54 protein-coding genes and 5 tRNA genes (1 of these 59 running past the window's edge) are annotated in these 57,671 nt (G+C 52.9%); 15 read left to right on the top strand and 44 right to left on the bottom strand.

Features of this window, described 5'->3' with window-relative positions:
- Both recQ and pldA read right to left on the bottom strand, forming a co-directional pair.
- Positions 1–403, bottom strand: the 5' portion of a protein-coding gene (gene recQ, locus OGY33_RS21070) for an ATP-dependent DNA helicase RecQ (RefSeq protein WP_008787089.1). The gene continues 1,427 nt to the left of window position 1, outside the view; the window shows 403 of its 1,830 coding nt (coding positions 1–403); it begins with the start codon at positions 401–403; the stop codon falls past the left edge of the window.
- An 88-nt stretch (positions 404–491) separates the two neighbouring features.
- On the bottom strand, positions 492–1,361 hold the full coding sequence (pldA, locus tag OGY33_RS21065) for a phospholipase A (protein WP_003828947.1): 870 nt from the start codon (positions 1,359–1,361) through the stop codon (positions 492–494).
- A gap of 165 nt (positions 1,362–1,526) precedes the next feature.
- On the opposite strand from pldA, the gene yigI reads away from it, so the two are divergent.
- Together yigI and rarD are read left to right on the top strand one after the other, a co-directional pair.
- Positions 1,527–1,994, top strand: coding sequence for an acyl-CoA thioesterase YigI (gene yigI / locus OGY33_RS21060; protein WP_003017917.1), 468 nt, complete (start codon positions 1,527–1,529; stop codon positions 1,992–1,994).
- Positions 1,995–2,045: 51 nt separating this feature from the next.
- Positions 2,046–2,939 (top strand): EamA family transporter RarD, encoded by an 894-nt coding sequence (gene rarD / locus OGY33_RS21055; RefSeq protein WP_048215218.1) that lies wholly within the window; start codon positions 2,046–2,048, stop codon positions 2,937–2,939.
- Between the two features lie 73 nt (positions 2,940–3,012).
- Here rarD and corA read toward each other — a convergent pair whose 3' ends face one another.
- The 8 genes from corA to lptM all read right to left on the bottom strand — a co-directional run bounded on the left by corA (position 3,013) and on the right by lptM (position 10,069).
- Positions 3,013–3,963 carry a magnesium/cobalt transporter CorA gene (corA, locus tag OGY33_RS21050; protein ID WP_003017920.1) on the bottom strand — a complete coding sequence of 317 codons (951 nt, stop codon included), beginning with the start codon at positions 3,961–3,963 and terminating at the stop codon, positions 3,013–3,015.
- 154 nt (positions 3,964–4,117) lie between these two features.
- A complete protein-coding gene (gene ysgD, locus OGY33_RS21045) occupies positions 4,118–4,174 on the bottom strand; it encodes a YsgD/CorL family protein (protein WP_212723238.1) in 57 nt (18 codons plus the stop codon).
- Positions 4,175–4,421: 247 nt separating this feature from the next.
- A complete protein-coding gene (gene uvrD / locus OGY33_RS21040) occupies positions 4,422–6,584 on the bottom strand; it encodes a DNA helicase II (RefSeq protein WP_003828957.1) in 2,163 nt (720 codons plus the stop codon).
- A gap of 88 nt (positions 6,585–6,672) precedes the next feature.
- A complete protein-coding gene (gene yigB, locus OGY33_RS21035; RefSeq protein WP_079935195.1) occupies positions 6,673–7,389 on the bottom strand; it encodes a 5-amino-6-(5-phospho-D-ribitylamino)uracil phosphatase YigB in 717 nt (238 codons plus the stop codon).
- Entirely contained in the window at positions 7,389–8,291 is a 903-nt protein-coding gene (xerC, locus tag OGY33_RS21030) for a tyrosine recombinase XerC (protein ID WP_103015294.1), read from the bottom strand. The genes yigB and xerC overlap by 1 nt, the downstream gene beginning before the upstream one ends.
- Positions 8,288–8,995 carry a DUF484 domain-containing protein gene (locus OGY33_RS21025; RefSeq protein WP_008787084.1) on the bottom strand — a complete coding sequence of 236 codons (708 nt, stop codon included), beginning with the start codon at positions 8,993–8,995 and terminating at the stop codon, positions 8,288–8,290. Before OGY33_RS21025 ends, xerC begins: the two co-directional genes overlap by 4 nt.
- Positions 8,992–9,816, bottom strand: a complete 825-nt coding sequence (dapF, locus tag OGY33_RS21020; protein ID WP_003017933.1) for a diaminopimelate epimerase — start codon at positions 9,814–9,816, stop codon at positions 8,992–8,994. Before dapF ends, OGY33_RS21025 begins: the two co-directional genes overlap by 4 nt.
- 49 nt (positions 9,817–9,865) lie before the next feature.
- Complete coding sequence (gene lptM / locus OGY33_RS21015) at positions 9,866–10,069, bottom strand: LPS translocon maturation chaperone LptM (RefSeq protein ID WP_003017937.1); 204 nt, start codon at positions 10,067–10,069, stop codon at positions 9,866–9,868.
- A gap of 138 nt (positions 10,070–10,207) precedes the next feature.
- On the opposite strand from lptM, the gene cyaY reads away from it, so the two are divergent.
- Positions 10,208–10,528 carry an iron donor protein CyaY gene (cyaY, locus tag OGY33_RS21010; RefSeq protein WP_003828967.1) on the top strand — a complete coding sequence of 107 codons (321 nt, stop codon included), beginning with the start codon at positions 10,208–10,210 and terminating at the stop codon, positions 10,526–10,528.
- Between the two features lie 75 nt (positions 10,529–10,603).
- On the opposite strand, the gene cyaA is transcribed toward cyaY, so the two are convergent.
- Positions 10,604–13,150, bottom strand: a complete 2,547-nt coding sequence (gene cyaA, locus OGY33_RS21005; protein WP_032934207.1) for a class I adenylate cyclase — start codon at positions 13,148–13,150, stop codon at positions 10,604–10,606.
- A gap of 394 nt (positions 13,151–13,544) precedes the next feature.
- Here cyaA and hemC point away from each other — a divergent pair, with 394 nt between their 5' ends.
- From hemC to hemY, 4 genes are read left to right on the top strand one after another with little or no spacing between them, the layout of a single operon-like run.
- Complete coding sequence (hemC, locus tag OGY33_RS21000; RefSeq protein WP_003828972.1) at positions 13,545–14,486, top strand: hydroxymethylbilane synthase; 942 nt, start codon at positions 13,545–13,547, stop codon at positions 14,484–14,486.
- Positions 14,483–15,223: a uroporphyrinogen-III synthase gene (hemD, locus tag OGY33_RS20995; RefSeq protein WP_191238978.1), complete on the top strand. Its 741-nt coding sequence runs from the start codon at positions 14,483–14,485 to the stop codon at positions 15,221–15,223. Before hemC ends, hemD begins: the two co-directional genes overlap by 4 nt.
- Positions 15,224–15,244: 21 nt before the next feature.
- Positions 15,245–16,420, top strand: coding sequence for a uroporphyrinogen-III C-methyltransferase (gene hemX / locus OGY33_RS20990; protein WP_003828975.1), 1,176 nt, complete (start codon positions 15,245–15,247; stop codon positions 16,418–16,420).
- Between the two features lie 2 nt (positions 16,421–16,422).
- Positions 16,423–17,622: a protoheme IX biogenesis protein HemY gene (hemY, locus tag OGY33_RS20985; RefSeq protein WP_048215221.1), complete on the top strand. Its 1,200-nt coding sequence runs from the start codon at positions 16,423–16,425 to the stop codon at positions 17,620–17,622.
- 454 nt (positions 17,623–18,076) lie between these two features.
- Here hemY and OGY33_RS20980 read toward each other — a convergent pair.
- The 20 genes from OGY33_RS20980 to trxA all read right to left on the bottom strand — a co-directional run bounded on the left by OGY33_RS20980 (position 18,077) and on the right by trxA (position 35,238).
- Positions 18,077–18,153: transfer RNA gene (locus tag OGY33_RS20980), tRNA-Pro, on the bottom strand.
- Between the two features lie 41 nt (positions 18,154–18,194).
- A tRNA-Leu gene (locus OGY33_RS20975) sits at positions 18,195–18,280 on the bottom strand.
- A gap of 20 nt (positions 18,281–18,300) precedes the next feature.
- Positions 18,301–18,376 (bottom strand) — tRNA-His (locus tag OGY33_RS20970).
- A 56-nt stretch (positions 18,377–18,432) separates the two neighbouring features.
- A tRNA-Arg gene (locus OGY33_RS20965) sits at positions 18,433–18,509 on the bottom strand.
- A gap of 102 nt (positions 18,510–18,611) precedes the next feature.
- Positions 18,612–19,997: a bifunctional threonine/serine APC transporter ThrP gene (thrP, locus tag OGY33_RS20960; protein WP_003828980.1), complete on the bottom strand. Its 1,386-nt coding sequence runs from the start codon at positions 19,995–19,997 to the stop codon at positions 18,612–18,614.
- A gap of 276 nt (positions 19,998–20,273) precedes the next feature.
- A complete protein-coding gene (gene wecG, locus OGY33_RS20955; protein WP_003017964.1) occupies positions 20,274–21,014 on the bottom strand; it encodes a lipopolysaccharide N-acetylmannosaminouronosyltransferase in 741 nt (246 codons plus the stop codon).
- Entirely contained in the window at positions 21,014–22,369 is a 1,356-nt protein-coding gene (gene wzyE / locus OGY33_RS20950; RefSeq protein ID WP_020996101.1) for an ECA oligosaccharide polymerase, read from the bottom strand. The genes wecG and wzyE overlap by 1 nt, the downstream gene beginning before the upstream one ends.
- Positions 22,366–23,445, bottom strand: coding sequence for a TDP-N-acetylfucosamine:lipid II N-acetylfucosaminyltransferase (locus OGY33_RS20945; protein WP_048215223.1), 1,080 nt, complete (start codon positions 23,443–23,445; stop codon positions 22,366–22,368). Before OGY33_RS20945 ends, wzyE begins: the two co-directional genes overlap by 4 nt.
- Complete coding sequence (wzxE, locus tag OGY33_RS20940) at positions 23,442–24,692, bottom strand: lipid III flippase WzxE (RefSeq protein ID WP_191238979.1); 1,251 nt, start codon at positions 24,690–24,692, stop codon at positions 23,442–23,444. The genes OGY33_RS20945 and wzxE overlap by 4 nt, the downstream gene beginning before the upstream one ends.
- Before the next feature lies 1 nt (position 24,693).
- Positions 24,694–25,824, bottom strand: coding sequence for a dTDP-4-amino-4,6-dideoxygalactose transaminase (gene rffA / locus OGY33_RS20935; protein WP_048215224.1), 1,131 nt, complete (start codon positions 25,822–25,824; stop codon positions 24,694–24,696).
- Between the two features lie 4 nt (positions 25,825–25,828).
- On the bottom strand, positions 25,829–26,506 hold the full coding sequence (gene rffC, locus OGY33_RS20930; protein ID WP_048215225.1) for a dTDP-4-amino-4,6-dideoxy-D-galactose acyltransferase: 678 nt from the start codon (positions 26,504–26,506) through the stop codon (positions 25,829–25,831).
- Positions 26,484–27,365, bottom strand: coding sequence for a glucose-1-phosphate thymidylyltransferase RfbA (rfbA, locus tag OGY33_RS20925; protein ID WP_032945685.1), 882 nt, complete (start codon positions 27,363–27,365; stop codon positions 26,484–26,486). Before rfbA ends, rffC begins: the two co-directional genes overlap by 23 nt.
- Positions 27,366–27,398: 33 nt before the next feature.
- A complete protein-coding gene (gene rffG / locus OGY33_RS20920) occupies positions 27,399–28,466 on the bottom strand; it encodes a dTDP-glucose 4,6-dehydratase (RefSeq protein ID WP_191238980.1) in 1,068 nt (355 codons plus the stop codon).
- Positions 28,466–29,728 (bottom strand): UDP-N-acetyl-D-mannosamine dehydrogenase, encoded by a 1,263-nt coding sequence (gene wecC / locus OGY33_RS20915; protein ID WP_079935203.1) that lies wholly within the window; start codon positions 29,726–29,728, stop codon positions 28,466–28,468. The genes rffG and wecC overlap by 1 nt, the downstream gene beginning before the upstream one ends.
- Positions 29,725–30,855 carry a non-hydrolyzing UDP-N-acetylglucosamine 2-epimerase gene (gene wecB, locus OGY33_RS20910; protein WP_032934208.1) on the bottom strand — a complete coding sequence of 377 codons (1,131 nt, stop codon included), beginning with the start codon at positions 30,853–30,855 and terminating at the stop codon, positions 29,725–29,727. The genes wecC and wecB overlap by 4 nt, the downstream gene beginning before the upstream one ends.
- 55 nt (positions 30,856–30,910) lie before the next feature.
- The gene (gene wzzE, locus OGY33_RS20905; protein WP_003829003.1) at positions 30,911–31,957 is read right to left on the bottom strand and encodes an ECA polysaccharide chain length modulation protein; all 1,047 of its coding nucleotides are present in this window, start codon (positions 31,955–31,957) and stop codon (positions 30,911–30,913) included.
- 12 nt (positions 31,958–31,969) lie between these two features.
- A complete protein-coding gene (gene wecA / locus OGY33_RS20900; protein ID WP_032945680.1) occupies positions 31,970–33,073 on the bottom strand; it encodes a UDP-N-acetylglucosamine--undecaprenyl-phosphate N-acetylglucosaminephosphotransferase in 1,104 nt (367 codons plus the stop codon).
- Positions 33,074–33,311: 238 nt separating this feature from the next.
- A complete protein-coding gene (rho, locus tag OGY33_RS20895) occupies positions 33,312–34,571 on the bottom strand; it encodes a transcription termination factor Rho (RefSeq protein ID WP_002437993.1) in 1,260 nt (419 codons plus the stop codon).
- Positions 34,572–34,658: 87 nt separating this feature from the next.
- Positions 34,659–34,778: a rho operon leader peptide gene (locus OGY33_RS20890; RefSeq protein WP_049259789.1), complete on the bottom strand. Its 120-nt coding sequence runs from the start codon at positions 34,776–34,778 to the stop codon at positions 34,659–34,661.
- 130 nt (positions 34,779–34,908) lie between these two features.
- Positions 34,909–35,238 carry a thioredoxin TrxA gene (gene trxA / locus OGY33_RS20885; protein ID WP_001280776.1) on the bottom strand — a complete coding sequence of 110 codons (330 nt, stop codon included), beginning with the start codon at positions 35,236–35,238 and terminating at the stop codon, positions 34,909–34,911.
- 143 nt (positions 35,239–35,381) lie between these two features.
- Here trxA and rhlB point away from each other — a divergent pair, with 143 nt between their 5' ends.
- Positions 35,382–36,650, top strand: a complete 1,269-nt coding sequence (gene rhlB, locus OGY33_RS20880) for an ATP-dependent RNA helicase RhlB (protein ID WP_003829013.1) — start codon at positions 35,382–35,384, stop codon at positions 36,648–36,650.
- A 136-nt stretch (positions 36,651–36,786) separates the two neighbouring features.
- Positions 36,787–38,268 (top strand): guanosine-5'-triphosphate,3'-diphosphate diphosphatase, encoded by a 1,482-nt coding sequence (gppA, locus tag OGY33_RS20875; RefSeq protein WP_191238981.1) that lies wholly within the window; start codon positions 36,787–36,789, stop codon positions 38,266–38,268.
- A gap of 51 nt (positions 38,269–38,319) precedes the next feature.
- Here the strand turns inward: gppA and rep are convergent, their stop codons facing one another.
- The 4 genes from rep to OGY33_RS20855 all read right to left on the bottom strand — a co-directional run bounded on the left by rep (position 38,320) and on the right by OGY33_RS20855 (position 42,653).
- Positions 38,320–40,341, bottom strand: coding sequence for a DNA helicase Rep (rep, locus tag OGY33_RS20870; RefSeq protein WP_003829018.1), 2,022 nt, complete (start codon positions 40,339–40,341; stop codon positions 38,320–38,322).
- Between the two features lie 104 nt (positions 40,342–40,445).
- Positions 40,446–41,174, bottom strand: coding sequence for a nicotinamide riboside transporter PnuC (gene pnuC, locus OGY33_RS20865; RefSeq protein WP_128612342.1), 729 nt, complete (start codon positions 41,172–41,174; stop codon positions 40,446–40,448).
- Complete coding sequence (locus OGY33_RS20860; protein WP_048227515.1) at positions 41,174–41,923, bottom strand: nucleoside phosphorylase; 750 nt, start codon at positions 41,921–41,923, stop codon at positions 41,174–41,176. The genes pnuC and OGY33_RS20860 overlap by 1 nt, the downstream gene beginning before the upstream one ends.
- Before the next feature lie 25 nt (positions 41,924–41,948).
- Entirely contained in the window at positions 41,949–42,653 is a 705-nt protein-coding gene (locus OGY33_RS20855) for a Crp/Fnr family transcriptional regulator (protein WP_191238982.1), read from the bottom strand.
- Positions 42,654–42,846: 193 nt separating this feature from the next.
- On the opposite strand from OGY33_RS20855, the gene ppiC (OGY33_RS20850) reads away from it, so the two are divergent.
- On the top strand, positions 42,847–43,128 hold the full coding sequence (gene ppiC, locus OGY33_RS20850; RefSeq protein ID WP_038634595.1) for a peptidylprolyl isomerase PpiC: 282 nt from the start codon (positions 42,847–42,849) through the stop codon (positions 43,126–43,128).
- A gap of 49 nt (positions 43,129–43,177) precedes the next feature.
- On the top strand, positions 43,178–43,459 hold the full coding sequence (ppiC, locus tag OGY33_RS20845; protein ID WP_003017999.1) for a peptidylprolyl isomerase PpiC: 282 nt from the start codon (positions 43,178–43,180) through the stop codon (positions 43,457–43,459).
- 100 nt (positions 43,460–43,559) lie between these two features.
- Here ppiC (OGY33_RS20845) and ilvC read toward each other — a convergent pair whose 3' ends face one another.
- Positions 43,560–45,035 carry a ketol-acid reductoisomerase gene (gene ilvC, locus OGY33_RS20840; RefSeq protein WP_003829020.1) on the bottom strand — a complete coding sequence of 492 codons (1,476 nt, stop codon included), beginning with the start codon at positions 45,033–45,035 and terminating at the stop codon, positions 43,560–43,562.
- Positions 45,036–45,199: 164 nt separating this feature from the next.
- On the opposite strand from ilvC, the gene ilvY reads away from it, so the two are divergent.
- Positions 45,200–46,102, top strand: coding sequence for an HTH-type transcriptional activator IlvY (gene ilvY / locus OGY33_RS20835; RefSeq protein ID WP_191238983.1), 903 nt, complete (start codon positions 45,200–45,202; stop codon positions 46,100–46,102).
- A 172-nt stretch (positions 46,103–46,274) separates the two neighbouring features.
- Entirely contained in the window at positions 46,275–47,468 is a 1,194-nt protein-coding gene (gene fabV / locus OGY33_RS20830; RefSeq protein ID WP_008787067.1) for an enoyl-ACP reductase FabV, read from the top strand.
- 63 nt (positions 47,469–47,531) lie between these two features.
- On the opposite strand, the gene ilvA is transcribed toward fabV, so the two are convergent.
- The 6 genes from ilvA to ilvL form a co-directional block, all read right to left on the bottom strand.
- Positions 47,532–49,076, bottom strand: coding sequence for a threonine ammonia-lyase, biosynthetic (gene ilvA / locus OGY33_RS20825; protein WP_003018007.1), 1,545 nt, complete (start codon positions 49,074–49,076; stop codon positions 47,532–47,534).
- Positions 49,077–49,081: 5 nt separating this feature from the next.
- Complete coding sequence (gene ilvD / locus OGY33_RS20820) at positions 49,082–50,932, bottom strand: dihydroxy-acid dehydratase (RefSeq protein ID WP_008787065.1); 1,851 nt, start codon at positions 50,930–50,932, stop codon at positions 49,082–49,084.
- Between the two features lie 158 nt (positions 50,933–51,090).
- A complete protein-coding gene (locus OGY33_RS20815) occupies positions 51,091–52,020 on the bottom strand; it encodes a branched-chain amino acid transaminase (RefSeq protein WP_003829030.1) in 930 nt (309 codons plus the stop codon).
- A 17-nt stretch (positions 52,021–52,037) separates the two neighbouring features.
- Positions 52,038–52,301 (bottom strand): acetolactate synthase 2 small subunit, encoded by a 264-nt coding sequence (gene ilvM / locus OGY33_RS20810; protein WP_003018017.1) that lies wholly within the window; start codon positions 52,299–52,301, stop codon positions 52,038–52,040.
- Positions 52,298–53,944: an acetolactate synthase 2 catalytic subunit gene (gene ilvG, locus OGY33_RS20805; RefSeq protein ID WP_191238984.1), complete on the bottom strand. Its 1,647-nt coding sequence runs from the start codon at positions 53,942–53,944 to the stop codon at positions 52,298–52,300. Before ilvG ends, ilvM begins: the two co-directional genes overlap by 4 nt.
- Before the next feature lie 139 nt (positions 53,945–54,083).
- Positions 54,084–54,182: an ilv operon leader peptide gene (gene ilvL, locus OGY33_RS20800; RefSeq protein ID WP_001311244.1), complete on the bottom strand. Its 99-nt coding sequence runs from the start codon at positions 54,180–54,182 to the stop codon at positions 54,084–54,086.
- A 352-nt stretch (positions 54,183–54,534) separates the two neighbouring features.
- On the opposite strand from ilvL, the gene OGY33_RS20795 reads away from it, so the two are divergent.
- Positions 54,535–56,055 carry a YifB family Mg chelatase-like AAA ATPase gene (locus OGY33_RS20795; RefSeq protein WP_191238985.1) on the top strand — a complete coding sequence of 507 codons (1,521 nt, stop codon included), beginning with the start codon at positions 54,535–54,537 and terminating at the stop codon, positions 56,053–56,055.
- Between the two features lie 24 nt (positions 56,056–56,079).
- Here the strand turns inward: OGY33_RS20795 and maoP are convergent, their stop codons facing one another.
- A complete protein-coding gene (gene maoP / locus OGY33_RS20790; RefSeq protein ID WP_191238986.1) occupies positions 56,080–56,418 on the bottom strand; it encodes a macrodomain Ori organization protein MaoP in 339 nt (112 codons plus the stop codon).
- Between the two features lie 106 nt (positions 56,419–56,524).
- Here maoP and hdfR point away from each other — a divergent pair, with 106 nt between their 5' ends.
- Complete coding sequence (hdfR, locus tag OGY33_RS20785) at positions 56,525–57,370, top strand: HTH-type transcriptional regulator HdfR (protein WP_191238987.1); 846 nt, start codon at positions 56,525–56,527, stop codon at positions 57,368–57,370.
- Between the two features lie 100 nt (positions 57,371–57,470).
- On the opposite strand, the gene OGY33_RS20780 is transcribed toward hdfR, so the two are convergent.
- Positions 57,471–57,546: transfer RNA gene (locus tag OGY33_RS20780), tRNA-Trp, on the bottom strand.
- Between the last annotated feature and the right edge of the window lie 125 nt (positions 57,547–57,671).

The raw sequence follows: 57,671 nt of genomic DNA, 5'->3' as shown, positions 1-57,671 counted from the left end.
GATGCTCAAGGAAGTTATCCAGCATCAGGCGTTCGGGCGCAATATACAGTAAGCGAATCTGCCCGCTGCGGCAGCCCGCCATCACCTCAAGCTGCTGTTCACGACTTTGAGTAGAATTCAGGCACGCCGCCGCCACGCCGTTGGCTAGCAGTTGATCGACCTGATCTTTCATCAGGGAAATCAGCGGGGAAACAACAACGGTGAGTCCGTTTAGCAATAATGCGGGAATTTGATAGCACAGGGATTTACCGCCGCCGGTCGGCATAACGACCAGGCAGTCGCGACCAGAGAGCACGGTATCAATGATTTCTTCCTGACCGGGGCGAAACTGTTGGTAGCCAAAGGTTTCCTGCAAAACCTGTTTAGCGCCCATTTCCAGATTCAACACTTCCGCCTGCGCCACATTAACCCCATTCGCCCGAAATAAAAACAGGCGCTATTTTCAGCGCCTGAGAGAGAAACTGCAATGATTAAAATACTCTCAATACTTATCAGAAGATATCGTTGAGCATCACGCCCACACCAACACGCGTCTGATTGAAGTTGTAGTCAATCAGCGATTCGCCGTAACCACTGTAGACCTGAGTGTATAGACGCACATGCTTCGTGATAGGATAACTGGCCCCCAGCTCTGCGCCGCCGTAGCCGGTATTCCAGTTGTACTGGCCTTTCACGCTGATAACCGCGTCCCCCAGGTGATACCCCATTTTCAGCTGATAGTAACCCATGTATTTAGTGATATCAGGGTTATCGTCGGTGCTACCAATCACGTACCACGGCTTAACTTCCACCAGCCAGTTACCATTTTCAGCCATCAGACGGGTATAAAGACGGTTCCAGCTACGTGACGTGGGATCGGAACGGCCGTTGGAGTCATGGTTATAACCCATTTCGACATCACGAAGCGTCCAACCGGCAAAGCGATAGTCGGTGGCGAAACCGAGGAACAATTGCGGTTCGTAGTTGGTTTCGCGAAACGGTGAAGACTCTTCACTGTTCGAAAGCTGCCACCAGGACTTCTGGGTATAGGAACCGCCAAGTACCGAGTTTGGGCCTAATATCCCGCGCCAGAGCGGAAACGCCAGGCTTAGCTGAAACTTAACTTCATCTTTGCGCGCATTTTCGGACCAGCTATAACTGCTGATCGCCTCTTTGTTCATGTCGCTGGTATTGGTGTAAATAAGATAGTTGGTGTCATAAGGATAAAGCGTGAAAGGGTTGTCATGTTCCTGCAGCATATTGGCGATAATACTGCCACGAACCGCCGGTGCATCATGAATCTCTTTCACTGTCGCTTCCTGCGCATACGCGGTCAACGGCAGCATAATTGCTGGTAGTAACCATCCCAGAATCGCCCGCATCGGTAATGTTCTCCTGAACCAAAATATTGATGAATTGTATAATTATCTGGCAAGTATTCTACATACTTAGCTAGTTCCTCGTTAGTTATCCCGTCCCAAAGTAGAAAACAACAAATAATAAGCATAATATCAACATTTCATTAACCATCAAGATGTAGGGATCGTATGTCTGCCGTACTTACTGCTGAGGAAGCGCTGAAGTTAGTGGGTGAAATGTTTGTCTATCATATGCCGTTTAACCGGGCGCTGGGACTGGAGCTCGAACGCTATGAGAAAGAATTTGCTCAATTAGCCTTTAATAACCAACCGATGATGGTCGGCAACTGGGCGCAAAGCATTCTGCATGGCGGCGTGATCGCCTCAGCGCTGGACGTCGCCGCCGGGCTGGTATGCGTTGGGAGTACGCTGACCCGCCATGAAACGATCAGCGAGGACGAACTGCGTCAGCGGATGTCACGCATGGGTACAATCGATTTGCGTGTTGATTATCTGCGCCCCGGAAGAGGGAATCGCTTTACCGCCACCAGTAGCCTGCTGCGGGCGGGTAATAAAGTCGCTGTTGCGCGCGTGGAATTGCATAACGAAGAACAGCTTTATATTGCCAGCGCAACCGCCACTTATATGGTGGGGTAAGTGCCTAAAAAAAGGTAAACTGCTGTTACATTTCTGCAATGAGTTTTCCCAATGGATGCTAAACAAACGCGGCAGGGCGTACTACTCGCTCTTGCTGCTTATTTTATTTGGGGTATCGCTCCCGCCTACTTCAAGCTGATTTACTATGTTCCGGCGGATGAGATCCTGACGCACCGCGTCATCTGGTCATTTTTCTTTATGGTGGTACTGATGAGCATCAGCCGCCAGTGGTCAGGCGTCAAAACGCTGCTACAAACGCCAAAGAAGATCTTCCTGCTGGCGCTCTCTGCAGTGCTCATCGGCGGAAACTGGCTGCTGTTCATTTGGGCGGTCAATAATCACCATATGCTGGAAGCCAGCCTCGGCTATTTTATTAACCCACTGGTGAATATTGTGCTGGGAATGCTATTCCTCGGTGAGCGCTTTCGTCGCATGCAGTGGCTGGCGGTACTGTTAGCCGCCTGCGGCGTGCTGGTACAGCTGTGGACCTTCGGATCGCTGCCAATAATCGCGCTGGGACTGGCGTTCAGCTTTGCGTTCTATGGGCTGGTGCGCAAGAAGATTGCCGTCGAAGCACAAACCGGCATGCTGATCGAAACCCTGTGGCTTTTACCTGTCGCCGCCATCTATCTGTTTGGCATTGCGGACAGCTCAACCAGCCATATGGGGCAAAACCCCATCTCGCTCAACCTGCTGCTGATTGCCGCGGGTGTCGTGACCACTATTCCGCTGCTGTGCTTTACCGGCGCGGCAACCCGCCTGCGTCTGTCAACGCTGGGATTCTTCCAGTATATCGGGCCTACGCTGATGTTCCTGCTGGCCGTCACCTTCTATGGTGAAGTTCCGGGAACGGATAAAATGGTCACGTTTGCGTTTATCTGGGTGGCACTGGCGATTTTCGTGATGGATGCGATTTATACGCAACGACGGGTTCGTCGGAGCTAGGGGAGTGCCGGATGGCGCTTCGCTTATCCGGCCTACAAAAGCACATCGCCGTAGGCCGGATAAAGTACAGTGATTACAGCCAGTTCTTGCGCTTAAAGTACAGATACGGCGCCAGTCCCGCGAGCATCATAAAGACAATCGCGCCCGGGTAACCGAAGCTCCAGTGCAATTCCGGCATAAACTCAAAGTTCATCCCGTAGCTGGAAGCCACCAGCGTCGGCGGCAGGAATACCACAGAAACCACCGAGAAGATCTTGATGATGCGGTTCTGCTCGATGTTGATAAAGCCCATCGCCGCCTGCATCAGGAAGTTAACCTTCTGGAACAGCGATTCATTATGAGGCAGCAGGGATTCGATATCGCGCAGGATCTCACGCGCCTGCTCCAGCTGACTGCCCGGCAAACGCGCTTTACGTACCAGGAAGTTCAGCGCGCGCTGGGTATCCATCAGACACAGACGTACTTTCCAGCCGATATCTTCCAGTTCCGCCAACGTCGACAGCGCTTCGTCATACTCATCGCCCTGACGCCCTTCCATGATCACACGGCTGAGTTTTTCCAGGTCGCTGTAGATGTTTTCGATTTCATCTGCCAGCTGTTCAATTTTGGTTTCGAACAGGTCGAGCAACAGCTCGTAGGCGTTGCCATCCACCATAGCCTGGTTACGCGCACGCATGCGGTACAGGCGGAAGGCCGGCAGTTCGCGCTCGCGCAGAGTAAACAGGCGGCCTTCGCGAATGGTAAATGCGACGGTTGAGTTACCCGCGTGATCGTCGGCGTCTTCGTAAAAGAAGAAGGAGTGGATGTGCAGACCGTCTTCGTCTTCAAAAAAACGTGCGGATGCTTCGATGTCTTCCAGTTCAGGGCGCGTAGCCAGATTCTGGCCCAAGTCCTTTTGCACACGGTTTCGTTCTTCGTCATCCGGCTCGACTAAATCGACCCAAACCGAACTGGCCAGGTGCTCGATCTCGTCTGCCTCAAGGCGAGTTAAACGATTGTTTTCCAGTTGAAATGCGCTCAGCATGACCGGGACTCCCAATGCAAAAAATTATCGGACAGTTCGGAGGGCACACAGAAACAAATTGGGTTTCAGACCATTAAACAGCCTGACTCAGCGCGACGGGAAAAAACAGAAGGTCGCTGACAACCGCGAAGGCTATCAGCAAAAAGGGATAGCCTTAGGAGTTGATCCTGGATGACAGGATAATGAGCCAGTATCTACTGGGTGTGTCCAAGGCGAATGTCCTCTTAGCGTAATCGTGCGCGCATGTTACGCCAGCAAAATTTTGACGTCAACACGCAACGGATGGCGAAAAAGTAATAATTTCCCCTTATACAGAAAGGTTAGCAGAGGGGAATTATTTATCTATGATTTCAGAATATTAACCGACAGATAGCCGGATGGCGGCTTCGCCTTATCCGGCCTACAAATCAAAATATTACGTTCCGCGTAGGCCTGATAAGCGCAGCGACATCAGGCGATCATACCGTTTCCAGTCTGGCGTAGGCGGCAACCAGCCATTTGATCCCCTGCCCCTGGAACGCGACCTGCAAACGACTGTGTTCGCCGCTTCCTTCCAGGTTGACGATAGTGCCCTCGCCAAATTTAGCGTGGCGCACTCGCTGGCCGAGCTTATAGCCGGTATCATTTTCCGCCATTGGCGTACCCATCCGCTGATGGCTCACCGGTCGGCTGACAGTGGCGCGCAGGCGAACCTCTTCAACGCACGCTTCCGGCAGTTCGCCGATAAAGCGCGACGGACGATGGTAAACCTCTTTGCCGTACAGACGACGCGTTTCGGCGTAGGTCAGCGTCAGCTTTTGCATCGCGCGGGTCACACCTACGTAAGCCAGACGGCGCTCTTCTTCGAGGCGACCACCTTCGTCCAGCGACATCTGGCTGGGGAACATACCTTCTTCCATCCCCACGATAAACACCTGCGGGAACTCCAGACCTTTCGCCGAGTGCAGCGTCATCAGCTGTACCGCATCCTGCCAGGTATCCGCCTGCCCTTCGCCCGCTTCCAGCGCGGCGTGAGACAGGAACGCCTGCAGCGGCATTAAGTCTTCGTCTTCTTCGTTGTAGCTGAACTGGCGCGTTGCCGTCACCAGTTCGTCTAAGTTTTCGATACGCGTCTGGCCTTTCTCGCCTTTTTCCTGCTCGTACATCATGCGCAGGCCGGAGTCTTTAATCACCCGGTCAGTCTGCACGTGCAGCGGCATATCGGCGGTCTCCTGCGCCAGTGCGTCAATCAGCTCCATAAAGCGCTGTAAGGCGCTGGCGGCGCGACCCGCGAGGGCTTTTTCCTGCAACAGCTCACGACAGGCCTGCCACAACGTTAGCTGGCGGTCACGGGAGGTCTGACGCACCACATCTAAAGTACGATCGCCAATCCCGCGGGTGGGTGTATTCACCACACGTTCAAATGCGGCGTCGTCATTGCGGTTGGCGATCAGGCGCAGGTAAGAGAGCGCATCTTTGATTTCCTGGCGTTCGAAGAAACGCATCCCGCCATAAATCCGATACGGCATGCTGGCCTGTAACAACGCCTCTTCCAGTACGCGCGACTGGGCGTTGCTGCGATACAGAATGGCGCATTGCTCCAGCGCACCACCGTTGTCCTGCCAGGTTTTGATGCGATTGACCACGAAGCGCGCTTCATCGAGTTCGTTGAACGCGCAATACAGCGAGATCGGTTCGCCGTCGACGCCATCGGTCCACAGCTTTTTACCCAGACGCCCGTTGTTGTTTTCAATCAGGGCGTTGGCCGCGCTGAGGATATTGTTAGTCGAGCGGTAGTTCTGCTCCAGGCGAATAGTTTCTGCGCCGGGGAAATCAGTGAGGAAGCGCTGGATGTTCTCCACCTGCGCTCCGCGCCAGCCATAGATCGACTGATCGTCATCGCCGACGATCATTACCTTGCCGGTATCGCCCGCCAGCAGGCGGATCCACGCGTACTGAATGTTGTTGGTATCCTGAAATTCGTCCACCAGGATATTGGTAAAACGTTCGCGGTAGTGCTGCAGGATATGCGGTTTGTTGAGCCACAGCTCGTGGGCGCGCAGCAGCAGCTCGGCGAAATCCACCAGCCCCGCGCGGTCACACGCTTCCTGGTAAGCCTGATACACTTTCTGCCAGGTTTGCTCAACCGGGTTGCCGTAGCTTTGCAGATGATGCGGACGCAGCCCTTCGTCTTTCTGGCTGTTGATGAACCACATCGCCTGACGCGGCGGCCACTGCTTCTCATCAAGGTTCATCGCCTTGATCAGACGCTTGAGCAAACGCAGTTGGTCTTCACTGTCGAGGATCTGAAAATCCTGCGGCAGGTTCGCATCCATATGGTGCGCGCGCAGCAGACGGTGGGCCAGACCGTGGAATGTCCCCACCCACATACCGCCCTGGCTGGTTCCCATGATCTGGCCGATACGGTGGCGCATTTCCGCCGCCGCTTTGTTGGTAAAGGTCACCGCCATAATGGAGTACGGCGAGTTGTTCTCAACCGTCAGTAACCAGGCGATACGGTGCACCAGCACGCGCGTTTTACCACTCCCCGCGCCTGCCAGAACCAGCATGTTGCTGCGTGGCGCGGCCACCGCTTCACGCTGTTTATCATTAAGGCTGTCGAGCAGGTAAGAAACGTCCATTGGCACCGCCGCGTAAAAGTAGGTAAGGCGGATAAGCGTAGCGCCATCCGCCAAAAAGCTGGGTATATATACAGAGTTCTGCTGGTGATTATATCAGCGAGGTCAGAGATGCCAACTGTGAAATTTCGATATGCGGCAGCAAACGACTGTCTGCGGTTTGCATCAGGTCGGCATTTTCCGGTTTGATCCAGCAGGCCTGCATACCACAACGGATGGCGCCCGCGACGTCCGTCGTCAGGTCATCACCCACGTGCAGAATCTCACCCACAGGCATTTTCAGTTTTTCCGCCGCCAAGGTGTACATGTCGCTAAAGGGTTTTGATCGCCCGTCGGGACCGGCGCGCAGCACAAACTCAAAGTAATCACCCAGGCCAAACAGTTCCGGCTGCGCGTTACCGTTGGTGATCGCCACCAGCGGCCATTTGCGAGCCAGCGCCTTCAGCGTGTCATGCGTCGTCTGCGGGACTTCAATGCGGCTACGCCATTTGGCAAAATTCATCATCGCCGCATTCGCCCCCATTCTGGCTTCTGCCGCTGACAACCCCGCCTCCAGCATAGCGCGCTCTACGGCGCGGTGACGCCATTGGGTAACGTCGTGATAGATTTCCGGCTCAGCGTCGCGAACGGCCTGACGTAAGCGCTGTAGGTCGCTATTTTGCAGCGAATTCAACGCCGGGTGGTAATTCTGTACAAACGCGAGCGCTTCCTGCTCGGTGCGTTTGATAACGGGACGGTTATCGTAAAGGGTGTCATCAAGGTCAAAGGTGAGCGCAGAAATGCGCCCCAAAGGCCGGTAAAAACGCATTATTTCCCCCGTTTGGCGCGCGGATGCGCCGCATCGTACACTGAAGCCAGGTGTTGAAAATCAAGATGGGTATAAATTTGGGTCGTGGAGAGATTGGCATGCCCCAATAACTCCTGCACTCCGCGCAGATCGCCGCTCGACTCAAGCATATGCGTCGCAAAGGAGTGACGCAATTTGTGGGGATGTACGTGGCTGTTCAGCCCCTGCTTGATACCCCATTCAGCAAATCGTTTCTGCACGTTACGCGCCGAGATACGTTTGCCCAGTTTGGACAGAAATAGCGCATCGTCATCGCTGCCAAATAGCCCGCGTAGATCCAGCCAGTGCTCAATCCACGCCACCGCGTTGCGGCCAATCGGCAGACGACGCTCTTTACTGCCCTTACCCATCACCCACACTTCGCCGGTGTCGAGGTCGAGATGTTTAATATCCAGCCCAACCAACTCAGATAAACGCAGACCCGCGCCGTACATCACTTCCAGCATTGCTCTATCGCGCACAGCAAGGGGATCGTTGAGATCGATATCCAGCAGACGATTAACATCGTCGACATCGATATTTTTAGGGAGATGACGCGGTGCTTTCGGCGCGGAAACGCTTTTTGCCGGATTAGCTTTCAGCTCGCCCTGATTAACCAGCCAATCGAAGAAACTGCGTAACGCGGAGAGACGCAGTGCCAGACTCGCCGGCCCCAGTCCTTTACGACGGCTGCGAACAGCAAAACTACGTACCATCGCAGCATCACATTGTTGCCAGCTTTGCAGACCGGTCTCTCCGGCTAACGCAATGATGGCATCAAGCTGACGCTGATAATTAAGCAATGTGACCGGGCTAAGCTGACGCTCAACGCCCAGATAGCGCAAAAAGCGCGCCACATCCTGAGAAAGGGGTGAATCGGTCATACGCGTTCAATCCAGCGCTCCAGCAGTTCCGGCAACATCAGCGAGATTTCCTGCAGCAATTGCGTGCCTTGCCCCTGCTGGTAATGATTAACGTCACGGCTGCTAAACAGCATCACGCCCAGAGAGCCATCTTGCCCGAGCATCGACATCGCCACCGAGCCTATGGCTTTCGCCTCCGGCATCATGACCAGCAATTCCGGACCATTGAGCGGCCCAAGATAGTGCTGTGACTGACCCAGACGCTGGATACGCAGCGGTTCAAAAGCCTGACGGCTTAATGCCAGATGGGTGAATTTTGATGGCGCGCCAAGTCGCCAGCGATCCGGGAACAGACGAACCGTCGCTCCGGCCAGCCCTAACTCACGCGCCCAGCGATGAAATCGCATCAGCATGTCGTCAAGACTGCTGGCCGACACCAGCCGCCCTTGCAGATTTAACAGACGATAGAACAGGCTTTCATTGGCGTTGGCTTGTTCCATCAACAACGCCATGTTCTCTTCCAGCACGTTAATATGATTACGTGCCCGCGCCATATGCCATTCCACTAAAGAGACCGTGCCCCGCACTGGGTGCGGAACTCGCATCGCTTCAACGGCCTGGGCATTACGGATAAAAAACTCAGGATTACGTTGCAGGTAATCGACGACCGCCCGGTCGTCCAGCTCCATGAGCGTTTCCTGTAGTTCTTCCCCTGGTTGCTTCATAAGTGAATAAATCCGTCGTAGACATGTGCCGCCGGGCCAGTCATATACAGCGGATGACCCGGACCTTTCCAGGCGATATCAAGTCGACCGCCCGGTAATTCCACCCTCACTTCTTCTGCCAGCAGACCCTGCTGGATACCGACCGCAACGGCAGCGCACGCACCGCTGCCGCAGGCCTGCGTTTCACCCGCGCCGCGCTCATAGACGCGCAGTCGGATATGCTCGCGTTTTACCACCTGCATAAATCCGATATTGGCGCGTTCAGGGAAGCGTTCGTGGCTTTCCAGAACCGGTCCCAGTGTTTCTACCGTGGCCGTATCAACATCATCAACCTGAATCACGCAGTGCGGGTTCCCCATTGAAACCACGCCGCACAATACTGTCTGTTCGGCCGCGCGCATAATATAGGTCTTCTCTGCTTTGTTAGCGCGAAAAGGAACCTGCGAGGGTTCAAAATTGGGTTCGCCCATATTCACCCGCACCAGCTCGTCGTCGGTTACGGTTAATACCATACGACCATTCGCGGTACTGACGCGAATATCACGTTTATTAGTCAGCCCTTTCAGGCGAACAAAACGGGCAAAACAGCGGGCGCCATTGCCACACTGTGACACTTCACTGCCGTCGGCATTAAAAATACGGTAGTGGAAATCCAGCTCCGGATCATACGGAGGCTCAACCACCAGCAGTTGATCAAATCCAACGCCGAGATGTCTGTCGGCCAGGCGGCGGATCAGCTCTGGTGAGAAAAAGACATTCTGCGTTACCGCGTCGACGACCATAAAATCGTTGCCAAGGCCATGCATTTTAGAGAATTGCATCATTCACTCCGTTCACGCGGGTACAGAAATGTAAAATCTATTCCTGCCGTTAGTAATTCACCTGAGAAGGCCCATCACTAATCCCACGATCGTTTTTCTCAGGCGTGGTGGATTGCGATTGCGGCTGAACGCTCTTGGTCGGAGGCGGCGCGGTTTTATCAGCTGGCGGGAAATAGAGCGGGCCTTTTAACCCACAGCCCGTCAGGCTGAACAGAGTAAAAATGACAGCGAGTGGCTTTAACACGTTTTTCATTATGGATTGCCTGTAAAGTTCATGCTTTCTGTTTTCTATCATCGCAGGAGAAGGCGTAAAAGCAAGAGTTTGGCTAAAAACTGCATCGCGATTTATTCCACGTTATACTGCGGGCATCACGAAAAATAGGATAAGAAAATGAACGACAGTGAATTTCATCGCCTTGCTGACACCCTGTGGATGACCATTGAAGAACGTCTGGATGACTGGGATGGCGACAGCGATATCGATTGTGAGATCAACGGCGGCGTGCTGACCATCAGCTTCGAAAACGGCAGCAAAATTATCATTAACCGTCAGGAGCCGCTGCACCAGGTGTGGCTGGCGACCAAACAGGGCGGCTACCACTTTGACCTGAAAGGCGACGAGTGGATCTGCGACCGGAGCGGCGAAACGTTCTGGGATCTGTTGGAACAGGCGGCAACGCAGCAGGCGGGTGAAGAGGTGAGCTTCCGTTGATTTATTTGCCGGATGCGCTTTGCTTATCCGGCCTACTGTAGGCCCGGTAAACATAGCGCCACCGGGCAAGTTAACTCACGAGAAATACTGCTGTAACAGCGGCGTGTCGTTGTCCTGACTGGCTGGCGGGACAGCGCTAATCGGCTGGGTGCGGAACGGAATCACCTGCGCGCGCCCGTCGGTTTTCACAATCTGATAGAACTGCGGCAGGTTAAAGTTGATGAAGCTGGAGCCGTAGGTAAAACGATCGTGCGACGATGAGTAGAAACGGCTGACGTCGCGTACCAACTCCTCTTTGCTACCTTCGCAGTGGTGATACACCTCGGCCCGATTGCTTTCGTCCAGAATGTAGATATTAAAGCCCTGCTCATCACCCGTTTCTTCGAAAAAGAACTGAATAATCCCTTCGCTGGCAAAACCGTCGACCACCGACGGCAGTTTCACATGGTTGGTCTCAACCTGGACGGAAAGCCCGTGCAGTTTGTTATGTGAAATTGCGCCATAGAATTCAATTGCGTTTTCCAGCTTCTGTACCGAAACGTTCAGGCGCTCGAAGAACAATCCCCACGTCTGGCCGGAAACACGCAGCGCTTTGAAACGTCCGGTTTCCTGACGGGTGCTGGAGAGGCGTAATTCGATGCACTCAGACACCAGTTGCTGGACGCGGGTGCGAATTAAACCGCGCAGATGCTGGCTATAGCAGAAGACCTCGACGCTATCTGGCGGCGCGGCATCCTGGTGCATTTTGCCCAGAATCGTTTTTAACGCTTCAATCATCGCCTGCTCGCCGTTGAAGTGCAGCGTACGCACTTCATTCCACGAGTTGCGGTACAGCAGGTCGACGCTTCCTACCAGGCAATTTTGCTCTTCGCCAAAGCTGAAGACGTCCAGCTTACGGAAATCAAAATGTACCACCTGATTACGGAATGCGGCCGTTGGGTCATATTCGAGGTTAACGATAATCGCCAGATGGCGAATTTCGCATGGGCTATAGAGCGCTTTCGGCGTTGGTGCAGGCAGTCGCAGCGGGAAGTGGTGCGACACGTCGGCGACCATTTCCTGCAGCTTCGGCAAATCAACAATGCCGTTGCCCTTAATAAACAAATGCGTACGCGAGGTCAGCAGGCCATTGAACCAGGCCCACGCCACCAGCTTGTTGAGATAGCGGTTATATTCCAGCGGCTGATGACTGATGATCGAGTCCATGTTAGGCGCGCGGTTGTAGAGATACCAACCTGAACGGTTGGCGCGACCCGGCGGTACATGGATAAAGGTCAGATTCGGTTCCGAGAGATCCGGAGATATCTGCGGGTTCACCAGCGTGACTTTACCCGGCAACGCTTCAAACGCGGCATACAGCTTACGGGTCAGCACGCCGATATCCTGCGGGCTGGCGCTGACGCTGAGGTTATTGCGCCGCGCAAAGCGGATCAGGTTACGATAGCTCTGCATCATCGCATCGAGCAGTTCGTTATGTGCTTCGCGTACCTGGTCAATCTTCCAGTTAGCGCGGTTATCCAGCATGGTCAGACGGGCGTCATCCCAGCCCCACTCTTTCACTAACTGACTTAATACTTCACGACGCCAGCCCACGCAGGCGCGCTCACGGCTCAGTTTCTCACACACTTTTAAGTAGAAACATCGACGCACTAAATCCAGGCGCGTCGGATCTTCGATCGCCGTGAGGTACTCGGTAACGCGCTCCAGCATCATGCAGTAAGGATCGAGACCAAAAGAGACGATCTCGCCGTCATGCAGGCGCTGTTTAATATCTTTCGCCAACAGGCGTGGATTTGGGTATTCCCAGGAATAGGCTTCCAGCAGCAGCGTTTTCAGCACCGCTTTGTACGGGGAGTCGATACTCTTGTACAACTGCCAGAGGCTGGCGCCAAAGTACTCTTCGGCGGAAAGCGAACTGAGCCCGCCGAGATCCAGCCATTCGTTTGGCGTTAACACCCCCTGTGCGTAGAGCGTCATGACGTAATCGTCGTAATGCTCTTCTTCGTCGCCCGGCACCATATTCCACAGAATACGTTTACCCGCGAGGCGCACAGCGGTGCGATAGAATTCATCAAGCAACAGGATATGCTGCGTCGAGCCACAGTCTTCACCACCAAGACTGCCGCTTTCATTGTGACGGAAACGGTTTTCATCAATCAGGAAGAAACTGACTTCTACGCCCAGCGAAGCGGCCCAGCTTTCCAGCAGGCTACATTTTCGCTGCAGCAGCTGGCGCTCTTCGCTATCCAGCCAAGATTGATGGCAGACCCAGATATCAAGGTCAGAGGAACAGCTTTGCCCTACCGAAGAGGTGCTACCCATTGAGTAAACGCCGGTGATCGGCAGTTCGCCCTTGGGAGGATCCTGCGGCGACATACCGCGGTACAGTTCCAGTTCGTTCAGGTAGTGGCGTTGGGTTTCATCAGGCGTGTAAAAGCATATGCCTTTGGGAACGTTACCATCGAGGTAACCCGGCATCAGCGGATGGTGGTAGTGCAATAATGTCGGCAGCAGACTGTATACCTGCTGGAAGGCAGGTCCCATGGCAGCAAGCGCGCGATCCACACGCAGTTGATTTATGGCATCCAGTCTCTGTTTCAGAGTCTCAATATAGAGGTACAAGACGTATCGCCTGATGTTGCTATCCGTCATGTTGTCGATTGCCGCGGCGCAAGCGCTCACAATAATCGCCATCAATTCGGATAAACCGTATGTCAAAAATAACCGTTACCTGTTTTTCGCCCATATTTTTTTATGCTGTTCAGCCGAAAAAATGGTCTAAAACGTGATCAATTTAACACCTTGCTCATTGACCGTAAAGAAAGATGCGCTACATACAAGTGTAGCACCGTTCGTTACGTGTAAATTCCTTCATACGGTCGGGAGGTTTCTCGTCATTATTCACTGCCAGTGATGATGCAGCGCCTTTTCCTCTCACTTACGTTTGAGCGTAACGCTGACATCCCTTTGATAAGGATGTTAGGATGGTCAATGATTGATAATGACGGTAACAAGCATGTTAGACAATGTTTTGAGAATTGCCACACGCCAAAGCCCCCTTGCGCTCTGGCAGGCACATTATGTCAAAGACGCCTTAATGGCAAACCACCCCGGTCTGATCGTGGAACTGGTTCCTATGGTAACCCGTGGCGATGTGATCCTTGATACCCCGCTGGCGAAGGTTGGGGGGAAAGGGTTGTTTGTTAAAGAGCTGGAAGTCGCGCTGCTGGAAAAACGCGCCGATATCGCTGTGCATTCCATGAAGGATGTGCCGGTTGAATTCCCTGACGGTCTTGGACTGGTCACCATTTGTGAGCGAGAGGATCCGCGTGATGCTTTCGTCTCAAATAAGTACAACTCGCTGGATGAACTCCCCGCAGGCAGCATCGTCGGGACATCCAGTTTGCGCCGCCAGTGCCAGTTGGCGAAGCGTCGCCCGGATCTCGTCATCCGTTCGCTGCGCGGCAACGTAGGCACGCGCCTCAGCAAACTGGATAACGGCGATTATGACGCCATTATTCTGGCGGTCGCCGGATTAAAACGTTTAGGTCTTGAGTCGCGAGTCCGCACCGCTCTGCCGCCAGAAGTCTCCCTGCCCGCTGTCGGGCAAGGCGCAGTAGGCATAGAATGTCGACTGGATGATATGCGCACTCAGGCGCTGTTAGCGCCGCTCAACCATGAAGAGACCGCGCTACGCGTCAAAGCAGAACGCGCCATGAACACCCGCCTGGAAGGGGGATGTCAGGTACCTATTGGTAGCTATGCCGAAATCATCGACGGTGAGATTTGGCTACGTGCGCTGGTCGGCGCGCCAGACGGTTCACAGATGGTATGCGGAGAACGTCGCGGCGCTACACAAGATGCCGAACAGATGGGCATCTCTCTGGCAGAAGAACTGCTGGAGAACGGTGCGCGCGCCATTCTGGCGGAAGTTTATAACGGAGAAGCCCCCGCATGAGTATTCTGGTCACCCGCCCGTCTCCCGCAGGGGAAGAGTTAGTGAGCCGACTGCGCACACTGGGGCAGGTAGCCTGGAGTTTTCCGCTCATCGAGTTTTCACCTGGTCGGGAACTGGCAACGGTTGCTTCCCGACTGTCGGCGCTGACGGAGAACGATCTGGTCTTCGCTCTCTCGCAGCACGCCGTCACCTTTGCAGATGCCGAGCTTCACCAGCAAGAGAAAAGCTGGCCATCCCTTCCGCGTTATTTTGCCATTGGCCGTACAACGGCGCTGGCGCTGCATACTGTTAGCGGCTTCAATATTCACTACCCTCTGGATCGGGAAATTAGCGAAGTCTTGCTACAATTACCTGAATTACAAAATATTGCGGGAAAACGCGCGCTTATATTACGCGGCAACGGTGGCCGGGAGCTGATAGGTGAAACCCTGACGACACGCGGAGCCGATGTCGATTTTTGTGAATGTTATCAACGCAGTGCAAAACATTACGATGGTGCGGAAGAAGCTATGCGCTGGCAATCCCGTGGCGTAACCACGGTGGTTGTCACCAGCGGAGAGATGCTACAACAGCTCTGGTCGCTCATTCCGCAGTGGTATCGTGAGCACTGGTTACTACGCTGTCGGCTGTTGGTCGTCAGTGAGCGTCTGGCGCACCTCGCCCGGGAACTGGGCTGGCAAGATATTAAGGTCGCTGATAACGCCGACAACGATGCGCTACTACGCGCATTACAATAACTCTCATAATGGGATGCCATAATGACGGAACAAGAAAAATCCTCCGCCGTGGTTGAAGAGACCAGGGAGGCCGTGGAAACCACGTCACAGCCAGTCAATACTGAAAAAAAGAGTAAGAACAGCACGGCGCTGATTCTGAGCGCTGTGGCGATTGCTATTGCGCTGGCTGCAGGCGTTGGGCTGTACGGCTGGGGGAAACAACAGGCAACAACACAAACGGCAACCAGCGATGCGCTGGCGAACCAGCTGACGGCGCTGCAAAAAGCGCAGGAAAGCCAAAAAGCTGAGCTGGAAGGCATTATTAAACAGCAGGCAACACAGCTGGATGAAGCCACTCGCCAGCAGGCCGCGCTGGTCAAACAGCTTGATGAGGTCCAGCAAAAAGTCGCCACCATCTCCGGCAGCGATGCTGGCACATGGCTGCTGGCGCAGGCTGATTTTCTGGTGAAACTGGCCGGTCGTAAATTATGGAGCGATCAGGACGTCACCACCGCCGCGGCGCTGTTGAAAAGCGCCGACGCCAGTCTGGCAGATATGAACGACCCGAGCTTAATTACCGCGCGACGTGCGATTACTGACGACATCGCGAGCCTGTCCGCGGTGACTCAGGTCGACTATGACGGCATTATCCTGAAAGTGAATCAGCTCTCTAATCAGATTGATAACCTGCGTCTGGCCGACAACGACACCGACGATTCTCCAATGGACTCTGACAGCAGCGAGCTTTCCAGTTCGATTAGTGAATGGCGCGTCAATCTGCAAAAAAGCTGGCAGAACTTTATGGACAGCTTTATCACTATTCGCCGTCGTGATGAAACCGCCGTCCCGCTGCTGGCACCGAACCAGGACGTTTACTTACGAGAGAACATCCGTTCTCGTCTGTTAGTGGCCGCACAGGCCGTGCCGCGTCACCAGGAAGAGACATACCGCCAGGCGCTGGAAAATGTCTCCACATGGGTGCGTGCTTACTACGACACCGACGATGCAGCGACCAAAGCGTTCCTTGAAGAAGTAGACCAACTGAGCCAGCAAAGCATCAGTATGGATGTTCCGGAAACGCTGCAGAGCCAGGCTATTCTCGACAAGTTAATGCAGACCCGCGTACGTAATTTACTGGCGCAGCCTGCCACAGCACCGGTAGCAGCAGCGCCAGCGCCTTCGACAGACGCTCCGGCAACCGCGCCGCAAGGAGAATAATGATGCTAAAAGTATTGTTGCTCTTTGTGCTGTTGATCGCCGGGATCGTCGTCGGTCCGATGATAGCTGGTCATCAGGGTTACGTGCTGATCCAGACGGATAACTACAATATCGAAACCAGCGTGACGGGCCTGGTGATCATCCTGATCGTCGCCATGGTCGTCCTGTTTGCGATTGAATGGCTGTTGCGCCGAATCTTCCGCACCGGCGCACATACCCGTGGGTGGTTTGTGGGTCGTAAGCGCCGTCGCGCCCGTAAGCAGACCGAACAGGCCCTACTCAAACTGGCAGAAGGTGACTATCAGCAGGTTGAGAAGCTGATGTCGAAAAATGCCGATCATGCAGAACAGCCGGTAGTGAATTACCTGCTGGCGGCAGAAGCGGCTCAGCAGCGCGGTGACGAAGCGCGCGCCAACCAACACCTTGAGCGTGCTGCCGAACTGGCCGGAAATGATACGATCCCGGTAGAAATCGCTCGCGTTCGCCTGCAACTGGCGCGTAATGAAAATCACGCTGCACGCCACAGCGTAGACAAACTGCTGGAAGTGACGCCGCGCCATCCGGAAGTGCTGCGTCTGGCTGAGCAGGCCTACATACGCACCGGCGCATGGAGTTCCTTGCTGGATATCATCCCATCCATGGCAAAAGCGCATGTGGGTGATGACGAGCACCGCGCCATGCTGGAACAACAGGCATGGGTTGGCTTGATGGATCAAGTCCGCGCCGATCAGGGCAGCGAGGGGCTGCGTGCATGGTGGAAAAACCAGAGCCGTAAAACCCGTCATCAGGTTGCTTTGCAGGTAGCAATGGCTGAACATCTGATTGAGTGTGACGATCACGATACGGCGCAGCAGGTCATCATTGATGGTTTGAAACGTCAGTACGATGACCGCCTGGTGCTGCCGATCCCGCGTCTGAAAACCAATAATCCGGAACAGATAGAAAAAGTGCTGCGCCAGCAGATTAAAGCCGTGGGCGATCGCCCGTTGCTGTGGAGTACGCTGGGTCAGTCGTTAATGAAGCATGGGGAATGGCAGGAAGCTACGCTCGCCTTCCGTGCCGCTCTCAAACAGCGCCCGGATGCCTATGACTACGCCTGGCTTGCTGACGCGCTGGACAGACTGCACCAGCCGGAAGAAGCCGCCACCATGCGCCGTGATGGCCTGATGTTGACGCTGCAGAACAACAATCCCCCGCAGTAACTCCTGAATGCCCGGTGGCGCTTTCGCTTACCGGGCCTACATATTTTTCAATCGTATAAACAAAATCCTTCGAGAAGTCGCTCGAAGGATTTTGTTTATGCATAAAAAAACGCCCGCTCGGTAAGGAGCAGGCGTTAAACAGGTCTGTATGACAACATAAATGGGTGCTTCACTCAACGTTATGTCCATGGTGTTTGATGAGGCCTGAGCGACATCTGTCTGTGGACGATAAGCACCGTAAACGGCTCTGCATCATTCCTGAGTTTATGAGGCCAGATGGCGAACATAAGAGATGGAATGAGCATCTACCCGCATATTATTGCACAACGCATGCCACGATTGCACTGCAAAAACCAGGTATTCGGACTTTTTAAGACTTCAGGAAATTCGCAGATGCGAAGGCTAAGAAGGGAAATCAGAAAACAAAAAACCCCGCCGAAGCGGGGTTCAAAATTGGTCGGCGAGAGAGGATTCGAACCTCCGACCCACTGGTCCCAAACCAGTTGCGCTACCAAGCTGCGCTACTCGCCGTTTTACTGCTTTTTGAATTTTTAGTTCAATTCTTTAAGTCGTGGTGCGAGGGGGGGGACTCGAACCCCCACATCCTAAGGACACTAACACCTGAAGCTAGCGCGTCTACCAATTCCGCCACCTTCGCATTTCACAACTTTAAATTAATGGGGTGGCTAATGGGATTCGAACCCACGACAACTGGAATCACAATCCAGGGCTCTACCAACTGAGCTATAGCCACCACTGCAAATCTTTTACGCGGTATTAAAACCACCGCAGCTCTGGCACCCTACTAAATGGTGCGCCCGACAGGATTCGAACCTGAGACCTCTGCCTCCGGAGGGCAGCGCTCTATCCAGCTGAGCTACGGGCGCTTAGCGCCGTTGCGGGGCTGGATATTACGGAGGTCTCGGTCTTCTGTCTAGTGCTTTTTTAAAATAAATTATCGTTTGGTCATGGTTTGTGCGTTTTGTCGCTTATTCCCGCAATTTATGGGCTGTGCCATGACGATTCAGACCAAAAACCTTATAAATGAGCGTCACGGCCAGTAAGAAACCCATGCCAACAAAAAGCGACATTCGGGTATCTTCATTAAAGTACATGCCAATTAATACGCAAATCAGGAACGCCATCGTCAAATAATTCGCCCACGGGAACAGAATGGAGCGGAATGGATGACTGGCAATCGCCGCTTTATGCGCCTGACGGAAACGCAGCTGGCTTATCAGGATCACAAACCACGGCACCATCCCCGGCAACACGCTGGCGCTATAGACATAAACAAACACGCGCTGCGGGTTAGGAATGATGTAGTTCAGGCATGAGCCAATCAGCAGGATCGCGATAGAAATAGCCACTCCGGCAACCGGCACGCCATGGCGTGATACTTTTCCAACAACGGCAGGAAGCTGGCGATTCTTTGCCAGCGCGTAGAGCATACGCCCACAGCTGTACATGCCGCTGTTACAGCCTGACAGCGCCGCCGTCAGCACCACAAAGTTAATAATCCCTGCCGCAGCAGTAATACCAATCTTGGCAAAGGTGAGAACAAACGGGCTGCCGTTGCTGCCAATCTCATTCCACGGGAAAATAGTGACGATGACAAAAATCGCACCAACGTAGAAAATCAGAATGCGCCACAGCACTTTACCCACCGCGCTACGCAGCGTGACCTGTGGATTCTTCGCTTCTCCTGCAGTGATGCCGATCAGCTCCACGCCCTGGTAAGACGCCACAACAATACACAATGCCGTCAGGAAGCCCTTCCAGCCCCCAGCAAAGAAGCCGCCGTGCTCGGTCAGGTTGCCAAAACCAATCGCCTGGCCGCCATTGCCAAAGCCGAAGAAAATCACCCCAACCCCAATGACGATCATCACAATGATGGTGGTCACTTTGATCATGGCAAACCAGAACTCAATTTCACCATACAGGCGAACCGCAGCGAGGTTTGCCAACGCAACCAGTCCGACCGCGATCAGTGCGGGTATCCATTGCGCCATTTCCGGGAACCAGAACTGCACATACACCCCGATGGCGGTAATCTCTGAGATCCCCACAGCCATCCACATAAACCAGTATGACCAGGCGGTGAGATAGCCAAAGAAGGGGCTCATATAACGGTGAGCGTAAACAGCGAATGAACCGGCAACCGGCTCGAGGAATAACATCTCCCCCATAGAACGCATGATGAAAAAGACGAACAGCCCGGCGACGATATACGCCAGCAGAACCGAAGGTCCCGCCCATTTAAGGGTACTGGCGGCCCCCATAAATAGCCCAACGCCAATAGTGCCCCCAAGGGCAATTAATTCGATGTGACGAGCCTCCAGCCCACGCTGTAGCTCAGGTTTGTTCTCGGCCATAAATCCTCTTGTTGTGTTTGCATGCTGTCCGGTATTACCGGTTCTCGTTATGGGTACATCTTGTTATGCCATAACAGGCCATACGGCACCGACCGCTTAACGGTTGGCGCCAAACACACCATGGCACTGCAATGATTGTTGCGAATGGTTTCCTAAAATCGCTTAAATGGCAATTAAAGCATTCAAAAAATGAATAGATTGTGCGAGAAAGCAGCGATAATGTTGTGAATAAGTAGCGTAATTAGCAGATAACGCTACTTATCAGAGGAGAGAGCGTCAGAGGTTGCCGGTATAGTGCCAGCGGAGATAGCGTAATAAGCGAAGTTGTCGAGTAATACGGCTCGGCTGCGACAATAAGCGATACAGCCACTCCAGCCCCAGATTTTGCCAGATTTTAGGCGCACGCTTAACGTGACCGGTAAAGACGTCGTAGGTGCCCCCTACGCCCATATACAGCGCGTCAGGGTGAGTCTTGCGGCAATCACGCATAAAGATCTCTTGTTTTGGCGAGCCCATCGCCACAGTCACAATTTGCGCACCGCTGGCGTGAATACGCTCAAACAACGCCTGACGCTGCTCTGGGGTAAAATAACCGTCCTGACTACCCACAATGTTCACGCGCCACTGCGCACGTAGTTTTGCTTCTGTTTGTGCCAGAACTTCAGGCTTGCCGCCAACCAGGAAAACTGGCGTTCCGTTTTGCCCAGCTCGCGCCATCAGCGCTTCCCAAAGGTCAGCTCCGGCCACGCGTGAAACCTGCGCCTGTGGGAATTTTTTGCGCACCGAACGCACCACGCTAATCCCATCCGCATACTTGAACTCCGCGGCGTTGATCAGCTCCCTCACTTCAGGGTTATCTTCTGCTGTCAGCATCTTCTCAGCGTTAATAGCCACCAGCGTTCCTGACCTGAGGTGTCCTTCGGCAAACAGGTAATTCAGCGCATGTTGCATATCGCGCCAGCCAATCAGTTGTAATCCGCGCAGCGAATACAGCGGCGCAGTTGTGTTATCTGTCATTACGATCCTTCAATCTGTGTCCGGGGCAGCGATTTGATTCGTTTATGAATGAGTCCCGCGCTATCAAACAGCCAGAACAACAATTTTGCCACCAGTAGGCAAACGCCGAAAATCACGAGGAAAAAGACCACTCGTGAGACAAACGAATCCAGCCCTTCACGTGCCAACACGATCATATTGAAAATGGCGCCAAAACAGAAACTGTGCAAAATCGCCGCCTTATAGCGATTGGTTTCTCGGTTACCTAGCTCATACAGCCAGTCGAACCACTTGATGATGAGCCCAACAACAATCGCGCCTAATGGTATAAACAGCGCCCCGCCCATCACCACCAGTGAACCAATTAACGTCGGCGAAATCGCCAGTCCTGAGTGGTTGTTCAACACTTCCCAGGTAAAGTAGTTCGCTGAGTTGAGTACAATACTCGGCCGCCCAGGCCACAGCCAGGAGGGAATAAAGACGTAGAAGTCACGGACAATCGGCGCCAGCCCCTGGAACTCAATATTGTGGTAATTCTGCAGCAACAGCGCAAGGTTCTCCCACGGTGAGAAGGTGTCTCGCGTAAGGTACAGGAACGTATAGAACGCCTCATCGCCGCTAACGCTCATTCCGTAGCGCTTCAACGCCAGCCAGAACATCCCGACAATTCCCAACACGCCTGCAGCGGCCAACATCCACAGCGAAATCCAGCCGCGAATAATGCCGATAAACAAGAAGATGGCAAACGCGATAATGATATTGGCCCGCGTCCCACCCACAATCATATAGGTCAGCAAACCAAACGCGACGGTACTCACGAGGAAGAACACCCACGCTTTGCTGTCCTGACGCAAGAAATAAACCACCAGCATTGCCGGAATGAAGAAGTAGAAGAAACGCTTCAGAGCGACGCCAGAGACTTCACTGGAAAAAATCTGGCTATAGGATTGCAGTCTGAACAGCAGGAATCCGTTGTGCATAAAGAAGATGCCCACGCTCACCAGCGCAATCGCCATCAGGATAACCCAGGTCAAATGGGCTTCAACACGATTGATGGTAAACAGCGGCCTGCGCGGCTTATCATCTACTCGTTTGCGCAAGCGCGTTTTATACGTCACGTAGTAGACGGCATAGAAACAGGCGGCTGACAGCAAGGCCTGCAGCAGGATCTCCGGCGGAGCCACTGCCACATCAAAGCGGAACACCAGGATGCTGGTTAACGGGAATCCGAAGAAGAACGTCAGCAAGAACAACAATGAGAAGAAAACATTGAAGTTAAAACGCACGCGGCGGAACTCAAACCAGGTCAGCGTGGCGATAAACAAGGTGGAGAGCAGCCAGACCACCAGAAGACCGCTGAATTGCATCAGGCTCATACGGTTTCTCCTGAAGCAATGCGCAGCGCATTGTGCCACGGCTGCAGATAATTCGGGCTAAAGAAGGTAATAGTATTTTTATCTACCGATGCCAACTGGCGCTGCGCTTCACGTACGACGCCTTCATTGAGATCATCAGTGGTAAATAACACCGGAAGATTTTGTTCCACCATATCCTGCCAGAAGGGATTTTCACGGTTGAGCACGCATGGGATACCCGCCTGGATCAGCAAACACAGGGTACCGATTCCCTGTTGACGGGCAAAAATAAAGTAACCCAAATCACACTGCCGCAATAATGTTAGATAGGCATCAAATTCCAGCTTTTCACTCAAAATTTGCAGATTATCTGCGCTAAATAACGCCAGGCCAGCCTGGCGAACCTCGTCGATATAGGCCGCATTATTGGCGGGATAACCCATCGGCACAATCACATTCACCGTGTCACCAAACTGCTGATGGACGGCACGAAGCGCGGCAACATGCTCATTGCTGCGATCGCCAGAGTTGCCAACCAGCACCGTCATCTTGCCGCTGCGCTGGCAATCATTGCTCATGTTATTGAGTGAAGGATCCATTCGCGTTGGGAAATAGAGCAACTCACCCCGCACACGGGGATGTTGCTCGGCGAAATAACGTAAATCGCCCCGTGTGGCAAACACGCAGCCCACACGATTCTGCGCCATGCGGCGAATCGGGTAAAACAGGCGGAATTTCAGTCCACTGGAGACTTCGTATAAATCAGCGCCCCAGATATGCCAGTAAAACTGCGCCGGTTTAATCCCGCCACTCAGCAGCGCCAGCCACAGGCTGGTGTTGAACTGACCGTGGAAGAAGAAACGCTGTTGGCGATCCGCTTTTGCTTTCGCGATCACAGCGTCAGCAAGCGCCTTTTTCCCGCTGTAGAAGCTTAGCGATAACGCCGGGCAGCTCTCACTGAGTCCCGCATCCTGACCGGCAACCATAAACGTGCGCGCATGCTCGCTCGTCGCGGCCAGCGAGTCGTTGAAAAACCGCAACACGGTTTGGTTATGGTGAGGGATATCCGATCCCAGAACGTGAATCAGTTCAGTCATGCCCGCCTACGCCAGAGTAAAAACACGCCACAACAAAGAGAAAAATAGACGATGTACGTTGCCATATAAGCCTGTGCCGCTCCCAGCGCACCGTGTGCAGGGATCAGCCAGTGAGCAAACACCGTCAATAACATGAACTGGCTAATTTCAGCCAAAATATAAAACCGCAGCGATGCTTTCGCGATCACCAGATACCCAAAGACATACGCCCCAACTTTCAGTACATCGCCGACCAGTTGCCAGGCAAACAGATCGCGCATGGCGGTGAATTTTGCGGAGAAAAGCAGCCAGATCGCAAAATCACGCAGCAACCAAACAGTAAAGCTCGCTGCGGCAACCGCCGGTAACACGAACTTCAGCGACTTAACCACCTCGCGCGTAATGTCGCGCTTTTCGGTCAGTCGAGACAACGTCGGAAGCAAGTAAACGCTGAATGAGGCGGTAATGAATTGCAGATAAGCATCAGAGATACTGCTTACTCCCTGCCAAATCCCCACATCATCCCAACTGTACTGCGCCGCCAGCAGGTTTCGCATCATCACGTATGCCACAGGCAGCGTTACGGAGGTAATCAGCGCCATCAGGGTAAACTTGCTTAGCTGTCCAGCCAGGCCGTTATCCCACGAGGGTTTCAGGTAATGCAGGGGAATTGCCCCACGCTTAATCAGCATAATAGCGGCGGGGATAACGACCAACGCGGGCACTAACGCCAGACCCAGCAAAGCGCCTTCATACCCTCCCAGGCGATAACAGCCATAATAAGCCACCACGCCTACCAGGCTACCCACAATCAACGACAGCGCGTTACCCGCCGCATCGCGAAAGCCCTTCATCAACGCCAGCAGCAGGTTCGCCCAGGCAATACCCATCTGCACCAGCGCAACCAGTCTTACCAGCCCCTGATAATGAGTATGGCCAAACAATCCCTGACTGATTGGCGCGGCCGCCAGCAGAAAAATCACCGCTATCAGCGTAGAGAATCCCAGCACCATCGCGGAAGATGTACCGACTACCTTACGGAGCCGGGTCGGATCGTCATGGTGCTGCGCAACATATTTCGTGACGCCGTTGAAAATGCCGGCCCCCGCCAGGACACCAAGCACGGTGACCATCTGGCGGAAGTTACCCGCCTGCCCCACGCCTGCCGGGCCAAACGACACCGCCAGCAGCTTAACGACCAGCAAACCTGCACCAATTTTTACCAGCGTACTGGCTGCCGTCCATAAGGACGCTTTAGCAAGCGACATATCAGGCGAAGTAGTTGAGTAAGGTCGAAATGACCGTTCGCTGGTTTACTGGCGACAGGTTGTAAAACAGCGGCAAGCGCAGCAGACGCTCGCTCTCTTTAGTGGTGAAACGATCAACACCGGCAAATACGCCGAATTTATCGCCAGCCGGACAATCATGTAGCGGGATATAGTGGAACACCGCCATAATTTCAGCTTCTTTCAAGAAGTTAATCAACGCCGTGCGATCGTCGATATCGCGCAGCTTGATATAAAACATATGGGCATTCTGCACGCAGTTTTCCGGGACAGAAGGCAGATCAATGCGTCCGGCACGCGCCAGCGGTTCGAGAGCATCATAGTAGTTCTGCCACAGCGCCAGACGCTGCTGGTTAATACGGTCAGCCGCTTCCAGTTGTGCCCACAGATAGGCAGCCTGCAGATCGGACATCAGATAGCTGGAGCCAATATCACGCCAGGTATACTTATCCACCTGACCGCGGAAAAACTGGCTGCGGTTAGTTCCTTTTTCACGGATGATCTCTGCACGTTCGACTAATTTTTTATCATTAATCAGCGTCGCACCACCTTCACCGCCTGCGGTATAGTTTTTGGTCTCATGGAAGCTAAAGCAACCGATGTGACCAATCGTCCCCAGCGCCCGACCTTTGTAAGTCGACATGACGCCCTGGGCCGCATCTTCCACGACAAACAGGTTATGTTTGGCCGCCAGCGCCATGATGGTATCCATTTCACAGGCTACGCCCGCGTAATGCACCGGAACGATAGCGCGGGTCTTGTCGGTGATCGCCGCTTCAATCAGCGTTTCGTCAATGTTCATGGTATCCGGGCGGATATCAACAAAGACAATTTTCGCGCCACGCAGCACGAAAGCATTGGCCGTGGAGACAAACGTATAGCTCGGCATAATGACTTCATCGCCAGGCTGGATATCCAGCAGCAATGCCGCCATCTCAAGCGATGCGGTGCAGGAAGGCGTCAGCAATACTTTCTCGCTGCCAAAATGCTGTTCCAGCCACTGTTGGCAGCGACGGGTAAAACCACCGTCGCCACACAGTTTGCCGCTGTTCATCGCAGACTGCATGTAATCGAGTTCAGTGCCCACCACCGGCGGTGCGTTAAATGGAATCATCGTGTCACCTGTATAACCAATACGCGGTGCTTTCCACATTCGCACCACTGTGTATATAACGTTTAAGCGCGGCGGTATTGCCCATTTGGGTCGCCACGCGCAATGTTGTTTTACCGCGAGTCTGTGCCCAGCAAAGGGCGGCCTGCATCAGTTCTGCTCCCGCCCCACGCCCGGCCAGCAGGCCAATTCGCGCATCGGTCGCATTCAGTTCACGCAGCGAGACATAGCCACGAATATCACCTGCCGGTGTACGAAAAACGAGGCATTGATGATCGAACGTCCCCAGCACCGCGTTTTCAATCCACTGCGCATAAAAACGCGTGCTGGCATCTGCGGCATACCACGGAGCGCGAAAACGACTTTGCGCGAACGCCTGTCCTGCCAGTTGGCGTAATGCAGGGATATCCGTAGTTTGTGCGACCTGCGCACCGGGGTCGCCATGCGTACACATCACCGGCAGCACAAAATCCACTTCACCTTCAACCAGTGAGAAACCCAACTGTTGCAGGGCATCTAATTCATGGGTATTGGCGGCAGGAATTTTTGCCTGTACCCGCGACCAGGGCTGCAACACATCCGCAGTCAGAACCGGCGCGCGTTGGTCAAAACGCACAATGGCGCTATTCACGCCAAAGAACGTATTTTCCCAGCTAAGCGGCTCAATACTGGCGCGGACGAGCACGGAGCAGCTCCAGCAGGTATTGACCATAACCCGTTTTGGCCAGTGAACTGGCAGCACGCTTCACGCCTTCGTCATCCAGCCAACCGTTACGCCAGGCGATTTCTTCCAGACAGGCTATTTTAAAGCCCTGGCGTTTTTCCACCGTCTGCACAAAAGTACTCGCTTCGATAAGACTGTCGTGCGTACCGGTATCCAGCCAGGCAAAGCCACGCCCGAGCAATTCTACCGTCAGATGTCCGTCATCAAGATACATCTGGTTGATAGACGTAATCTCCAGCTCCCCACGCTCAGAAGGTTTTACGCGTTTTGCGTATTCCACCACCTTGCTGTCATAGAAATAGAGACCGGTCACCGCCCAGTTTGATTTTGGTGCTTTCGGCTTCTCTTCCAGCGAGATAGCTCGAAAATTGTCGTCAAACTCCACGACACCAAAACGTTCAGGATCCATCACCTGGTAACCAAACACCGTCGCGCCTTGCGTTCTGGCGGCTACGTGACGCAGTTTTGGACTGAATCCCTGACCAAAGAAGATATTGTCTCCTAACACCAGACATGATGGTTCCCCGTTAAGGAACGTTTCACCAATGATAAACGCCTGTGCTAATCCATCCGGACTGGGCTGCTCAGCATAGTGCAATTCAATGCCGAACTCAGATCCATCGCCCAGTAAGCGCTGGAAATAGCCTTTATCTTCCGGTGTAGTGATAATCAGGATTTCGCGAATTCCCGCCAGCATCAATACTGATAACGGGTAGTAAATCATCGGCTTATCGTAAATAGGCAATAGCTGCTTCGATACGCCACGCGTAATGGGATACAGGCGAGTACCTGAGCCACCCGCCAGAATGATACCTTTCATGCGTTGTCTCCTCCGGGAGCCAAAACCAGGCTGTTAGCCCTTCAGACCTAAACGTTCGCCCTGGTAACTGCCGTCCTGCACGGGTTTCCACCATGCCTGATTAGCCAGATACCACAGCACGGTTTTGCGCATTCCGCTTTCAAACGTTTCTTGCGGCATCCAGCCTAGTTCACGCGCAATTTTCGACGCGTCAATGGCGTAACGCAAATCATGACCCGGGCGATCGTCCACAAAAGCAATCAAGTCGCGGTACTGCGCGATACCCTGCGGCTTTTGCGGTGCCAGCTCTTCCAACAGGCTGCAAACCGTTTCGACAACTTCCAGGTTTTTACGCTCGTTATGACCACCGATATTATAGGTTTCTCCCACCGCGCCCGTTGTCGCCACACAATAGAGCGCCCTGGCGTGATCTTCTACATACAACCAGTCACGGATCTGTTGCCCATTGCCGTAAACCGGCAACGGCTTCCCCGCCAATGCGTTGAGGATCATCAGCGGAATCAGTTTTTCCGGAAAGTGGTACGGACCATAGTTGTTAGAACAGTTGGTTATCAGCGTTGGCAGACCGTAGGTACGCAGCCAGGCGCGAACCAGATGATCGCTGCTGGCTTTCGACGCGGAATAAGGGCTGCTCGGTGCATACGGTGTGGTTTCAGTGAAGAAATCATCCGTAGAATACAGGTCGCCATACACCTCGTCAGTCGAGATATGGTGGAAACGAAACGCTGATTTTTTCTCGCTGGTTAAATCACCCCAGTAAGCGCGCGCCGCTTCCAACAGCGTGTAGGTTCCCACAATGTTAGTTTCGATAAAGGCGGCCGGACCATCAATTGAGCGATCGACGTGGCTTTCTGCCGCCAGATGCATCACGCAGTCCGGCTGATAGTGTTGAAACACCCTGTCGAGCGAAGCTCGATCGCAGATATCGACTTTCTCAAAGGTAAAACGAGGATTCTGTGCAACCGGCTCCAGCGACATCAGGTTTCCGGCATAGGTCAGCTTATCGACCACAATTGCCGCATCCTGAGTCTCCTGAATGATATGCCGTACAACCGCCGAGCCGATGAATCCCGCTCCACCGGTAACCAGAATTCGTTTCATTAGCGCCAGACCCCTTTGGTATCAACGATATATTGCTGGTGAACCGCATCGCCTTTAATGGCTTTAAATTCATTATGGTCGACCAGCAAGACCAGCACATCGGCGCTAGCCAGGGCATCGTCCAGCGCTGCCAGTTGGCACAGACCGTCCAGTTTTTTCGGCAGTTGATGGATGTTCGGTTCCACTACCAATGTTTCGCCTTTGTGCCAATGCGCGATGCTTTGCGCAATTCCCATCGCCGGGCTTTCACGTAAGTCATCAATATTCGGTTTAAATGCCAGACCAAAACAGGCAATTTTCACTTCGCTGGCCCGTTTATTGGTATCCGCCAGACAGTCGGCCACGGCAGCTTTTACCTGATCAACCACCCAATGAGGTTTACCGTCGTTTACCTCACGCGCGGTGCGAATCAATTTCGCCTGCTGCGGGTTCTGCGCCACGATAAACCACGGATCAACCGCGATACAGTGCCCGCCAACCCCCGGACCCGGTTGTAAAATATTCACGCGCGGATGGCGATTTGCCAGTCGAATCAGTTCCCAGACGTTGATCCCCTGATCGGCGCAAATCAGCGACAGCTCATTGGCGAAGGCGATATTGACGTCGCGGAAGCTATTTTCAGTCAGTTTGCACATTTCCGCCGTACGGGCGTTGGTCACGACACATTCGCCCTCCAGGAAAATGTTGTACAGTTCGCTAGCACGCGCGGAACAGACGGAGGTCATTCCCCCAATCACGCGGTCGTTTTTAATCAGTTCAACCATCACCTGGCCCGGCAGCACTCGCTCTGGGCAATAAGCAATGTTAACGTCCGCGTGTTCACCGACTTGCTGCGGGAAACTCAGGTCAGGACGCATTTCAGCCAGCCATGTGGCCATCTGTTCAGTGGCCCCGACAGGCGACGTCGATTCAAGGATCACCAACGCGCCTTTTTTCAGCACCGGTGCAAGAGATTTAGCCGCGGCTTCCACATAAACCATATCGGGTTCGTGCTCCCCCTTAAACGGAGTAGGCACAGCAATCAGATAGGCATCCGCATCTACAGGGGTTGTAGTCGCACGCAGAAATCCATTTTCGACCGCCGTTTTCACCACGGCGCCCAAATCTGGCTCAACGATATGAATTTCACCGCGATTAATGGTATCCACCGCGTGTTGATTTACATCTACGCCAATCACATGCTTTTGACGGGAAGCAAAGGCAGCCGCCGTCGGCAGTCCGATATAACCCAGCCCAATGACAGAAATGGTCGTAAAACTCATAGCGATATCCGATTATTTTTTAACGCGTGTAAAATGCGGCCACATGCCTGCCCGTCACCATACGGATTATGGGCACGGCTCATGGTCTGATATTCATTGTCGTCATGCAGCAAACGCGTGACTTCTTCGACAATACGCTGCGGGTCGGTCCCTACCAGACGTACTGTGCCTGCAGTAATCGCTTCCGGACGTTCCGTCGTTTCGCGCATCACCAGTACCGGTTTCCCCAGAGATGGGGCTTCTTCCTGAATCCCGCCAGAGTCGGTAAGGATCAGCCAGGCGTGATTCATCAGCCAGACAAACGGCATGTAATCCTGCGGTTCAATCAGGATGACGTTTTCAACGTGCCCCAGAATGCGATTAACCGGTTCGCTGACGTTAGGATTCAGGTGCACCGGATAGACAATCTGTACGTTCTGATTGGCCGCGGCAATTTCCGCCAGCGCATGACAAATGTGTTCAAAACCACGACCGAAGCTTTCCCGACGATGACCGGTCACCAGTATCATCTTTTTATCCGAGCTCAGGAATGGGTAATGCTCTGCCAGTTCAGCTCGTAATGCATCACTCGCCAGTACGCGATCGCGTACCCAGATCAACGCATCAATAACCGTATTACCTGTAACGAAGATACGGCTATCAGAAATGTTTTCCCGTAACAGGTTTTGGCGCGAGTTTTCTGTTGGTGCAAAATGATACATCGCCAGATGCCCGGTCAGCGTACGGTTCGCCTCTTCCGGCCAGGGAGAGTAGAGATCGCCTGTACGTAAGCCTGCCTCCACATGCCCTACCGGGATGCGCTGATAGAACGCGGCCAGGCTAGTAGCAATGGTGGTTGTGGTATCGCCGTGAACTAACACAACGTCAGGTTTAAAATCAGCCAGAATTGGCTTTAATCCTTCCAGTATTCGGCAGGTAATTTCTGTTAGTCCCTGACCTGGCTGCATAATATTGAGATCGTAGTCAGGTACAATGGAAAAGAGGTTCAACACCTGATCGAGCATCTCCCGATGCTGCGCCGTGACGCAAACTTTTGCCTCAAAATCAGGATCTTTTGCCAGCGCATGAACCAGAGGTGCCATTTTTATGGCCTCCGGTCGCGTGCCAAATACAGTCAGTACTTTCACATCGATTCTCTTCGGATTGGCAGTGAGGGCCCAGCCCCTCACTGCAACGATATTGCTAAATCGTGCGGCGACGGGTTAACGCGACACCAGCACCGATCAGAGCCCCAACGATGCCCCACATAATCATCAGGAAGGCACGACGAGGGCTGTCACGTTTTACCGGTTCCTCCGGCGTACGCAAATAACGATAGGTCTGAAAACGCGGATCCAGAGTTGGCCCAACGTTCAGTGTGTTAAGCATGGCTCGGTTTTGGAAGTAGTCCAGATCGAAATCGGGACCAACAGATTGCAGGTTTTCGAGTCGCGCCTGCAGCATAGGACGTCCAAGCAAAAACAGTTCAGAATCGGGTAGCTCTTCAGCCGGAACATCAGTGGAAGTACGCGAAATATTATGCTGTTCAGCAATTTTGAGAGCCTGCTCAATGTTGTGAACTCTGCGAGAGAAAATCGATTTCGCCACTTCTTCCTGGCGTTTAACCTGCGCCTTCATCTGCACAGTGCGCGCAGCCCAGGCTCCCTTTAACTCGTCGTTCAGATGACGCGCCGCACGCTGACTGGCAAACGCGACGTACTGACGCAACAGATTGTTGGCATCAGGTGCCGTTTCGGCAATCAGCTTCACGCTGTCATTGGTATTACGAACCGCATCGCCGGGCATAAACTGAATGTTATTAATCAGTTCATCCAGCATCGCCGCATCGGCTTTACTGTTCCCCACCATACGTTGCTTGTAATAATCAGTCTGCTGCCAGAATTCACGGCGCGTATCCCATGAGGCAAGCTGCATGATAAATTCTTTATAGGCCTCATCCATCACTGACGGCTGATCCGCAGATGCAAGACTGGCCTTGATGTCCAGGTTACGTAAGAACTGCTGCTGAGAGTAATAGCCGCCCAACATATTAACCGTTGGCCTGTCTGAAATCGCCGTCGCGCTCCACTCCTGACGAGCAAAAAACGTATAGGCGAGAGCGACTAACGCGAAGGCGAGAGCCATACCGACGATCCACACCTTCCCTGTCCACAAAGTACGAAACAACCCACGGATGTCCAGTTCATTTTCAGCGCTCATGGCATGTTCCCCCGGTAATGGTTGTGTCATCGTACCCTCAATTTATTTGGTTAAGTTTGGTTTACTGTCACGGTTTCTACGCAACTTGCGCTTCCAGCGTTTGATAAATCTCGCTACCTTCCAGGCACGTTTAATACAATAGTCATACAAGACAAATGCCAGTAAAAAGAGCACCAGCATCACCCATTCCGGAACGACCCGAGAATATTCAGCCAACACGCCGATAGAAGCCAGGATCGCAGCAGCCAGCGTAATCAGGACAAAAGCCTGTCGGGAAGTAAACCCGGCGCGCATAATTAAATGGTGAATATGTTGGCGGTCCGGGGAGAAAGGGCTCATACCTTTACGTAAACGACGATACATGATCGCCACCATATCCATTAACGGAATGGCAATAATCCACAGTGCGGTGACCGGGCTAATAGGATGCGTTTTACCTTGAGTGGTCTCCAGCAGGATCCAGATGACCGTAAAGCCAATCAGCGTACTCCCCGCATCGCCCATAAAGACCTTATAGCGACGTCCGAGAATACCCAGGTTCAGCATGATGTAAGGCAGAATGGCGGCGATCATGGCAAAACACCAGATAGCCAGGCTTGTCTGGCCGTCAAACCACAAGATAAGCCCCATTGCGGCGAATGATACGCTGGATAGCCCGCCTAACAGACCATCAATCCCATCCACCATGTTAAAGGCGTTAATTGCAGCCCAAACGGCGAAAAGGGTAAGGAAATAGCCAAAAGGACCGAGCACCATCTCCCAAGGGCCAAAAATGAACCCAAGGCTCAACAGATAGAGCTTACCTACCGCCATCATAATGATGCCGATGATAGCCTGGATGGTCGCACGGATTTTTACACTGATATCAAAGCGGTCGTCCAGTGCACCGATAAACACCAATACACCGGCACAAGCCAGGTAGAGAGTTGCGTGCGGGATATAATAATCGGCGATGAGGAACGTAAAGCAAATACCTGCGTAAACCGAAATCCCCCCAACCAACGGAATCAGTCCCTGATGACGTTTGCGGAAGTTGGGTTTATCCACCAATCCTATCTTTTTCGCAACCTTGCGGGCAAAGAAAAGAAACAGCGTTGTGAATAAAAAAATACTGATGAGATCAGTACTTGCTGTCAGTAAATTCACTATACATACTCTCAAAGAATATCAATATATGAAGTATAACCATCCAGGCGATTATTCAGAAGAGAAACCCGATTCCATATCAGGTGGTTCTGTATGATTATTAACCACAAAATACGAATTACAACCCTTCATCGCCAGGCGGTATGTCATACCGGATTATTATTATTGTGTCGTTAAGATTACATCCACAAAAGCAAAACGCCACGTAAAAACGTGGCGTTTTCAGATGATGCCCGAATCAGGAACGCTTCATCATATCGAAGAAGTCGTCGTTGGTCTTGGTCATCGCCAGTTTGTTAATGAGGAATTCCATTGCATCGATTTCACCCATCGGATGGATGATTTTGCGCAGGATCCACATTTTCTGCAGCTCTTCCTGGGTGGTGAGCAGCTCTTCTTTACGGGTACCGGAACGGTTGTAGTCGATAGCCGGGAAGACGCGTTTTTCAGCAATCTTACGAGAGAGATGCAGCTCCATGTTGCCGGTACCTTTAAACTCTTCGTAGATAACTTCATCCATTTTAGAGCCGGTATCAATCAGCGCAGTCGCGATGATGGTCAGGCTACCGCCCTCTTCCACGTTACGTGCAGCACCAAAGAAACGCTTCGGACGATGCAGGGCGTTGGCGTCCACACCACCGGTCAGTACTTTACCGGAAGCCGGAACCACGGTGTTATATGCACGCGCCAGACGGGTGATGGAGTCAAGCAGAATGATAACGTCTTTCTTGTGTTCAACCAGACGTTTCGCCTTCTCGATAACCATTTCCGCAACCTGAACGTGGCGGGAGGCTGGTTCGTCAAAGGTAGAGGCAACCACTTCACCTTTCACCAGACGCTGCATCTCGGTAACTTCTTCCGGACGTTCGTCAATCAGCAGCACCATCAGCACGCAGTCAGGATGATTGTATGCAATGCTCTGCGCGATATTCTGCAGCAGCATGGTTTTACCCGCTTTCGGCGGAGCAACAATCAGACCACGTTGGCCACGACCGATCGGCGATGCCAGATCCAGTACACGCGCCGTTAAGTCTTCAGTAGAACCGTTACCACGTTCCATACGCAGACGAGAGTTTGCGTGCAGCGGCGTTAAGTTCTCAAAGAGGATTTTGTTACGGGCGTTTTCTGGTTTGTCGTAGTTAACTTCGTTAACTTTCAACAGCGCAAAGTAGCGTTCACCTTCTTTCGGCGGGCGAATCTTACCAGAAATGGTATCACCAGTGCGGAGGTTGAAACGGCGGATTTGGCTGGGAGAAACGTAGATGTCATCAGGACCGGCGAGGTAGGAGCTGTCTGCAGAGCGGAGGAAACCAAATCCATCCTGCAATATCTCCAGCACACCGTCACCAAAGATATCTTCGCCACTCTTTGCGTGCTGCTTCAGGATGGCAAAAATAATGTCCTGCTTGCGCATACGAGCCAGGTTTTCCAGGCCCATATTTTCGCCGAGAGTGATCAGCTCAGAAACCGGCGTATTCTTTAATTCGGTAAGATTCATAATGGTGTGAGTTCTTAAACTTGGGGTAAATCTCGAACTTAATGTTGTGAATGGTATGGCAGGGTCATCCATGCCTGTTTACGGCCATCAACTCATGTCTGTTCGCTGTCTGGTCACAGGAAAGTACGCAGAACTGAAACGACAAGACGGATTGAGTGACAAGCCAGGAATCTGTCCACTCCTCGCGCGAGAAACAACGGGAAGTATTGGATATAACTAGATTCAAACTTAATAAGGTATGTTTAATACGAAGTCAACACTAACTTAGCACGACTCAAGTCGGGCGTCCAGTCATCCGAATCATTTCGAAGTAGGGTCGCCCGATCATGAGACTTCCTTACGCTAAATTAGCGTCGAGGAATTCTTTCAACTGACCTTTGGACAGCGCGCCGACTTTCGTCGCCGCAACTTCGCCGTTTTTAAACAGCAACAGGGTCGGGATGCCACGGATACCATACTTCGGCGCGGTGCCTGGGTTTTGGTCAATGTTCAGTTTAGCAACCGTCAGTTTGCCCTGATATTCGTCAGCGATTTCATCCAGAATCGGAGCGATCATTTTGCACGGACCGCACCACTCTGCCCAGAAATCAACGAGGATTGCTCCGTCCGCTTTGAGTACATCCGTGTCAAAACTGTCGTCAGTCAGGTGAATAATTTTATCGCTCATAATAACTCCACAGGAATAAGCCTGGTGCATTGGTGTAGCATTAATCAACGACGTGTTGATGTAGCATTAACCAACTAAAGGTTGACTTTATTTCACCGGATACGCTTTCGTAAAGCAATAGTAAGCTGATATTCTACCACACTATGAGCAAAACACATTTAACAGAACAGAAGTTTTCCGACTTCGCCCTGCACCCAAAGGTGATAGAAGCCCTTGAAAATAAAGGCTTTCATAACTGTACGCCCATTCAGGCCCTCGCGCTGCCGCTAACGCTGGCTGGTCGTGATGTTGCCGGGCAGGCGCAAACCGGTACCGGAAAAACGATGGCGTTCCTGACGTCAACGTTTCATTATCTTCTCTCTCATCCCGCGATTGCCGATCGCAAGGTGAACCAACCGCGTGCGTTAATTATGGCGCCAACGCGTGAATTAGCCGTGCAGATCCACGCCGATGCCGAGCCGCTGGCACAGACCACTGGTCTGAAATTAGGCCTGGCGTATGGCGGCGACGGTTACGATAAACAGCTGAAAGTGCTGGAAAGCGGCGTCGATATTCTTATCGGCACGACCGGTCGTCTCATCGACTATGCAAAACAGAACCACATTAATCTGGGCGCGATTCAGGTCGTGGTGCTGGATGAAGCCGATCGTATGTACGATCTGGGCTTTATTAAAGATATCCGTTGGCTGTTCCGTCGTATGCCGCCAACCACCCAACGTCTGAACATGCTGTTTTCTGCAACCCTCTCATACCGCGTTCGCGAACTGGCGTTCGAACAGATGAATAACGCTGAGTACGTTGAAGTCGAACCGGAACAGAAAACTGGCCACCGCATTAAAGAAGAGCTCTTCTACCCTTCCAACGAAGAGAAAATGCGTTTGCTGCAAACGCTGATTGAAGAAGAGTGGCCAGATCGCGCCATTGTTTTTGCTAACACCAAGCATCGTTGTGAAGATATCTGGGGCAGCCTTGCTGCGGACGGTCATCGCGTCGGTCTGCTGACCGGTGACGTAGCACAGAAAAAACGTCTGCGTATTCTTGATGAGTTCACCCGTGGCGATCTCGACATTCTCGTTGCGACGGATGTCGCTGCGCGTGGCCTGCATATCCCAGCAGTAACGCACGTATTTAACTATGACCTGCCGGATGACTGTGAAGATTACGTTCACCGAATCGGTCGTACCGGACGTGCTGGCGCAAGCGGTCACTCTATCAGCCTGGCTTGTGAAGAGTACGCGCTGAATTTACCCGCAATCGAGACCTATATCGGCCACTCGATTCCGGTCAGCAAATATAACCCGGATGCGCTGATGACCGATCTGCCGAAGCCGTTGCGCTTAACGCGCCCGCGTACAGGCAATGGCCCACGCCGTACCGGTGGTGCTCCGCGTAATCGTCGTCGTTCAGGTTAAGAAAAGTTATGCCATACACAAAATCATTCAGCCTGTATCAAGGCGGCAAGAAAACGAATCCCGATGAGCTTATTTTAGTAAATGATTCGGGTGAGAGAACGCAGCCAACACAGATACAGGTTGAAGGATGAAGTGTATGAATTCTACTTCGCTGTATGCAGCAATCGATCTCGGCTCGAATAGTTTTCATATGCTGGTTGTACGCGAGGTGGCAGGAAGCATCCAGACGCTCACGCGTATCAAACGCAAAGTGCGTCTGGCCGCTGGACTCAACGGTGACAACGAGCTCTCTGTTGAAGCGATGGAGCGCGGCTGGCAATGCTTGCGCTTGTTTGCAGAACGTCTGCAGGATATTCCGCATCCTCAAATCCGCGTGGTCGCCACGGCAACATTACGCATCGCCGTAAATGCCGATGTGTTTATTGCTAAAGCGCAAGAGATCCTTGGCTGCCCTGTCCAGGTAATTAGCGGTGAAGAAGAAGCGCGACTGATTTATCAAGGTGTGGCCCACACAACCGGCGGTGCCGATCAGCGTCTGGTTGTGGATATTGGTGGCGCCAGCACTGAATTAGTCACCGGTTCCGGCGCACAAACCACCTCTCTGTTCAGCCTGTCGATGGGCTGCGTCACCTGGCTCGAACGTTATTTTACCGATCGTAATCTGGCACAGGATAACTTTGACGAGGCAGAGAAGGCCGCACGTGAAGTTCTGCGCCCGGTCGCCGACAAACTGCGTTTTCATGGCTGGAAAGTTTGCGTTGGTGCCTCTGGTACCGTCCAGGCGTTGCAGGAAATCATGATGGCGCAGGGTATGGATGAGCGCATTACGCTGGCCAAACTTCAGCAGCTTAAGCAGCGCGCCATTCACTGCGGTCGTCTGGAAGAGCTGGAAATCGAAGGGTTAACGCTGGAACGTGCGCTGGTTTTCCCCAGCGGGCTGGCCATTCTGATTGCTATTTTCACCGAACTGAACATTCAATGCATGACCCTGGCCGGCGGCGCATTACGTGAAGGTCTGGTCTACGGCATGCTGCATCTGGCGGTGGATCAGGATATTCGTAGCCGCACATTACGCAATATCCAGCGTCGCTTTATGGTCGATACAGAGCAAGCACATCGCGTTGCCAATTTAGCGACTAAATTTCTCGATCAGGTAGAAAAAAAGTGGCATCTTGAACCGATTAGCCGCGAACTACTGATTAGTTCCTGTCAGCTGCATGAAATTGGCCTGAGCGTTGATTTTAAACAGGCACCACAGCATGCCGCTTATCTGGTGCGCAATCTCGATCTCCCGGGTTTTACCCCTGCGCAAAAGAAACTGCTAGCAACGCTGTTACTCAACCAGACCAACCCCGTCGATCTCTCTTCGCTCCACCAGCAAAACGCAGTGCCACCGCGCATCGCGGAGCATCTTTGCCGTTTGCTACGTTTGGCGATCATCTTCGCCAGCCGTCGCCGTGACGATCTTGTGCCGGAAATTCAAATGGATGCAAGAAACGAGCACCTGACGGTCACGCTACCAGAAGGCTGGCTGGAACATCATCCGCTGGGTAAAGAGTTAATCGATCAGGAAAGTCAGTGGCAAAGCTATGTCCACTGGCCGCTGGACGTTCATTAGATGTTGGTTGCCGGATAGCGCGCGTTTACACGTATCCGGCCTACAGAATACCTACTTTGCTTTGGCTTTCGCCATCATTGCCCGAATATTAGCGATGCTTGCCTGCCCTTTTTGCATCCGCTCCTCAGCGCTCACCACTTTACGCTCTTGTTCCCAGATAACGTCATCCTGTGGCAGCTCCAGGAGGAAACGACTCGGTTCCGGACGCACCAGCTCACCATACTGACGACGCTCTTTACACAGAGTGAAGATGAGTTCTTTCTGTGCACGCGTAATCCCTACGTAAGCCAGACGACGTTCTTCGTCGATATTGTCTTCATCGATACTGCTCTGGTGCGGCAAAAATCCTTCTTCCATTCCCACCATAAACACGTAAGGGAACTCCAGCCCTTTTGAGGCATGCAGCGTCATCAACTGCACCTGATCCAGCTCTTCTTCGCTCTCTCCACGCTCCATCATGTCGCGCAGGGTAAAGCGGGTAACTACCTGGGTCAGGGTCATCGGCTCTTCCAGCTCACTGCCTTCCAGCATCTCCGTCATCCAGCTGAACAGCGTATTGACGTTTTTCATACGCATTTCAGCCGCTTTCGGGCTCGGCGAGGTTTCATACAGCCAGGATTCGTAATCAATACCGTGGATAAGATCGCGCACAGCGGCAACCGGTTCGCGCTCCGCCAGGCGCTGAATTTCACCCAGCCAGTGCGTAAAGCGGGTCAGAGAGTCATACCCGCGCCCGGTCAGAGTCTGGCTAAGCCCCATATCAAAGCTGGCGGTAAACAGGCTTTTATTACGCGTCATCGCCCATTCACCCAACTTTTGCAGCGTGGCTGGACCGATTTCACGCTTTGGCGTGTTTACGATGCGCAAAAATGCGCTGTCGTCATCCGGGTTGCTCAGCACACGCAGGTAGGCCAGCAGATCTTTAATCTCCGGACGCGAGAAGAACGACGTTCCGCCGGAAATTTTGTACGGGATACGGTTCTGCATCAGAAACTTTTCGAACACGCGCGACTGATGATTACCGCGATAAAGAATGGCGTAGTCTTTATATTGCGTCTTGTTCACAAAGTGATGGGCAATTAATTCCCCGGTCACACGTTCGGCTTCATGCTCTTCATTATTTGCGCTCAGTACCTTCAGCTCAGCACCGTAACCCAACTCGGAAAAGAGCCGCTTTTCAAAGACGTGTGGATTGTTCGCAATGAGGATGTTCGCCGCCTTAAGGATGCGACCTGATGAACGGTAGTTTTGCTCCAGCTTCACCACCTGTAAAGCCGGAAAATCTTTGCTCAACAGTACCAGGTTCTGCGGACGGGCGCCGCGCCAGGAGTAGATCGACTGATCGTCATCGCCCACGACGGTAAAGCGCGCACGTTTCCCTACCAGCAACTTCACCAGCTCATACTGGCTGGTGTTGGTATCCTGATATTCATCCACCAGCAGGTAGCGGATTCTGTTTTGCCAGCGCTCACGCACTTCTTCATTGCGCTGTAGCAGCAGAGTAGGAAGCAGGATAAGATCGTCAAAATCGAGGACGTTACACGCCTTCATATGCGCGTCATACAGACCATAGCAGTGGGCAAAAATACGATCGCGCTCGCCCTTTGCGCTGGCTGCCGCCTGCGCCGGAGTCATCAGATCGTTTTTCCAGTTGGAGATCGTCGAGATCAGCTGCTGGAGAATAAGCTTATCGTCTTCGATTAGCCCTTCGGTCAGTTCCTTAAGCAAGGCCACCTGGTCAGTATCGTCAAACAACGAGAAGTTAGACTTCATCCCCAGCGCCGCGTATTCACGCTTAATGATATCCAGTCCCAGGGTGTGGAAGGTGGAGATCATCAACCCACGCGCCTCTTTACGACCCAGCGTTTGCGCCACGCGCTCTTTCATCTCGCGCGCAGCCTTATTGGTAAAGGTCACTGCCGCAATATGTCGTGCCTGATAGCCACATTCACGGATAAGATGGGCTATTTTGTTGGTGATAACACGCGTCTTGCCGGAACCCGCTCCCGCCAGCACCAGGCAAGGTCCGGTGACGAATTCGACGGCTTGTTGTTGTCCGGGGTTCAAACGCATAAGGGATTGCTCAATCTGTAAACACGGGGGAGGTGGATTGTAGCAGAAAGAGGGAGAAAAAGAGTAACTGGCTACCCCTGTGAGTAGCCAGAAAATCGGGTCAATCAGGAAGCCGTCGCGGCTAGTGGTGTATAGCCGTTGCGCTGCGCGCTCTTGATCCAGCTGTAGGATCCCATCACCGCGATTGCCGTCAGCAGGACATACTCAAGCGACATGGCGTAAACGCCCTGCACCGCGTAAATAACCACGCTAATCACGTCGATAAGCACCCACAGCAGCCAGTTTTCGACGAATTTGCGCGTCATCAGTACCATGGCCGCAATCGACAACACCAGCATGGTGGAATCCCAGAACGGGAAGGCATCGGGCTGAAGGTCAGGCATCGCGACCGGTATACCTATCATTTGTAGCAGTGCAATCATAATGCGGGTAAGCGCTGCAAACACCGGATCGATAAACAGCGTCATCAAAACTATCGCCACCGCACAAACGCCGCCCAGTACCAGGGTTTGCTGACGGGAAAGCCAACGTACCTTGAGCGCAGCTTCCTGCGCCTCGTTTTGTCGGCTCCACGCATACCAACCGTAAATGTTAGCGGCGAAGAAAAACACCTGTAGCAACAAGCTGGCATAGAGCTGAATCTGGAAAAAGATTGCTGCAAACAGCGTGACGTTAATCAGGCCAAACAGGTAATTGATGATTTTTTCCCGGCTGGCACACCAGATACATAACAGACCAAATACGGTACCAATGGCTTCAATCCAAGATAGTGCATAGCCGCCTTCGCCGAGAGGAATGTTGACCATTACATTGTTAATGCTAAAAAAGTCCATCACTGACCTCCTTGCTGACTATCGGAATGAATGGCGCGTAGCGCCAGGGTAATTTGCCGTTCTTCGCCCTGTTGGCACAACGTTTCCTGCTGGACATAATCATTGATACTGCTATCCAGACAACCGTTGTGGGCAACCACCACATTGAGTAATGACGCCGTACGTAACCCGCGCAGCGCACCGATGGTCATCAAAGCGGCACTTTCCATATCCGCACCCAGAACGCCGAGTGCCGACCACTGCGCATCCAGTTCCGCTTCCCGGTCGGTATAAAAACTATCGTGGCTGCGCACCAGGCCGCATGTGGCGGGAATATTCATCTGCCGCGCTTGCGCCATCAGTTCCCAGGTTAACTGCGGGTCGGCGCAGGCCGGATAGCCCGCAGGCGCATAGGTACGGCTGGTCCCGTCATCCGTTACCGCGGCATGGGCGATAATCACGTCACCAAGCGCAAGATTATCCTGCAATGCCCCGCAGCTACCGATACGAATCAGGGTCTTTACACCGATTTGACGCAGTTCTTCAATGGCAATAGCCGTAGACGGTCCACCTATTCCGGTAGAGAGCACTAAAATCTCGATCCCCTGATACCAACCTCGCGCGGCGCGAAACTCACGGTTTTGACCAAGCGATTCTGGGTTATCAAGAAAATTGGCGATGCGATCGACCCGCAACGGGTCTCCCGGCAGCAGCGCATAGCGTGCGCCTGTCATCTCCTTGCTTAACTGGATATGGGGTTGCAGCGACATTCTCCCGCCTCCTTCACTCTTGCGGTTATCCGATATCAGCCTCCCGCTTTAATTTTTCAGGGGCTGACAACACAATACTTTCACCATCGGTATCAATAATCTGTAACGCTTTCAGGTCATGTAAAATACGGTTAATACTGCGTGTCGTCGCCGCCAGTTCCTGACTGAGGTTTAGCTTATCCAGCAAAATTTCATTCGTGCCATCTTGTTGATAACGCAGCCATAACGCCTGGCACACTCGCTGATACAGCGAGTAAAGATTGTCGCTGCTGGCCTTTTTCGACAGCTGGTAATATTGCTGACTAAAGAAGCGAAGCATCCGCTGGTTAAAATGGTTATCTAACGCCAGCCAGCGGCTGAAGTATTCCTGCGATAAGCTCAGAAGCTGCACATGTCCTACCGCCACTACCGAACAGATGTAATGGCGCGACTCAAAAATCTCGAGTTCGCCCAGCATATCGCCTTTCCGGTAGCGGGCTTGACGATAACGACGTCCATCTTCAGCCTCATAGAAAACATCGACTTCACCGGCAATAATCAGCGAAAAACGCTGACATATTTCCCCCTGCCGACAGATAAAGGCACCGCGTTGGATCTCTTCAAAACGCCAGCGCTGCATGATGTCCAGAGGGCAATATTTCAATAATTCATAGAGCTGTGGATCGCGAACAATATCACCCAGCCCGGTAAGCCATCCGACTGAAAATTCAGTTTTTTTCATTGTATCCATGATATCTCGCTCCATGGCTGTAGGGACAGGACGGAGGTCCCCGGCAAAAGGGAATGCGGCAGAGAAAATGTCGCTCATCTCCCGTTTCCATACATCAGGCGAGACATCTGTCCCGCGATGGCGAAGAGTATATGTCCACGACTAAGACGGGTGATAAAGTAATGGGACATCTTTGAGACATGAGAACAAAATAATGGCTAAGAGCGCGGCAGCCCTACATATCCTGGTAAAAGAAGAGAAATTAGCTCTGGAGATCCTGAGCAAGCTGGATCGCGGTATTAGCTTCGATCATTTGGCAAAACGCTATTCTCGCTGCCCCTCTGGGCGCAACGGAGGCGATCTGGGCGAGTTCAAACAGGGGATGATGGTGGGACCATTTGATGCCGCTGTGTTTAGCTGCCCACTGCTTAAACCTTACGGGCCTGTAAAAACCAAATTTGGCTACCACATCATCAAAGTGCTGTATCGACGGTAAGCCATGCTAAAATCGCGAGCCTTACAGACCCCCTTTTGAAGGCACGATCATGGCAAAAACAGCAGCAGCAGTGCATATCCTTGTTAAAGAAGAGAAACTGGCATTGGATCTTCTGGAACAGATTAAAAACGGCGCCGACTTCGGCAAACTGGCGAAGAAACACTCCATCTGCCCATCAGGCAAACGCGGCGGTGATTTAGGCGAATTCCGTCAGGGCCAGATGGTTCCGGCGTTCGATAAAGTGGTCTTTTCCTGCCCTGTGCTGGAGCCAACCGGCCCGCTGCACACTCAGTTCGGTTACCACATCATTAAAGTGCTGTACCGTAACTAATAGAAAGCCCGGTGTTTAAACACCGGGCTTTTTTTGCCGGATAGCGCTTCGCTTATCCGGCCTACGAAGCGCTGTTGATATGCCATTCCTCTATGAGGAATTATCCTGCGACCGCAATGCGCTTCATATCGGTCATGTAGCCACGCAGTTTCTGGCCCACTTTCTCGATAGCATGGCCGCGAATCGCATCGTTCACGTCACGCAGCTGCGCGTTGTCTACCGCGCCTTCAGCAATCGCTTTGCCCAGGTCGCCGGTCTGCAGGGTGGTCATGAACTCTTTCAGCAGCGGTACGCAAGCGTAAGAGAACAGGTAGTTGCCGTATTCTGCGGTATCAGAGATAACCACGTTCATTTCGTACAGACGCTTACGGGCAATAGTGTTGGCGATCAGCGGCAGTTCGTGCAGTGATTCGTAGTAAGCAGATTCTTCGATGATGCCGGAATCCACCATGGTTTCGAACGCCAGCTCAACGCCCGCTTTCACCATCGCAATCATCAGAACGCCTTTATCAAAGTATTCCTGCTCGCCGATTTTACCGTCGAACTGGGCAGCGGTTTCGAACGCGGTTTTGCCGGTCTCTTCACGCCAGGTCAGCAGTTTCTTATCGTCGTTGGCCCAGTCAGCCATCATGCCGGAAGAGAATTCACCGGAGATGATGTCGTCCATGTGTTTCTGGAACAGCGGCGCCATGATCTCTTTCAGCTGTTCGGACAGCGCGTAAGCACGCAGTTTCGCCGGGTTAGACAGACGGTCCATCATCAGAGTGATGCCGCCCTGCTTCAGCGCTTCGGTGATGGTTTCCCAGCCGAACTGAATCAGTTTTTCAGCATATGCCGGGTCAGTACCTTCTTCTACCAGCTTATCGAAGCACAGCAGAGAACCGGCCTGCAGCATACCGCAAAGGATAGTCTGCTCACCCATCAGGTCAGATTTCACTTCCGCCACGAAGGAGGACTCCAGTACGCCAGCACGGTGACCGCCGGTGGCCGCAGCCCAGGCTTTAGCAATCGCCATGCCTTCGCCTTTCGGATCGTTTTCCGGGTGAACGGCGATCAGCGTAGGTACGCCGAAACCACGTTTGTACTCTTCACGCACTTCTGTACCCGGACATTTCGGTGCCACCATCACAACAGTGATGTCTTTACGGATCTGCTCGCCAACTTCCACGATGTTGAAGCCGTGGGAGTAACCCAGCGCTGCACCGTCTTTCATCAGCGGCTGTACAGAACGCACAACGTCGGAGTGCTGCTTGTCCGGAGTCAGGTTAACCACCAGATCAGCCTGCGGGATCAGCTCTTCGTAGGTACCCACTTTGAAGCCGTTTTCGGTCGCTTTACGCCAGGAAGCACGCTTCTCAGCAATGGCTTCTTTACGCAGTGCGTAGGAGATATCCAGACCGGAGTCACGCATGTTCAGGCCCTGGTTCAGACCCTGGGCGCCACAGCCGACGATGACCACTTTTTTACCCTGAAGGTAGCTCGCACCATCGGCGAATTCGTCGCGACCCATAAAGCGACATTTACCCAGCTGTGCCAGCTGCTGGCGCAGGTTCAGTGTATTAAAGTAGTTAGCCATGATGGTGTACTCCGTGATGTTGTGTTGTGGTGCTTATTATTCGGTTCGCAGATTTGTATTTGCGAGATTGAATCCACATTACAACAGGAAATTTATTGCGGAAATTGATATATTCACAACGTCACATTGCAATTTATGCAACGTAGAAAATCGGAGGCTCGTCTGTGGATTTACGCGATCTGAAAATGTTCCTGCATTTGGCTGAAAGTCGTCACTTTGGCCGCAGCGCGCGGGCAATGCACGTCAGCCCATCCACGCTTTCCCGACAGATTCAGCGCCTCGAAGAAGACCTCAGCCAGCCGCTGTTTGTGCGCGATAACCGTACGGTTACGCTAACCGAAGCCGGTGAAGAGCTGCGCGTGTTTGCCCAACAGACGCTGTTGCAGTACCAGCAGTTACGCCACACTCTCGATCAACAAGGGCCGTCGCTGTCAGGCGAACTGCATATTTTCTGTTCGGTAACTGCCGCCTACAGCCATCTGCCGCCAATCCTTGACCGTTTCCGCGCCGAGCATCCGTCAGTGGAAATTAAGCTCACCACCGGCGACGCCGCCGATGCGATGGATAAAGTGGTCACTGGTGAAGCCGATCTGGCGATTGCCGGTAAGCCCGAAACACTGCCTGGCGCGGTGGCGTTCTCGATGCTGGAGAATCTGACGGTTGTGTTGATCGCTCCGGCGTTGCCCTGCCCGGTGCGTAATCAGGTATCAGTCGATAAGCCGGACTGGTCGACGGTGCCGTTTATCATGGCCGATCAAGGTCCAGTACGCCGCCGTATCGAGCTGTGGTTCCGCCGTCACAAAATCAGCAACCCATCGATTTACGCCACGGTGGGTGGCCACGAAGCGATGGTCTCAATGGTGGCGCTGGGCTGCGGCGTGGCGCTGCTGCCGGAAGTGGTGCTAGAAAACAGCCCGGAGCCGGTGCGTAATCGCGTGATGATTTTAGAGCGAAGTGACGAAAAAACACCGTTCGAGCTTGGCGTCTGCGCGCCGAAAAAGCGGCTGCATGAACCGCTGATCGACGCGTTTTGGAAGATTGTTCTGGAACGTAAATCCGCAGAGTAGCGCCAGCGTCAGGTCTAAAATCAGTGGTAGATTCAGTATTGGCGCTCCTTTTCTGTATAATGTCGTGATCCATTGTAGTGGGGGGCTTGTTAACCATCGCGTTAAGCAGGCCAGAACAGACGGTGTCATTGCGCACTTGACAGCGAAAATACAAACTTAATTAGCCATCATTATGATAATCAAACCAAAAATTCGTGGATTCATCTGTACAACGACCCATCCGACTGGCTGCAAAGTCAACGTGGAAAAGCAGATCGAGTATGTTAAGCAGAACGGGAAAATCGAGAACGGCCCGTCTCGCGTGCTGGTGATCGGTGCTTCCACCGGTTACGGTCTGGCTTCCAGAATTTCCGCCGCCTTTGGCAGCGGTGCCGCCACTATCGGCGTATTTTTCGAAAAACCGGGCACGGATACCAAACCAGGTTCCGCAGGCTGGTATAACTCTGCAGCTTTCGACGAAGCAGCCAAGCGTGAAGGTCTGTACTCCAAGAGCATCAACGGCGATGCGTTCTCTGACGAATGCCGTGATGAAGTGATCAAACTGATCAAAGAAGACCTGGGTCAGATTGACCTGGTGGTTTACTCACTGGCTTCCCCAGTGCGTAAAATGCCGAAAACCGGTGAAATCGTCCGTTCAGCGCTGAAGCCAATCGGTGAGGTTTACACCTCTAAAGCGATCGATACCAACAAAGATCAGATCATCACCGCCAGCATTGAGCCGGCAACCGAAGAAGAAGTTCAGAACACCGTCACCGTCATGGGCGGCGAAGACTGGGAACTGTGGATGGGCGCGCTGAGCGAAGCGGGCGTGCTGGCTGATGGCGTGAAAACCGTAGCCTACTCCTACATCGGTACCGACCTGACCTGGCCAATCTACTGGCACGGCGCGCTGGGCAAAGCGAAAGAAGACCTCGATCGCGCGGCGGGAGAACTGCGTAACCAGCTGGCACCGCTGAACGGTTCCGCTAACGTTGCCGTACTGAAGTCCGTCATCACCCAGGCATCTTCTGCGATTCCGGTAATGCCACTGTACATCTCCATGGTCTTCAAGCTGATGAAAGCGCAGGGGATTCACGAAGGTTGTATTGAGCAGATCAACCGTCTGATGACCACCAGCCTGTACGGCGATAAAGTGGCGCTTGATGACAACCAGCGTATCCGTATGGATGACTGGGAACTGCGTGACGACATTCAGCAGGCATGTCGCGATCTGTGGCCGCTGATCACTACCGAAAACCTGGCGCAAGAAACTGACTATGCAGGATACAAGCAGGAATTCCTGAATCTGTTCGGTTTTGCCCTCGACGGTGTGGATTACGATGCTGACGTGAATACCGAAGTCGAATTCGACGTTATCACGCTGTAATCTGCTGATACAGTAGCAAAAAGGGTTCATGTTTTTACATGAACCCTTTTTTAATGGCTGTCGTTAACCCGCCAGGAAGAACCTGAACGCCGGGTTATGTGTTTCATCATGACAGTCATAACCCAGTTCATTCAGCCGCGTTTCGAAATCAGGCTCGTGTTCACCCAACTCAAACGCCGCCAGCACACGACCATAGTCAGTGCCGTGACTGCGATAGTGGAACAATGAAATATTCCAGTGCGTCCCTAGGGTATGCAGGAATTTGAGCAACGCCCCCGGCGACTCCGGAAATTCGAAGCTATAAAGACGTTCCTGTAAGGGTTTAGACGGACGTCCACCGACCATATAGCGCACGTGTAGCTTCGCCATCTCGTCATCAGACAGATCCACCACGCTATAGCCGCCCTCATTGAGCAGTTGCAGGATTTCCTTACGCTCTTCCAGTCCACGGCTCAGACGTACGCCGACAAAAATGCAGGCGTCTTTCGCATCCGCAAAGCGGTAGTTAAACTCGGTCACCGAGCGCCCGCCCAGCAGTTGGCAAAACTTCAGGAAGCTGCCCTTTTCTTCCGGGATGGTCACGGCGAGCAAGGCTTCGCGCTGTTCCCCCAGCTCGCAACGTTCGGAAACGTAGCGCAGGCCGTGGAAGTTAACGTTAGCGCCGGAAAGAACATGCGCCAGACGCTCACCGCGAATATTATGCTGGGCGATGTATTTTTTCATCCCCGCCAGCGCCAGCGCCCCGGAAGGCTCCGCCACCGCGCGTACATCTTCGAACAGGTCTTTCATTGCCGCGCAAATAGCATCGCTATCCACGGTAATAATATCGTCGAGGTATTCCTGGCACAGACGGAAGGTTTCATCGCCAATACGTTTCACCGCCACGCCTTCGGCAAAGAGACCAACACGCGGCAGATCCACCGGATGACCGGCATCCAGCGCCGCTTTCAGACAGGCCGAATCTTCCGCTTCCACGGCAATCACTTTGATTTGCGGCATCAGCTGTTTTATCAGCACTGCCACGCCCGCCGCCAGACCACCGCCGCCAACTGGCACAAAAACGCGGTCAAGGTGAGCATCCTGCTGAAGTAACTCCAGCGCCAGCGTGCCCTGTCCGGCAATCACCATCGGATGATCGAACGGCGGCACCCAGGTAAAACCCTGCTGCTGCGACAATTCAATCGCTTTGGCTTTGGCTTCATCAAAGTTCGCGCCGTGCAGCAGCACTTCTCCGCCGAAGCCGCGAACGGCATCGACTTTGATATCGGCGGTAGCCGTTGGCATGACAATCAGCGCCTTCACGCCTAATCGCGCAGAAGAGAAAGCGACGCCCTGAGCATGATTACCAGCCGATGCGGTAATGACGCCATGCGCTTTTTGCTCTTCGGTCAAGCCCGCCATCATGGCATAGGCACCGCGTAGCTTGAAGCTGTGAACGGGTTGACGGTCTTCGCGCTTCACCAGAATGACGTTGTCGAGGCGCGAAGAGAGTTTTTCCATTTTCTGTAGCGGCGTTACCTGTGCCGCTTCGTATACCGGCGCACGCAGTACCGCTCTGAGATACTCGGCGCCCTCAGGAGCGCCGGATAGAGGTTGTGAATCCGCCATGGTCATTATCCCCCGAGCTTCGACTTATCGCGCACCGCACCTTTGTCGGCACTGGTTGCCAGGCTGGCGTAGGCGCGCAGTGCAAAGGAGACCTGACGCTGACGATCTTTTGGCGTCCAGGCTTTGTCACCGCGAGCTTCCTGCGCTTCACGGCGCGCAGCGATTTCCGCATCACTCAGTTGAAGTTGAATACCACGATTCGGGATATCGATGGCAATCATGTCACCATCTTCGATAATCGCGATATTACCGCCGCTGGCCGCTTCCGGAGAAACGTGACCAATGGAAAGCCCCGAAGTACCGCCGGAGAAACGACCGTCGGTAATCAGCGCGCAAGCCTTACCGAGGCCCATCGATTTCAGGAAGGTGGTTGGGTAGAGCATTTCCTGCATGCCTGGTCCGCCTTTCGGCCCTTCGTAGCGAATGACAACCACGTCGCCAGCCACCACTTTACCGCCGAGGATGGCTTCAACCGCATCGTCCTGGCTTTCATACACTTTTGCCGGGCCGGTGAATTTCAGGATGCTGTCATCCACGCCTGCGGTTTTTACAATACAGCCGTTTTCCGCGAAGTTACCGTACAGAACTGCCAGACCGCCGTCTTTGCTGTAAGCGTGCTCCAGCGAGCGAATGCAGCCTTCAGCGCGGTCGTCATCCAGCGTATCCCAACGGCAGTCCTGTGAGAACGCCTGGGTAGTACGAATGCCGGCCGGGCCTGCACGGAACATTTTTTTCACCGCGTCGTCTTTGGTCAACATCACGTCATACCGATCGAGCGTTTGCGGCAGAGTCAGCCCCAGCACGTTTTTCACGTCGCGGTTCAGCAGTCCAGCACGATCCAGTTCGCCTAAAATACCCAGTACGCCGCCTGCGCGGTGCACGTCTTCCATATGGTATTTCTGCGTACTCGGCGCCACTTTACACAGCTGCGGGACTTTGCGGGACAGCTTGTCGATATCACTCATGGTGAAGTCGATTTCCGCTTCCTGCGCGGCCGCCAGTAGGTGCAGAACGGTATTGGTGGAGCCGCCCATGGCGATATCCAGCGTCATGGCGTTCTCAAACGCTGCCTTGCTGGCAATGTTGCGCGGCAGCGCGGAAGCATCGTCCTGCTCATAATAACGTTTGGTCAGCTCGACGATGCGCTGGCCTGCGGTGAGGAACAGTTCTTTACGGTCGGCGTGAGTCGCCAACAGCGAACCGTTACCCGGCTGCGACAAGCCCAGCGCTTCGGTCAGGCAGTTCATCGAGTTAGCGGTGAACATACCGGAACAGGAGCCGCAGGTTGGGCAAGCGGAACGTTCAACCTGCTCGCTTTGTGAGTCGGAAACTTTCGGGTCAGCGCCCTGAATCATCGCATCAACCAGGTCGAGCTTGATGATTTGGTCAGAGAGCTTAGTTTTCCCGGCTTCCATCGGGCCGCCGGAAACGAAGATAACCGGGATGTTCAGGCGCAGAGAGGCCATTAACATCCCGGGGGTGATTTTATCGCAGTTGGAGATGCAGACCATCGCATCGGCGCAGTGGGCGTTAACCATGTACTCAACGGAGTCAGCGATCAGCTCACGCGACGGCAGTGAATACAGCATGCCGCCATGGCCCATGGCGATACCATCATCCACAGCAATGGTGTTGAACTCTTTCGCCACGCCGCCTGAGGCTTCGATTTGTTCGGCAACCAGCTTACCGAGATCGCGCAGGTGGACGTGACCCGGCACAAACTGGGTAAAGGAGTTCACCACAGCGATAATCGGTTTACCGAAGTCATCATCGGTCATCCCGGTGGCGCGCCACAATGCGCGGGCACCCGCCATATTGCGGCCGTGGGTGGTGGTGGCAGAACGATACTTAGGCATGCTTGATTAACTCCCGTCTGTCTTTCCCCTGCATACTTCACGCCGCAGGTGCGTTGGCCGCCTCGCTCACCCCAGTCACTTACTACAGTAAGCTCCAGGGACTTGCTGCGTTGCCGTCTTCCTGCAACGTGAATTATTTTGGGGAAATATTAATTTTGTTATTGGTTTACTGAATCCAACCAGCCGTATTTATCTTCCGTTTCACCGGTGAAGAGGCCAAAGAAGGCCTGCTGGATGCGTTTGGTGACCGGACCGCAGCGGCCTTCACCTACCTGGATACCATCGACACTGCGTACTGGGGTGATTTCGGCCGCGGTACCGGACATGAACACTTCATCGGCCAGGTACAGTGATTCACGAGACAGCACCTGCTCACGTACTTCGATATCGAGATCTTTCGCCAGCTTAATGATCGCATCACGAGTGATACCCGGCAGCGCGGAAGAGGTAAACGGCGGGGTAAACAGAATGCCGTCTTTTACTTCAAACAGGTTTTCGCCCGCACCTTCGGAGATGTAGCCATTCACATCCAGCGCAATGCCTTCCTGATAGCCATGACGACGCGCTTCGCTACCCACCAGTAGCGAAGACAGATAGTTACCACCCGCTTTAGCAGCAGTAGGGATGGTGTTCGGCGCCACGCGGTTCCAGGATGAAACCATCGCGTCGATCCCCTGCTCCAGCGCTTCTGCACCAAGGTAAGCACCCCACGGGAACGCGGCGATGATCACGTCGGTGGTGTATCCCGCTGGCGGGTTAACGCCCATCCCCACGTCACCAACAAACACCAGCGGACGGATATAGGCGCTGGTCAGATTGTTTTTACGAATCACCTCGCGGCAAGCTTCCATCAGCTCATCAACGCTCTGAGAAACCGGAAAACGATAGATCTTGGCTGAATCACGCAGACGCTGCATATGTTCGCGATGACGGAACACCACCGGCCCTTTGTGAGAATCGTAGCAACGGATGCCTTCGAATACTGAAGTACCGTAGTGCAGCGCGTGGGACATCACGTGAACCTTCGCGTCTTCCCAACGAATCATCTCGCCATTAGACCAAATGTAATCAGCTTTTTTCGTCGTCATTTTTCTTCCTTTTGCGCTCAGGCGCGGATTTGTTGTGATGTGGTTGTGCTCTGGCAGATAGCAACATGTGCAACGTCTACCAGTTTACTTAACTGACTAAACAGTAAGTCGACCGACCGGGGGCTGGCAACGGTCAATTCGATATTTATATTTTGCGCATCGCTGGCGGCTTCCATATTCATGGAGCACACCTGAAAACCGCGATGGCGTACCACGCGTAAAACACGTTCTAACGTTTCCGGATTGAAACGAGCCTCAACGGCGACCTGATGTTGCATCATGATAATTTCTCCAGCATTTCTGAGTTACTGGCACCTGGCGGTACCAGAGGCCAGACATTCTCAAGTTCGTCGATTGAGACATGAAGCAGGTATGGCCCCTCGCTGTTCAGCATGGTGTCGAGTGCCGCTTCAACCTGGTCTTTACGGGTGATGTGTTGACCTGGTATGCCGAAGGCGCTGGCCAACATGAGGAAATCGGGGTTATCGGTAAGGGTGGTTTCGCTATAACGTTCCTGGAAAAACAGCTGCTGCCATTGTCGCACCATGCCTAACCGCTGGTTGTCGAGTAAAACTATTTTCAGCGGCAACTGCTTGCGTTTTATGGTGCCCAGCTCCTGTACATTCATCATGAAGGAGCCGTCACCGGAGATACAGATTACCGTATCGTTCGGGCGAGCAACCTGCGCACCAACCGCTGCTGGCAGGCCAAAGCCCATCGTACCCAGACCGCTCGAGGTGATGAAATTTTCCGGGCGGGTGTAGGTCATATGCTGCGCCGACCACATCTGATGCTGACCAACATCCGTTGTCACTACGCTGTCCGTGGGTTTGCGATCGGACAACTGCTTCAACAACAGTGGCGCGTAGATAGCCTCACCGGGATGATCATAGCGCCAGGTATGCTCTGTGCGCAGTTCAGCGCTATGCTGACGCCATGCGTCAATCTTCAGAGATTGCTGCAATGCCGGCAGCAGAGAATTTAAATCACCCTGCAATGCTACGTGCGCCTGACGCAGCTTGTTCATTTCCGCAGGGTCGATATCCATGTGGATCACGCTGGCGTTCGGTGCGAAGGTATTCAGCTTACCGGTCACCCGGTCATCAAAACGCGCGCCCACTGCAATCAGTAAATCACATTCTTGCACCGCGAAATTTGCCGCTTTAGTGCCATGCATTCCCAACATACCCAAATAGTATGGGTAGTCAGCTTCTACTGCGCCCAGACCTTTCAGCGTGCAGGCGACCGGCATTTGGGTTACCGCGATAAATTCACGCAGGGCCGGGACCGCCTGCGCCATACCAACGCCGCCACCGACGTACAGGATCGGTTTTTGCGCCTGCGCCAGCATTTTACGTGCCTGCTCAACGTCAGCGTGCGGGAAATCCTCTACGTTTTCGACGGTCGTAAAATACGGCTCCAGCGTACCGCTGGCCAGCTGGATGTCTTTCGGGATATCAACCAGAACCGGACCCGGACGACCGGAGTTCGCCACAGCGAAAGCCTCTGCCATAATGCGCGGCAGCTCTTCCAGTGACTGCACCAGGAAACTGTGTTTGGTGCAGGACAAAGACATACCCAGAACGTCCACTTCCTGAAACGCATCCGTTCCGATGAAAGGTGAGGCCACCTGACCGGTGATCGCCACCACAGGAACAGAATCTAACAGCGCATCGGCAAGTCCGGTGATCAGGTTGGTAGCGCCAGGACCTGAAGTGGCGATACACACGCCGGTTTTACCGGTCGCACGGGCATAGCCAATTGCCGCCATTGCCGCGCCCTGCTCGTGTCGGCACAACAGGTGTTCTACGCCGCCGTCATACAACGCATCGTAAACCGGCATAATTGCGCCACCAGGATAACCAAAGACGGTTTGAACCCCTTGTGCACGCAACGCATGTACCACCCACTGTGCCCCATTCATAGTTACATCCCCGCCGTAAATCTTGAGAAACAGAATTTTATGCTACCGTTCACTTTCTGCTCCTCGTGTATGTTTTTAAGGTCAAAAAAAACCCCCGGACCTTTCGGTGCGGGGGTCTTAGTTCGTTAAGGCTTGTTTTCTAAGCCTTTCCTCGTCCAAGTGCAGCCCCGCACGGTGGGATAATAATCACCACCACGCTAATCACGACCAGGCTAATCACTCGTAGAAGGGCTGTCATTTTTGTATTTTCTTGCATCTTGTTCGAAGGAATACCTAAAGAGTTACCATAGAATTTGCAAATGACACAAGATATTTTTTTATTCGTTTTTCTGACGCCGTTAACGGTTTAGATAAATATCGTTGTTTTTTATACAAAAAATCAAAAGTGAAAATATTTCACGTTTCAGGTGACTCTCGGCAACCCGTTCCCTACTAAAAACGTTATTCAAAAGCGTTTGCGAGCGCTATTCCAGGCTTTATGCAAGCAGTATTGAGCTACATAAAAACACAGGAATAAGCCTCTAAAAACCGTAATTATGTGAAATCTTGCCGCGATGTATTGCGACATAATACTTTCATCAGGAGGGCTTATGTCACTATCGATTGTTCACACACGCGCTGCGCTGGGCGTGAATGCGCCAGCCATTACCATCGAGGTACATATCAGCAATGGTTTGCCTGGTTTAACCATGGTGGGATTACCCGAAACAACGGTAAAAGAGGCTCGCGATCGAGTTCGCAGTGCGATTATTAATAGCGGTTATGAATTCCCGGCGAAGAAGATAACCATAAACCTCGCTCCGGCCGATCTCCCGAAAGAAGGGGGACGATATGATTTACCTATCGCAGTTGCGCTTCTGGCAGCGTCTGAGCAGCTTACAACCCATAACCTCGATACATATGAGCTGGTAGGCGAATTAGCGCTTACAGGCGCGTTACGCGGCGTTCCCGGTGCGATATCAAGTGCAACTGAAGCTATTCGCGCAGGCAGGAGAATTATTGTCGCAAAAGAGAATGCAGCTGAAGTGGGACTGATACACGGTGAAGGGTGCCTGATAGCCGATCATCTACAGACCGTATGCGCATTTCTCGAAGGTAAGCATGATTTAGACAGACCATCATCGGCAGATTTTACCCCCTGCGCATTAGCAGATGATCTGAGCGATGTTATCGGCCAGGAACAGGGTAAACGCGGGCTGGAGCTTACCGCAGCTGGTGGTCATAACCTCTTACTCATCGGGCCGCCGGGAACGGGTAAGACCATGCTGGCCAGTCGCCTGAGAGGATTGCTTCCGCCACTGAGCAATGATGAAGCACTGGAAAGCGCCGCGATTCTAAGTCTGGTCAATTCCGACACGCTACAAAAACAGTGGAAACAACGCCCTTTTCGTTCGCCACATCACAGTGCTTCATTAACTGCCATGGTCGGTGGCGGCTCTATTCCTGCGCCAGGCGAGATATCTCTGGCGCATAACGGCATACTGTTTCTGGATGAACTTCCCGAGTTTGAGCGGCGCACGCTGGATGCACTGCGAGAGCCCATTGAGTCCGGGCAGATTCATTTATCCCGCACTCGGGCAAAAATAACTTACCCCGCGCGTTTTCAGCTTATTGCTGCCATGAATCCTAGCCCAACAGGACATTATCAGGGGAACCATAACCGCTGTACCCCAGAGCAGACGCTACGCTACCTCAATCGATTATCAGGTCCATTTCTTGACCGCTTCGATCTCTCCCTCGAAATCCCCTTACCGCCGCCCGGCATACTCAGCCAGAGCCAGGTAAAAGGGGAAGATAGCGCAACGGTGAAGCAACGCGTTATAGCAGCACGAGAGCGTCAGTATCGGCGGCAGAATAAGTTAAATGCGCAACTGGACAGTCAGGATATCCATAAATACTGTCCACTGCGTAGCGACGATGCGCAGTGGCTTGAAGAAACGCTCGCGCATCTCGGATTATCCATCCGCGCCTGGTTACGCCTGATAAAGGTCGCTCGAACGATCGCGGATATAGAACAATCTGACCATATATCTCGCCAGCACTTACAGGAGGCTGTTGGGTATCGGGCGATAGACAGATTACTCATTCATTTGCAGAAACTACTGGCATAAAAAAAGGGCTTTCGCCCTTTTTTATTAATCATCAGATTCGGTGTAGTCTTCCGCACCTTCCACCTGAGGTTTCCCGCCAGACAGCGTGTGGAAGCGTTTTGGACGCTTAATGCGCGTCATGTATTTGGACCACACACGTTCAGCTTCGGTAACCGGTTGGCGCTCACCACGGCATACCGCAACAAACAGTTTTTCTTCTTCCGTTACCGGCTCACGCTTGCCCAGATCCAGCTCGTTGAAAGCATAACCGTGACGCTCAAGCAGTTGTGCTTCTTTAATGGTGAAATCACCATGACGGGAGAATCCGCGGGGATAATATTTATTATCGAAATATCGATTAGTCGTCGTAAAGCTTTCCGCCATCCTGCACGCTCCTAATTCTTTGGCCGAGCTATTTATGGCGCGGAGTATTAGTTACGCTTGACAGAGCGTCAAACAAAAGATTTAAATCATAACGACAAATAATTTTATGGAGCGAGTTGTGGATACGGAATTGTTAAAAACTTTCCTGGAAGTTAGCCGGACACGCCACTTTGGCAGGGCTGCTGAAGCGCTCTATCTGACCCAATCAGCGGTTAGTTTTCGGATCAGACAACTGGAAAATCAATTGGGTGTAAACCTGTTCACCCGACACAGAAACAATATCCGCTTAACCGCTGCAGGTGAAAAATTATTACCTTACGCTGAAACGCTGATGAATACGTGGCAAGCAGCACGTAAGGAGGTTGCGAATACCTCGCGGCATAACGAGTTTTCTATTGGTGCCAGCGCATCCCTCTGGGAATGCATGCTTAATGGCTGGCTGGGGCGTTTGTACCAATCCCAGGAGCCGCAATCCAGCCTGCAATTTGAAGCGAGGATCGCGCAGCGACAGTCGTTAGTAAAACAGCTTCATGAGCGACAGCTTGATCTATTGATTACTACCGAAACGCCCAAAATGGACGAATTTAGCAGCCAACTGTTGGGATATTTCACGCTGGCGCTCTATTGCAGTTCTCCTTCACAAACCAAAGATGAACTGAATTATCTGCGTCTGGAATGGGGACCTGACTTTCAGCAACACGAGGCTGGATTGATTGCGGGAGATGAAGTGCCGGTACTTACCACCAGTTCGGCAGAATTAGCCAGGCAGCAACTTTCAGTCCTCAAAGGTTTTAGCTGGCTACCGGTCAGCTGGGCTAAAGGTAAAAGCGATCTCCATACGGTTACCGGCAGTACAACGCTTTCACGCCCGTTATATGCAGTTTGGCTGCAAAATAGCGATAAACATGCGCTGATTTGCGATCTGCTGAGAACGAATATTCTGGAAGATTAAGGAAAACGCTGGCAAGGATGCCGGGAGTAAAATAGAAAGGAGGAAAAACTCAAATTACAGGTAAAAAAAAATCCTTAGCAATAATGCTAAGGATTGTTTCTGGCAGGGGCGGAGAGACTCGAACTCGCGACACCCGGTTTTGGAGACCGGTGCTCTACCAACTGAGCTACGCCCCTAAATCTTCTTATCATTAAGCCTGCTTAGTAGCAGGCTTAATTTTCTAATAAGTGGCGGAACGGACGGGACTCGAACCCGCGACCCCCTGCGTGACAGGCAGGTATTCTAACCAACTGAACTACCG

Origin of the sequence: Citrobacter sp. Cpo032 (assembly GCF_030332975.1) — a bacterium.
Lineage (GTDB): Bacteria > Pseudomonadota > Gammaproteobacteria > Enterobacterales > Enterobacteriaceae > Citrobacter > Citrobacter portucalensis.
Note: the sequence above shows the minus strand (reverse complement) of the source record. Positions and strands in the feature narration are given on the sequence as shown.

Excerpts from the sequence above, each read along its gene's own strand:
- OGY33_RS20795 (WP_191238985.1), top strand. The coding sequence starts at position 54,535 with ATGTCACTATCGATTGTTCACACACGCGCTGCGCTGGGCGTGAATGCG.
- ppiC (WP_038634595.1), top strand. The coding sequence starts at position 42,847 with ATGGCTAAGAGCGCGGCAGCCCTACATATCCTGGTAAAAGAAGAGAAA.
- rffG (WP_191238980.1), bottom strand. The coding sequence starts at position 28,466 with ATGAAACGAATTCTGGTTACCGGTGGAGCGGGATTCATCGGCTCGGCG.
- gppA (WP_191238981.1), top strand. The coding sequence starts at position 36,787 with ATGAATTCTACTTCGCTGTATGCAGCAATCGATCTCGGCTCGAATAGT.
- rhlB (WP_003829013.1), top strand. The coding sequence starts at position 35,382 with ATGAGCAAAACACATTTAACAGAACAGAAGTTTTCCGACTTCGCCCTG.
- hemY (WP_048215221.1), top strand. The coding sequence starts at position 16,423 with ATGCTAAAAGTATTGTTGCTCTTTGTGCTGTTGATCGCCGGGATCGTC.
- ilvD (WP_008787065.1), bottom strand. The coding sequence starts at position 50,932 with ATGCCTAAGTATCGTTCTGCCACCACCACCCACGGCCGCAATATGGCG.
- thrP (WP_003828980.1), bottom strand. The coding sequence starts at position 19,997 with ATGGCCGAGAACAAACCTGAGCTACAGCGTGGGCTGGAGGCTCGTCAC.
- OGY33_RS21025 (WP_008787084.1), bottom strand. The coding sequence starts at position 8,995 with ATGAAGCAACCAGGGGAAGAACTACAGGAAACGCTCATGGAGCTGGAC.
- wecG (WP_003017964.1), bottom strand. The coding sequence starts at position 21,014 with ATGACAGATAACACAACTGCGCCGCTGTATTCGCTGCGCGGATTACAA.
- rffA (WP_048215224.1), bottom strand. The coding sequence starts at position 25,824 with ATGATTCCATTTAACGCACCGCCGGTGGTGGGCACTGAACTCGATTAC.
- pldA (WP_003828947.1), bottom strand. The coding sequence starts at position 1,361 with ATGCGGGCGATTCTGGGATGGTTACTACCAGCAATTATGCTGCCGTTG.
- OGY33_RS20855 (WP_191238982.1), bottom strand. The coding sequence starts at position 42,653 with ATGGATACAATGAAAAAAACTGAATTTTCAGTCGGATGGCTTACCGGG.
- hemC (WP_003828972.1), top strand. The coding sequence starts at position 13,545 with ATGTTAGACAATGTTTTGAGAATTGCCACACGCCAAAGCCCCCTTGCG.
- corA (WP_003017920.1), bottom strand. The coding sequence starts at position 3,963 with ATGCTGAGCGCATTTCAACTGGAAAACAATCGTTTAACTCGCCTTGAG.
- wecC (WP_079935203.1), bottom strand. The coding sequence starts at position 29,728 with ATGAGTTTTACGACCATTTCTGTCATTGGGCTGGGTTATATCGGACTG.
- rfbA (WP_032945685.1), bottom strand. The coding sequence starts at position 27,365 with ATGAAAGGTATCATTCTGGCGGGTGGCTCAGGTACTCGCCTGTATCCC.
- yigI (WP_003017917.1), top strand. The coding sequence starts at position 1,527 with ATGTCTGCCGTACTTACTGCTGAGGAAGCGCTGAAGTTAGTGGGTGAA.
- ilvM (WP_003018017.1), bottom strand. The coding sequence starts at position 52,301 with ATGATGCAACATCAGGTCGCCGTTGAGGCTCGTTTCAATCCGGAAACG.
- rho (WP_002437993.1), bottom strand. The coding sequence starts at position 34,571 with ATGAATCTTACCGAATTAAAGAATACGCCGGTTTCTGAGCTGATCACT.
- rep (WP_003829018.1), bottom strand. The coding sequence starts at position 40,341 with ATGCGTTTGAACCCCGGACAACAACAAGCCGTCGAATTCGTCACCGGA.
- ilvG (WP_191238984.1), bottom strand. The coding sequence starts at position 53,944 with ATGAATGGGGCACAGTGGGTGGTACATGCGTTGCGTGCACAAGGGGTT.
- trxA (WP_001280776.1), bottom strand. The coding sequence starts at position 35,238 with ATGAGCGATAAAATTATTCACCTGACTGACGACAGTTTTGACACGGAT.
- wzzE (WP_003829003.1), bottom strand. The coding sequence starts at position 31,957 with ATGACACAACCATTACCGGGGGAACATGCCATGAGCGCTGAAAATGAA.
- cyaY (WP_003828967.1), top strand. The coding sequence starts at position 10,208 with ATGAACGACAGTGAATTTCATCGCCTTGCTGACACCCTGTGGATGACC.
- rarD (WP_048215218.1), top strand. The coding sequence starts at position 2,046 with ATGGATGCTAAACAAACGCGGCAGGGCGTACTACTCGCTCTTGCTGCT.
- yigB (WP_079935195.1), bottom strand. The coding sequence starts at position 7,389 with ATGCGTTTTTACCGGCCTTTGGGGCGCATTTCTGCGCTCACCTTTGAC.
- maoP (WP_191238986.1), bottom strand. The coding sequence starts at position 56,418 with ATGGCGGAAAGCTTTACGACGACTAATCGATATTTCGATAATAAATAT.
- OGY33_RS20815 (WP_003829030.1), bottom strand. The coding sequence starts at position 52,020 with ATGACGACGAAAAAAGCTGATTACATTTGGTCTAATGGCGAGATGATT.
- hemD (WP_191238978.1), top strand. The coding sequence starts at position 14,483 with ATGAGTATTCTGGTCACCCGCCCGTCTCCCGCAGGGGAAGAGTTAGTG.
- ilvA (WP_003018007.1), bottom strand. The coding sequence starts at position 49,076 with ATGGCGGATTCACAACCTCTATCCGGCGCTCCTGAGGGCGCCGAGTAT.
- dapF (WP_003017933.1), bottom strand. The coding sequence starts at position 9,816 with ATGCAATTCTCTAAAATGCATGGCCTTGGCAACGATTTTATGGTCGTC.
- fabV (WP_008787067.1), top strand. The coding sequence starts at position 46,275 with ATGATAATCAAACCAAAAATTCGTGGATTCATCTGTACAACGACCCAT.
- ppiC (WP_003017999.1), top strand. The coding sequence starts at position 43,178 with ATGGCAAAAACAGCAGCAGCAGTGCATATCCTTGTTAAAGAAGAGAAA.
- hemX (WP_003828975.1), top strand. The coding sequence starts at position 15,245 with ATGACGGAACAAGAAAAATCCTCCGCCGTGGTTGAAGAGACCAGGGAG.
- hdfR (WP_191238987.1), top strand. The coding sequence starts at position 56,525 with ATGGAGCGAGTTGTGGATACGGAATTGTTAAAAACTTTCCTGGAAGTT.
- pnuC (WP_128612342.1), bottom strand. The coding sequence starts at position 41,174 with ATGGACTTTTTTAGCATTAACAATGTAATGGTCAACATTCCTCTCGGC.
- xerC (WP_103015294.1), bottom strand. The coding sequence starts at position 8,291 with ATGACCGATTCACCCCTTTCTCAGGATGTGGCGCGCTTTTTGCGCTAT.
- OGY33_RS20945 (WP_048215223.1), bottom strand. The coding sequence starts at position 23,445 with ATGACTGAACTGATTCACGTTCTGGGATCGGATATCCCTCACCATAAC.
- wzxE (WP_191238979.1), bottom strand. The coding sequence starts at position 24,692 with ATGTCGCTTGCTAAAGCGTCCTTATGGACGGCAGCCAGTACGCTGGTA.
- ilvL (WP_001311244.1), bottom strand. The coding sequence starts at position 54,182 with ATGACAGCCCTTCTACGAGTGATTAGCCTGGTCGTGATTAGCGTGGTG.
- ilvC (WP_003829020.1), bottom strand. The coding sequence starts at position 45,035 with ATGGCTAACTACTTTAATACACTGAACCTGCGCCAGCAGCTGGCACAG.
- lptM (WP_003017937.1), bottom strand. The coding sequence starts at position 10,069 with ATGAAAAACGTGTTAAAGCCACTCGCTGTCATTTTTACTCTGTTCAGC.
- OGY33_RS20860 (WP_048227515.1), bottom strand. The coding sequence starts at position 41,923 with ATGTCGCTGCAACCCCATATCCAGTTAAGCAAGGAGATGACAGGCGCA.
- uvrD (WP_003828957.1), bottom strand. The coding sequence starts at position 6,584 with ATGGACGTTTCTTACCTGCTCGACAGCCTTAATGATAAACAGCGTGAA.
- wzyE (WP_020996101.1), bottom strand. The coding sequence starts at position 22,369 with ATGAGCCTGATGCAATTCAGCGGTCTTCTGGTGGTCTGGCTGCTCTCC.